The organism is Brevibacillus porteri, from assembly GCF_003013475.1.
Taxonomy (GTDB): Bacteria; Bacillota; Bacilli; order Brevibacillales; family Brevibacillaceae; genus Brevibacillus; species Brevibacillus porteri.
Genome location: NZ_PXZO01000002.1, coordinates 115,343 through 173,013, shown reverse-complemented (window position 1 = coordinate 173,013; position 57,671 = coordinate 115,343). Strand labels below are relative to the sequence as shown.

Sequence of the window (57,671 nt, the reverse complement as noted above, 5' to 3'; positions counted from 1 at the left end):
ATGCAACTTTTTTGAATGTGATGTAAAGGAAGAAAAGGGTGAGCCTTTCTGATTTGACACCATTTTTTGATGAAGCACGCTAAGCTTTTATACTTGCAGTTGACTTTGCCCTTAGGGGAAGGGGTATAAGTAGAATATCGATAAGGAATGAACAAGGGAGGTGAGCCTGTGCTATCAATCGGAGAATTCTCAAAGATATGTGGAGTGTCTACCAAAACGCTTCGTTATTATGCTGAAATCGGACTAATGAACCCGGACGAGATTAATCCTGAAAATGGCTATCGGTATTATTCCATCAAGCAACTGAAAAAGATGATCTTCATCAACCGTTTGAAATCGTATCATTTTTCGCTGGACGAAATAAAAGCCATTTTGAAATGGGAAGAAGATCAGTCGGAAGAGAAGCTTGTTTCCGCCCTTCTTCGCAAGCAAAGGGAGATGTATGAAAAACGAAACGCTTTGGACTATACCTTAAAACAACTGAATCATGACCTTTCCAAAATCGAGCAGGGTATCCCCATGATGTCATACCTTGACAACATAGAAGTACAGCTTGTGGAGACCCAGCTGATCCATATTCTTTCTATACGTCAGATGATGACGATTGATGATTATGCAACAGGATATGGAAAATATTTCAGTAAGCTGTATGAAAGGATTGCGACTGAAAAGCTCACCTTGCTCGGTACGCCGATGACGATCTATCATAGCCCTGAATTCAATCCCGCAGGAAATGATACCGAGTTTGCGCTTCCGGTCGCGGAAGCTGTAAAGGGAACAAGAGATCTACCTGGGGGAATTTGTGCAAAGTCTGTATGTAAGGGCCCTTATTCAGAATTGACTGCGGTATATGCCAGATTGCGGGAATGGGTAGAAAATGAAGGTTATGAATTGGTGAGATCACCCTACGAAGTCTATGTAACCGCAGCCGATCAAGCAAGTGTTCCTGAGGAGCTTGTTACGGAGGTGTATTTTCCAGTCAGAAAAAAATGACATTCTCTTGTAGAGGAGGGAATTATCATGCAAAGAAGCGATTGGCCCACTACAGAATGGCAAGCAGTAGATCCGGCCCTCTTGAACATAGACGCTGAAAAACTAGCGGAGGTAGACCCTCTCATAAAAGCCGCGTACAGCAACATAAATGGGATCGTGATTGTGAGAAATGGGTATATCGCCCATGAAAGCTACTATCATGGCTATGGACCAAAAGATAAGCACCATGTAGCGTCTGTAACGAAAAGTATTCTATCGGCTCTCATTGGTATTGCCATAGAGGAACGGTTTATCAAAAATGTCGACCAAAAGGTGCTAGAATTTTTTCCAGATTATACACCCGATCATACGGATACGCAAAAACAAGAAATCACCATTCGCCATCTCCTTACGATGACAGCCCCCTATCCTTTTGAGGACTGGCACGAACCACTGGACAAGATGTGTATGCAGTCCGATTGGGTAACCTATACCCTGGATATGCTCGGGCAAAAGGGAGAGATTGGAGCGTTTAAGTATTCGAACGCTGGGGCGCATCTGCTTTCAGCCATCCTCACGCGCAGCACAGGAAAAAGTGCTCGAGAATTCGCCAACGAACGCTTGTTTACACCCATCGGTATGGAAGTAATCCCGGATTATGAAATGAAGGCGTTTGCATTTGAAGATTTATTCGGGAAAGAAGTGAGAGGATGGGTGAAGGATCCAACTAACAACTCCACAGGAGGATGGGGTCTCACGTTAACTCCCCGTGACATGGCACGTTTTGGTTGGCTCTATCTGAATCGTGGCTGTTGGGGCAATCATCAGATCATTCCAGAGGCTTGGATAGATGAATCAATAGCAATGACCCCCAATCCATACGGGTATCTATGGTGGTTGCGTGCAGAGGACGGTGTTTTTGCATACGCAGCAATGGGCGATGGCGGTCATGTTATCTGTTGCATCCCAGAAAAAAACCTCGTTGTAGCCATTGCATCGGAATTCATGCCGAATCCTCGGGATCGATGGACGCTAATCAAGGAGCATATTATCGAGTCGGTAATCTAAGGCATCAGATAGGAATGAAACAAAAAACCGGGGAGTTGCAGCTCACCCGGTTTAACTGTTAAACGATCGTTTAACTATACGTTACTTGGAAGCAAAATTTTCGGCAGCAATGCAAATGTAGTAGCTTAATCCCGTTTGCTGTTCTTCCAACATAGTGCGGTGGAACTCATCTGATAGGAAAAACCTTGACTGCTCCGCAAAAGCTCTCGCATCAATCGGATGGCCTTTTTGTAAAAAAGCAAGATGATTATCGATTGCAGAAACAACCGTTTCATCATCAATACTTTTGTTGTTTTTCAACGCCTCTGCCATAAATGTCATGAAAGCAGTCGCTTCGGCAGCTTTTTCATTCATGGAAGTTACGTCCAGATTCTCTGTATCCAATTGAAAATCGTAGGCTTCCTGCAAATGCTCATTTTGTTGAGTGAATGCCTGCTTCCATTCTTCTTCGTTTAATCCATCAAACATTTTCTCAGTGGACATATTTCCTCTCTTCCTTTCGTGTCGAATCGTTTCTTCTAAAGTAAGCAAGATGCGCTCCATTCGAAGCTGGCGTGCCTTTAACATCGCTTGCTGCTCAGATAAACAACGAAGTCTGTCTGGTTCGTGATCAAGTGCAGCTTTGATGCTGTCCAACGAAAAATCCAGCTCACGATAAAACAAGATTTGTTGTAACCGCTTGAGTTCATTCTCACCATAATATCTGTATCCATTTTCTGTAACAATTTCGGGCATCAGCAAGCCAATCTTTTGATAATGGTACAGTGTCTTGATTGTGGTACCAGACAGTTTGGCTACCTCGTTAACGGTATACAACATGGCGATTCACCTCCTGAAAATGAGTTTGCAGTCTGACCTTAGGTTGGAGTCAAGCGAAAAAAAGAAAAGAGGAGTATGGCGAAAATCAAACGAATGTAAGCATATGAACCATATATTGGATGGGGGATTCGCATGACGAGGTTATTTCAGTTGGATTCTGAAGATGACATCGAGAACGTAGTGGCCCAGTCCAAGCAAATCGCACAAAAAGCAATGCACGAATACGACTTGGATGGGGAACAGATTCGTTTCAACCAACTGTCCGACACTTGCACGTTTGTGATAGAAACAGAGAAGGATGGTAGCTATTTACTCCGTATTCACGGAAACAAGAACAGAAATGAAATTGATTCCGAGCTTGCCTGGCTCCGCTATTTGCATGAAAAAATAGAGGTAGCGATTCCAATGGGAATAGCGTGCCGCAATGGTTCCAAGACAGTGAGCATTGATCTTGCGAATGGTGACTGTGTCTTCGTAACCGTCATGCATTGGGTCGAAGGAGAGCATGTTGATGATGAACTTACGGAAGACCAAGTTTACAAAGAGGGCGTCTTGCTAGCAAAGCTTCATACAGTATCCCAGGATTTCCGATTGACCCCTGAATTTGCTCGTCCGATCTGGGGAGAGGATCGCTTCAAGGAGTCCATGACTCGTTTGAAGGAGCATTACCAACGATTTCTGACAGACGAAGAGTTCGAGCTATATGAATTGGCGGCGGATAAAATACTCACTTGTCTTGCCAAAATGGACAAGAATAGCAGCAACTACGGAATCATTCACGGCGATCTGCACCAAGGTAACATCGTTTTTTACAACGGAGATCCTCGTCCGATTGATTTTGGAAGATGTGGGTTTGGTTACTATCTTTATGATATCGCCCATACCCTTTTGGGTATATATCCTGCACAAAGAGAGCTAGTCATAAAAGGCTACGAGAGTTTGCGGAAACTAGAAGGGGACTGGCTCCCCACACTTGAGAGCTTCACGGTGATGGTCATGATTGAAAATTATAGTCATCATGCTCCTGACCCTAGGGAAACCGAGGGGCTAAAAGAAGAACAGCTCTATGCAATACCTATGATCAAAAACTACTTGAACGGCAAGCCATTTCTTTTTCGTTCAAAGGTAGAGAAATAGAGGCAAAATGGTGAGCTCAGCAAAAAGCCGCCGATAAAACGGCGGCCATTTCCATTAGATTATTGATTCAGCAAGAATTCGAGCGATCTGATCGCTGTCCTGCTCTCTGTACACATAATCATGATAATGCGGGTGGTGAATGCTTACCCAGCCATGTTCGATAGCCTTTTTGTAGTAATGCTTTGCACGGTCCTCTTCACCATTCAGATAGAACAAGCAAGCAGCATTCCAATACAAGGCCGGATCGCCACCCCAATCCCAGCCTTTATCAAGTGCTTGGGCATAACTCCATGCGGCGCGGGCGTAGTCTTTTTCCACTCCATATTTCAGATCGCCACGCATATAGTGGTTGCCGTTGACCAGGAAATTGTTTAAAGGAAGGTTCCAACCGAACAGAACCGGAAAATCCGCGAGCAGCTCGAAATCGACAGACAAGGCTGTTCGCTGCGAACCTATATTATTTGACCAGCACTGCCATCCCACTCTTTTGATTCCGCGTTGTTTGGCGAGTGAGAGAGCACCCAATGCTGTCTTTCTAGCCCATCCGTTACTCCGATAGTCTTCATCGGTTTCTATACCCAATTCACATTCGTCTTCTACTACCCAATCCGTCATGCACCAACTAAGAATGGTAGGCCCCTCATCGGTATCTTGAATCGCGACACAACCGAAGCCTTTGTTTTCATAGGCTTCTATAGATGGCCAGTTCTCTGCTATTTCATCGATAACATCCTCAAGACCTATCAATTCTTTACGCTTCAACAAGGTACTGTCTATCGGGACAATATAATCGTCAGCAGGAGGGGATAGATCCTGTAGATGGTGTGTAAAGATCATTCGGCCGCTTCTCATGGGTAATATATCTTTCATCACGATATCTAGAATGTCATCCCACTTCTCATCAGTAGGATAAAACAGGACGTAGTCAAGCTGTTCATCAGCAGCAAGCTGCGGTAATAGCTCCTCTTTAAGCAATGCATTCACTTCTTCAAAGAAGAGGGGATTATCAACACTGCCTCCTAGAAAAATACCTTGGGGGCTTGTCAACAAGGCTGATCTCGCGTCATTTGACAGGAATACTCTACCAGGAATAACACCTGTAATGACCCCTTTGATGGATACATGATGCTTCAACGCTTCGAACAGATTGGTCGCGTTATGGAAGCAATCGGTTGTGAGTTCCGTTCCTTGAACCATTTTTTGAGCAAACATTTCGTTCATTTCCTCCCATAGCATATGAGAGAATGGATGAAATTATCGTTTGGAACCTCTCATATGCTTTTCCATTTGTTTTTGCGAATCCAAAACATCATCACTCCTTTACCTGTAGTAGGGCGCGAATCTCTGGGGTGTCTGGTGCCTGATGCCCCCATGTTCATTATGCATGATTATCCAAATATTACAAGAGAGAAATACGCGTCTGTTTTTTCACGAATTACATGAAGTGATAATTTACATAACGAAATTATGGTAAACCAACCTAGGACTTTTTCCCGTCTAAAGCTACTCCTGCCTTTTTCGATTTATCCTTCCTGGCGCAAATGACAAGCGAGCTGTAATTTCAGCAAGTCTTCGGGATTTCGCAAATCGATATGTAGAAGCTCTTCGACTTTGCGCAACCGCTGATACAAAGTATTGACGTGAATGTGCAGCTCTTTGGCGGTCAATTGAGGAGATTGACTACATTTCATATAGGCCATGATCGTCTGTTCCCATTCCTGATATTTTTCCGGGTCTTGCCAGAAAGGGGCAAACACATCTTGAATGAATGCATCAATATCGTCCTGACTCTGGTTCAGCATGAGGCGATTGACACCCAGGTCTTTATAGTGCACCACACCAAAACGGCTGCGGTTGGTCAAGTAGTGAGCGGCTTTCTTGGCTTCTTCGTAGCTTTTGCTGATTTGTTCAATCCCGCTTGCCATACTTCCCACGCCAATTGATAACGATGCTTCCTTGCCCAATTCCCACTCATAAGACGCCTGCTGCAGCCTCTCCCGGATGTCCTTGCCATCTCGGGAGCCGAGAGACCGGATGAGGAGGGTGACATGGTTATGGAAGCCGTAGACAAACATCTGAGTTTTACTGAACTCCCATTTCCAACGAGTAATGAGCCGATGAATGTTTGCTTCTAGCAAGGCCAGATCGTGGCACTGCGTCAGATGGGCATAAACCACGTAGTATTTTGCTTGCGGCTGTAACCCCATCGAACGAGCGCGGTCAATCAGTTCATTGCCTTTGCTTGCGATCAGCTCTTGAAAAAGATCATGTGCTCGCTTGTATAGCACGGAGCTGATCGATTGCTTTTTCACTAAATCGAGTATGAGCACTGCACTCCCTTGCTCGACCGTCATTCGTGCGAGATCAGATAGCCCGCGTTCGTCTAAGGGAATCATGAGACCTCCGAGAAAGATGCTTCCATTGATCAACGGATACAAACAGAACAATTGATTGTCACCAGTATCGGGAGAGTACAGCTTGACAGAAACAGGCTGTCTTCTTTTGTTCAGCAATGTATACAGTTCATCCCAGCTAAAAAATAAAGCACTCTTTTCAGGATACAATTTTTGCTCAAGCCAATCGGCAAAATAGATGGAATGTCCTGTCATTTTGCTGAGGGTTTTTACGATTGTTTCCGCCCCTTTATTTTGCAAGGACAACTGCTTGATGGATTCATGGATATGGTTGCGCTGTATCAAATCATCGTGCTTGGCTTGCAGTTGGACGCTAATGGCAGCCATATGCTCATACGCTTGCTTGACTTCTGCATAGAGCTCGGCATTTTGCAGGGCGATGGAAGTTTGGTCTGCGAATCCTTGGAGGAGGTCGAGGTCGTACTCCGTAAACACATTTTCTTGATGAAACTGATGTAGGACTAGCACGCCGATACGCTTTTCTTCACGTGATATCGGAACGCATAGCAACCCATTCAAGTCTCGCAATGTTTTGGCGTGGTTCAGGGAGTGAAAGTTGTCAGCAGAGATGTCCTTCATCGCGTGGGTTGTTTCTTGGCTGGTTTTGTACATGCGTGGGATTCCGTCCTCAAACACTTTGCCCGCGATAGATTCGCCAACCCGCATTTTGAGATCTTTGAACACCGTATCATGAAAACCGACGGTCGCTTTCGGAATCAAAAGGTCGATAGAGGGATCATACAAGTGCAAGAGACCTGCATCTGCAGCCGGGATAACAGCCAGTGCGTTACCTATGATGCCACGGATGATTTGGTGAACGTCAAGGGTAGCAGATATCGAGCGAATCCCTTCAAAGAGTTTCTTGCTTTCCTCCGCTTTTGCTGTCATTTTTTCTTCTGCCAACAACAGGCGAATCCCGAACCACAAAAGTTCCCACTGGTCAGAGGTAAGGATGGGCGGTTGGCTTGCTTTATGCGAAAGGCAAATAACAGCTTGTCCTTCCTTTTCGTAGAAAAAACGGTACATCTGTTGGGCATATGCATAACGCATGTGGCTAGCATCGTTGTCACAGAGAGGTACTGTCATAGGGGGAATATTCTTGGTAGTGTTTTCATGAAAAGAAGAGAAAATATGCCGAAAATGTCGATCACGCGAAAATTGGAACCAGATCGAAAAAGGCCGATCGCCAAACCATTCATGCAGCTTTTCAAGCAGGAGCGAAAATGAATTCATCCACGTGTCCTCCATGTAGAGAAATACACATTAATAGTTGGAAATAAGTGTCTGTATATACATTGTATTCATAATTTTTACTATATACAATAACCCTATAAGATGCGGAAGGTGGGAGACGATTTGACAGCAACCTACAATAACTACATCGATGGAGCTTGGGTGACGAGCCATACTGGACAGGTTTTCCCAAGCACGAGCCCTGCCAATACGAATGAGGTTCTCGGTTTTTTTCAAAAATCGGACGGGCTGGATGCGCGTTCTGCCATTGAAGCTGCTGCCAATGCTTTTGGTGAATGGTCACAAAAATCCGCTCCCACACGTGGAGAATTCTTGTTCTCCCTCATTCACTTATTGGAAAAACACAAAGAAGAGCTCGCAGAAACGATCACTCGTGAAGTCGGAAAAACATTGCGGGAAGCGAGAGGCGAGGTCGCCAAGACAATCACCTCCATGAAGCAGTTGACTGGGGAAGCCACACGCTTGACAGGTCAAACGGTGCCTTCCTTTGATGAACGGGTAATTGGTTACACGGTGCGAGAGCCAATCGGGGTTTTCGCGATTATTGCGCCATGGAATTTCCCATTGGGGATTGGCTTGTGGAAGATCGTCCCAGCTATCCTCGCAGGCAATACAGTTGTGTTCAAGCCAGCGAGCAACACCTCCTTGATTAGCGTAAAGCTGATGGAGCTCCTGATTAAAAGCGGCGTTCCGAGTGGTGTCGTGAATTTGGTAACAGGACCGGGTGCGGTCATCGGTGATGAATTAGCGAATCATCCACTGGTCAAAGGGATTTCATTTACGGGTTCTTCGGAAGTGGGACTTGCTTTGGGGAGAGCAGTTGGAGCCAGAGGAGGTAAGATTCAGGCAGAGATGGGCGGGAAAAATCCGGCGATCATTCTCGCTGACGCTGATATTGACCTCGCTATCGATTCCATTGTACTGAGTGGATTCTTCGATAATGGCCAACGTTGTACAGGGACTAGTCGCGTATTGGTTGTTCCCGAAGTAGCTGAACAAGTAAAAGCAAAATTGATCGAGCGAGCGAAGGGCTTGAAAATCGGGAATGGTTTCGATCCAGACAATCATAACGGGCCAGTAGCGGACGAGCATCAGCTCAATTTGTATCTTCATTATGTACAAAAGGGGATCGAAGAAGGTGGCGTATTGGAATGCGGGGGTAAGCGCCTCGTAGAAGGTGATCTCGCCCAGGGCTACTTCGTCGCGCCGACGGTATTTACCGGCATTACGCAGGAGATGACGATTGCCAACGAAGAAATTTTTGGCCCTGTGATCGCCGTGATCGATGTGGATTCTTTCGAACATGCCATGCAAGTGGCTAACCAGGTTGAATTTGGCTTGTCCTCCACGATTTTTACGAACGATTTACAAAAAGCTTTCCAATTTGTCAAAGGCATTCAGTCAGGTGTCACGCATGTTAATATGCCGTCGACTCATTTTGAATCACAGTTTCCGTTTGGTGGCAAAAAGATATCTGGATTGGGTCCGAGAGAGCAAGGGGAGTCAGCGCTCGATTTTTACGTCGAGACCAAAACGGTTTATATTCGGCCATAAGTATAAGTATAGGAAAAGCAGGAGGAGCGAAGATGGAAGCGATTGGTGTAATCGGCATCGGTGCAATGGGTAAAGGGATGGTCTGCAATCTGTTGCAAAAAGGCTACCACGTGTATGCCTATGATCCAAGTCCAGCAGCAAAAGCTTGGGCGAAGGAAAAAGGAGCGATAGTCGTCGAGTCTCCACAGGCAGTGGGTAGCGTAGCACGTGTCGTTTTCACTTCGCTTCCAGGTCCTGCGATTGTTGAGGAAGTTATGCTGGGTGCGGACGGGCTTTACTTATCATTAGGGGAGGGCAGTTTCGTATTTGATACAAGTACGATCGATCCTGCTACAGCAAAACGTCTGAATCAGCACGGCGTAGAAAAAGGGATCTACTACTACGATTGTCCGGTGAGTGGAGGACCTGCGGGTTCTGTGGCCGGAACGTTGACCATTATGGTCGGCGGAGATGAGACAAAGCTTCCAGAAATCATGGACTATCTCAGGGCAATTGGAAAGGAAATTTTTTATCTGGGGGAATCTGGCTCTGCACAAGTGGCGAAGCTTTGCCACAACTCTGTCGTCGCCGTCATCACAGCAGCATTGGGCGAGGCGTTCAGTGTCGGTGCAAAAGCAGGTGTCGATCCACACAAGCTGGCAGCCGTCATGGACAAAGGTTCTGCCCACAATCGTGTGCTCTCCGTTTTTGGGCCTAACATCTTGTACGGTACGTATGAAAATACTGTCTTTTCATTGGATCATATGCACAAAGATTTGCAGCTCTATGCGCAAACCGCACGTGAACAACAAGTGCCTGTTCTCGTTGGTGGCACGGTTGCGCAAATGTATGAGGCAGCAAAAGCACAAGGCAAGGGTAGCTGGGATTCGAGTGCCGTCTGTACCGTGACGGAGGAGTTGGCTCATACAACGATTGCGCGTTAAGCGTTGAATCTGAAAGAGAAAGTAGACTACAGCAACTATTGCTTGTAGTCTACTTTTTATCTTCGTAGGCTTCTCTTCCCCAAATAAAAGATGAAAAACTCAGTAGAGGTGACTCTCCAAGAATCTTCTGTAACCGAGTGACAGCTATTGTGGGGCAAGTGGCGCTGGAAAGCCCTTATATAGGTACCATCAGCTATTCGAGAAATTTTCTGAATATATCGCAGATTTTGAATTTATTTGACAATAATATCACTTATTGTTAAAATATGTAATATGGATTGGATTTAAAGGTGGTTAGAATTTTAGTTCCGATGAGGACCGGAGCATTAATATAGTACAAGCTTTATAGATTTGAAAAATAATAGTCACGACATTTCATCTAAATTTTGGAAGGAGGTGAATGATAATGAATCAAGTACTGAATTTACAAAAACTTCCTCAAAACGAGGCAAGTGAAGCAGCTGCTAGGTGGTCATTGTATAGTAACATTTGCCATTGGCCATGGGGGTAATGGTTGTTAAGTGCTTCTTCAGAGAAGACCTAGTTGAAGGCTAACTTCAACTAGGTCCTTTTGATTGAGACGAATACATAAGATGTAGCTTACAAATTATTGGGAGAGGTACATAAATCATTTATGAGAGGAGAGTATATCATGAAGGCAGACATGGTTTATTATGATTATTTACATGAAAACTCGAAATATTTCACTCCTAACAAATCAATCGTTACTGAGAGAGAATTTAATGTGACGAATTTATCAGATGATTGTGTAGTTAGCAGGGAAGAAAATTCTGTATGGAAAATGTACAAGTTTAAAGAACGATCCTTGCAAGCTCAAGGTTGGAAAATCCATATTAGTGCAACACTTGATAATGCAGAACAGATTTTACAGAAGGTCAGTCATATATTGGTTGAACGTAAAGTCTATTTCAAACATCTTGCAAGCGAATGGGATTATTTCACTTCAAACTCAAAGATCGCAAATAGAGCAAGTTCGGGAAAGTTCATTACGATCTATCCTCCTAGTGATGATGATTTTTTACATTTATTAGATCTACTATATACCACCCTTCATTCTTTTGAGAGTGGTCCATACATTCTGAGTGACAAGTGTTGGAAAAACAGCAATGTTTACTATAGGTATGGTGGATTTGCAATGATATTCAACGAACAAGGCGAACTATGCATAAAAGATGAGAATGGTGAATTGCTTGTAGACGAAAGAGTTCCTTACTATCAAGTACCTTCTTTTGTTAAAGAATTTGATCAGTATTTAGATACTTTAAATACCACATCTATTGAGGCTGAAGTAGAAAATAATAAATTTGAAGAATACGAATTTCAAACTGCACTTCGCTTTACGAATGGTGGAGGAATCTATGTAACAGAAAGGAAGAAAGATAAAAAGAAAGTCATTATTAAAGAAGCAAGGCCAAAATCAGGATTGGATGGTCAAAAAGTTGATGCATTAGAAAGACAAAAAATCGAACTTGATGCTTTATCAAAGCTATCGAAAGTAGATGGAATTGTAAATATACTAGATTACTTTACACATTGGAAACATAGTTTTCTTGTGGAAGAGTATGTGGATGGAATGGACTTAGATTCCTGGATTGTAGCGAACTACCCTTTTATTAATAATGGTGATATCAAAGTCTATAAGGACAAAATACATAATATTCTTACTAAATTGGTGTCTATTGTTGAAGAAATGCATAAAAATGGTGTAGGAATGGGAGATTTACAACCAGTAAATATCATCATATCCGAAGATTTAAACGTGACTCTGATTGACTTTGAAACAGCACGACCTAAGGATTCTGAAGGAAAGCCTACACTGCAAACATACGGATTCTCTCATCCCCGTAATAAAAATAACGGAGAGAGGGATTGGTATGCAATAAAGAAAATCCTACGACATTGCTTATTGCCAATTGGACCAATCGAGGATATTGATTCTGATATGTTTTATTATCAAGATCAATGGATTGAAAAGGTTTATGGAGAGGATTTTCTACTATTTGTAAAAATGATAAGGGAAAAATGTAATCAACATTTATCATTTATAGGAGAAGAGAATAGGTCGCATGCCATAAATAAAAATGCGATGAAAAAGGATATTTCCTCCATTATTGAAGGTCTCAGAAATGGTATTGAGAAAAATTTTGTTCCTAGCGAAAAATTAATTCATGGTGATATCAGGCAATATGAAAGCAAAGCAGGGAAATACAATGTACAAAATGGAGGCACTGGAGCTGCGCTAGCATTTTTTAGATCTGGTACTGTGAGTGAGAATATAAACCATTGGATTGAAAATGAATTAATGAAAAACATCGATTCTATTGAACAAGGTGGATTATTAACAGGTAAAGCAGGCATAGGGACAACATTGTATGAAATCGGTTATAAAAAAGAAGCATTGAACATCTTTGCAAACATAAATCTTAATTCGTCTGATCTATCTTTAAGGTCAGGATTGTCAGGTATAGGTCTTGGGTTCGTTAGTCTTTATTTAGAAGAAAAAGATGAACGTGTTCTGGATAAAGCAATATTTGTAGCGAGTATCATTGATACTTTTATGAGCGAGAAGAAAGAGTTAAAAGTTCAGGATTGGGCCGGGATTCCAATCGGTATAATGGATGGTTGGTCTGGAGTCTCGTTGTTTTACTCGGCTTTGTATGCAGTCACCAAAAAGGAAAATTATTACTTGAAATCTATCGAATGCATTGATAAAGATTTAGAAAAAACCAAAGAAGACAAAAGCACATTGCAAACGATTGATGACTCCAATCGCTTATTACCTTACCTTTCAGGGGGATCGTTAGGCATAGGAATAGCAATCGTATACCTAAATCATGTTAGTGATAAAAAACGTTACGAAAGAGAATTGAGCTTAATTACGAATTTATATCGTGTTAGATGTAGCATAAGCGGGGGGCTTTACGATGGCGCTGGAAGCTTTTTGATAATACCGCCTCTCCTAGGAAAAAGTGATTCTGCGTATACAATCAAAAAAGATTGTGTAATTGAATTGTTACGTCTATTTTTAATTCCTAAGGAAAATCATATTTTATTTCCAGGGCAGTTTTGTTATCGTTTATCTGATGACTTTCAAACAGGGAGTTCTGGTATTATACTAGCTTTAGAGGGGATATTGAAAGATAACCCATTATATTGGCTTCCATTAATAAATATCGATGATTTTTATAAAAATACAAGATATAGCCAAGATGTAGCATGTGTAAATGCCGCACCAACTACAATCAAGCAATGAGGCGTAGAGTAGTGGTTGGCTTTGTTCCATAATTGTATAAGAGTACCAAATGGACAGTGCTACCTTATGGTTGGTTACTGTCGTTTTTGGTTTGCGAAAGAGAAAAAGGTTGTTTAGATCCTGTATCATGTCCAATGTGCAGAAAGGAGAGATACGACTTGCAAGAACTAACCTCAACAGAACTGATCCAATACCTGCCAGAAAAGGAGTCGTTCGCTCTTTTTGTCTATACACCGATGTGTGGGACCTGCAAGCTCGCAGCACGTATGCTCGGCATCATGCAAGAAACATTACCTACCGTTCCTCTGTATCAGATCAACATTAATACGGCGCATGCATTGGCAGAACAATGGCAAGTGACCAGCGTTCCCGCCTTGCTTATTTTTCACAGAAATGAATTGTTGGAACGCCATTATGCCATCCAGTCCGTTGGATTTTTATACGATGTACTGAAACCTCTGGCCTAGACATACACCTATTTCCTTCGCCATGAATATGACAGAGAGAGAAGAAATGCGAAGGAGGAGGCGTATGCAAATCCACGTGGTGGAAGAAGGACAAACCTTAGCGAGCATCGCCGAGACGTACGGCACGACGGCAGAAGCGATCACCAAGGCGAATGAATTGCCAGATCCCAATAAGCTGGCAACCGGACAGGCGATGGTGATCCCGATTGTAGGAAGCTACTATTGGGTCAAACAAGGAGATACGTTGTATACCATCGGTCAGCGTTACCAGATCAGCGCAGCAGAGCTTGCTCGCGTCAATGGGATTTCTCCCTATAAACCGCTACAAGTCGGGCAAAAGCTTTATATCCCGCCTCGCCCTAGACGAGCGGCTGATTTCAATGCATATGTGGAACCGCGCCGCACTGTCCCACCAGCGATGGAAGCGGATGTTCGGACGGCTGCCCCTCATCTGACGTATTTGGCACCGTTCAGCTTTCGTATCAAACGGGATGGCACCCTCGATCGACCAACGCTGAACAATTTTCCGGCGATCGCAAAAGAAAACCAAGTACTACTTATGATGGTCGTGACGAATTTGGAAAAAGGTCAGTTCAGTACGGAACTGGGAGCACTCATCCTGAACGATCAAGAGCTCCAGAACAAATTGTTGGATAATATTCTCGCGACCGCCCGTGAGCTGGGAATGGGGGATATCCATTTTGATCTGGAAGCATTGCCCACAACAGGTGCAGAAGCGTACGCGAACTTCTTGCGAAAAGCAAGGGACCGTATACATGCAGCAGGATTGATGATGTCTGTTGCGCTCGCACCGAAGACGAGTGCCGAGCAAGCTGGCAAATGGTATTCCGCCCATGATTACAAAGCGATAGGAGCACTTGCCGATTTTGTCGTGATCATGACGTATGAATGGGGCTATAGTGGTGGTCCTCCCATGGCGGTTTCTCCGATCGGACCGGTGCGGCGTGTTTTACAGTACGCTATTACCGAAATACCAGCCGAGAAAATTTTGATGGGCCAAAACCTGTACGGATACGACTGGACCTTACCGTACGAGCGAGGAACGACAGCGAAAGCTCTGAGTCCACAAGCCGCAATTGCTTTGGCTGCGCAGCATAATGCAGTGATCCGGTATGACTATCGCGCACAGGCTCCGTTTTTTACGTACACCGATGATCAAGGCAAGCAGCATCAGGTGTGGTTTGAGGATGCGCGGTCGATCCAAGCTAAGTTCAATCTAGTTAAACAACTTGGTTTGAGAGGCGTCAGCTACTGGAAACTCGGTTTGCCATTTCCGCAAAATTGGCTGTTGATCGAGGAGAACTTTCGCGTCCGTAAGCGTGCATAGTCATCTGGCGTACATTCCATCGCGGGTTGTACGCCTTTTTTTTGAATGAAAAATCATGGTATGATGAAGATGGCAGTAAGGAAAAGGGGGAGAAATCATGGGAGAATGCAAATTGGATCACAGCCATGAGGACGTACTCAAAAAACTGGCAGAACAAGCTCCATATCTGTCGGAGTTGCGTGTGAGTCAATTCAAGAATCAGTTGAATGGCGGACTCAGCCAAGAGCGTCTAAATGAGCTGTTTCATTTATTGAAAAAGTATGACTTGGCAAGCCCAGAGGAGCGCCAAGAGCGCGAAAAACAAATGGATCACTTGTTTGGCTAAGTTTTATACATACGTTTTTTTGTTTTGCCCCCAAGTGGGAGAATCAGGCTGGAACCATGGTTCCATGCAGTGAGGAGTAACGATGGACGACAGACTCTATTATCAGGATGCCTATACGAGAACGTTTTCGGCCCAGGTGACGAGGGCTGGTGTCGAGCAAGATGGGACACCTTACGTGGTACTAAATCAAACGGCTTTTTACCCTACGGGAGGTGGACAGCCTTCCGATCTGGGCGTATTGGAAGAGATTCGTGTGGTAGATGTGGAAGAGGTAGAAGGCGAAATTCGCCATAGACTGGAAGCTCCCTTATCTGAAAGCATAGCGGAAGTAACGGGGCACATCGATTGGGACCGTCGCTTCGATCATATGCAACAGCATGCTGGCCAACACATTTTATCTGCGTCCTTCCTGGAAGTCGTGCAAGCGGAGACTGTTGCCTTTCACTTGGGCAAAGAACGTGTCACCATTGATGTACGACTAGATGAGTTGACAACAGATGTATGGGAGAAGGTAGAGAAGCGAGCGAATCAGATTGTTCTGGAAAACCACCCCATCATAGCGCGGTTCGTTGATGACGAGGAATTGGCAACGCTGCCCTTGAAAAAACAGCCGACCGTTACTGAAAACATTCGTGTCGTGATGATTCCTGAGTTTGATTACAACCCATGCGGAGGAACACATCCTGCTCGTACGGGCGAAGTCGGGATGATCAAGATCTTGGGCTGGGAGCGGCATCGCGGAAACATTCGTCTGGAATTCATCTGTGGCTGGCGAGCTTTGCGGGACTACAACCAAAAGCAAGCTGTCGTTCGTGATACGGCGAAGCTGCTCGCTACCAATGAAGGGGAATTGATCGCACAGACGGAACGCCTCCTTGCAGAACGAGACACCTTGAAGGCAAAATTGGCAGAAGTGGATAAGCAGCTCTTAGAGGTGGAAGTCAATCAACAACTATCTGCTGCTAGCCAACTCGGTCATTCTCGTCTCATTATGCGTACCTTCACGGACAAAACCATTCAACAGCTTCAGCAGTTCGCACAGCTCGCTACTGCTCTGGCGCCAGATGCGATTTGCCTTTTAGCTGCTACTACCGAAGACAAAATGCAAATCGTGTTTGCTCGTGGGCAAGAAGTCAACGTAGCCATCAATCAAGTGTTGAAAGAAACCTTGCCGGTCATTGAAGGAAAAGGCGGAGGAAATCCTGCCATGGCACAGGGTGGCGGTCAGTCAGTAGTGGATGCGGAAGAAGTATTGCTGCATGCTCGCAAACTGCTGGAAGCCTCACTCATGTAAATACATTTGATTGAATAAAAGGAGGAAACCGCGATGAACTGGAATCCGGGAGATATCGTTCGCGTGGCGCAGCGAACTGGAGAATATATTGCAGAAGTATTGGAAATCCACGATTCGAAGCTGCTGGTAAAAGTGTTGGCCGTTACTAAATACCCGACGCAAGGCGATTTGCATTCTTCCTACGAAGTAGATGTGCCGCTGTTTCACCAGCGTCCAGCACTCTCTTACATGGAAAAATTCATGACGCCTGTCCAAGGGGTCATTCGCTATAATGGCGCGATTCCGGACTACAAGGAATCTGTGCGTCAGGCGATGGAGAGAGAAATGGAAAAGCTTTCGAAAATGGCAGCTTGGGCAGAGCGTTGTCTCGTTGAGCTGGAAAAGATGCACAAGGAAGCCTTTACAAACACGAAATAGAGTGGTACTGTAGTACTCGAATGTACGACAATTGCATAGCTTTACTACCAAACGGGGGCCAAGCAACGTTGGCTGAGATTGTAACGAGTGTGTTACTGACCGTTGAACCTGACCTGGGTCATGCCAGCGGAGGAAGAGGTATTTGGAATCAGTATCACGGTGTCGCATCCGAGCAGAACTATGCTTGTTTGCGTGCATGCATGATCAGATCTCACTCAACCATCCGAGGCGGATGGTTTTTTTATGCCATTCGTCTGGGGAGATGGGATGGGTATACGGCTTCTTCTGTTTGTCTGAATCGACTCAGGCAGGCGGGAGAAGCCGTTTTTTTCCAGTAGAAGGAGGTAATCAATGATTGTTCAGCTGAATGGGAAAAAAGTAGAGTTGGCGGAAGAGATCACGACAGTGCGAGCCTTGCTTGCTTCTTATTCCCTGCAAGAGAAGATTGTCGTCGTAGAACGAAATGGTGAAATTATTGATCGCTCCGCGTACGAACAAACACCGATTGCAGACGGAGATCGCATAGAAATCGTTCATTTTGTCGGAGGAGGATGATCATCATGATGGATACATTGAAAATTGGACCTTACGAGTTTCGCTCCCGTTTGCTTCTCGGGACAGGTAAATTCGCTGATTTGGATACACAAGGGAAAGCGGTAGAGGTGTCGGAAGCAGAGATTTTGACATTTGCGATTCGTCGCTTGAATTTGGAAAATCCGCAAGAACCAAACTTTTTGGAACAGCTCGATTTGAAAAAATTCACCTTGCTACCTAATACAGCAGGTGCCTATACAGCTGAAGAAGCAGTGCGCATTGCTCGCTTGGCTAAAGCATCAGGATTGTGTGACATGATCAAGGTCGAAGTCATTGGAGACCCGAAAACCCTTCTCCCTGACCCGATTGGTACGTTCGAGGCTTCGAAAATCTTGGTGGAAGAAGGCTTTATCGTACTGACCTACACCAATGACGACCCGATTCTTGCTAGACGTTTACAAGAAGTTGGCGTACATGCGGTTATGCCAGGTGCGTCACCAATTGGTTCTGGACAAGGGATTGTCAACGAAAACAACCTCCGCTTTATCATCGAGGATGCTAAGGTACCGATTATCGTCGATGCAGGAATTGGCGCGCCAGCAGACTGCGCGAAAGCGATGGAACTGGGTGCTGACGGTGTCTTGTTGAATACAGCAGTCGCTCTCGCTGACAATCCTGTCTTAATGGCAGAAGCGATGAAGCTCGGGGTGGAAGCAGGTCGCAAAGGCTTCCTGGCAGGCCGTATCGCGAAAAAGCGTTACGCGTCCGCAAGTAGCCCGACTGAAGGGATGATTGAGTAGCGTGGATCGACTGACAGAAGCGGTAGAATCGATTGCCAGCCGCAAAGAAGAGCTGTTCGCATTACTGGCAGAGCTCGTTTCTCATCCGACTGTGAGTCCTCCCGCGCGAAACAGCGATGCCGCACAAGGAGTAATAGCCAACAGATTGCAAGCGATGGGATTCGAGGTCGATCGCTGGACGGTATATCCAGGAGACGACAATATCGTCGGCCGGTTATCAGGGAGTGCCTCTAGTCAGACAAACAGTTTGATTGTCAACGGGCATATCGATGTGGCTGAAGTCGGAGATGACACGGGGTGGACCTATCCACCGTTTACTCTGACACATGGCAAGGATGGGCGCCTGTACGGCCGTGGTGTTGCGGATATGAAAGGTGGATTGGCAGCGAGCTTGTTTGCGATCCAAATGCTGCGCGAACACGGAATGGAGCTCCAGGGCGATCTGCTCTTTCAATCCGTCATCGGAGAAGAAGCGGGTGAAGCGGGGACATTGGTCGCCATCGAGCGAGGCTATCAAGCTGACTACGCCGTTGTAGTGGATACGAGCAATCTCCAAATGCAAGGACAGGGTGGGGTCATCACAGGCTGGATCACGATTGAGAGTCCGACGACGCTGCATGACGGAATGCGCGCACAGACCATTCATGCAGGCGGACGCGTACGGGGAGCTTCTGCCATTGAAAAAATGACGAAGGTGATCAACGCACTACAGGAGCTGGAGCGGGATTGGGCTGTCATGAAGTCCTACCCCGGTTTTCCACCAGGCAGCAATACGATCAATCCCGCAGTCATCGAGGGTGGTCGTCACGCTGCGTTCATCGCAGACCGTTGCGCACTATGGATTACCGTTCATTTTTATCCGAATGAATCCTACGAAGAGATCATCCGAGAGATCGAGGATCATGTCGGGCGTACAGCAGCAGCTGATCTTTGGTTGAGAGACAATCATCCAACATTCCGGTGGGGCGGACGTTCGATGATTGAGGAGCGCGGTGAAATTTTCCCTTCACTGGAGTTGGATACGGAACATCCGGGGTTGGCAACGCTGCAATCCGCCTATGAAAGTCACATGCATCAAGCGCCTGTCGTTAATATGTCTCCTACGGTGACGGATGCAGGCTGGTTTGCGCATGCAGGCATTCCAGCTGTACTATTCGGACCCGGTGAGCTCACGTATGCACATGCCGTAGATGAATCCATTGATCCTGACCAGCTTGTTCATTTTGCCCAGATTATGGCCCGATTTATTGCGACCTGGTGCAATACCCCAAAGGAAGCGAAGGAGTGAGTATCGCATGACAACCTTTACTGATCGTTTGAGAAAAAGTGTAGCCCCGATCTGGGAGCGTGTTCATCAACATCCTTTTGTCACCGGACTTGGAGATGGCAGCCTGCCCGTTGGAGCATTCAAATATTACATGAAACAAGACTACATCTATCTGATTGATTATGCGAAAATGTTCGCGATTGCGAGTGTGAAGGCGTACGATCTGGAAACAAGCTCCAGATTCGCTGCTTTGCAAGAATCGACGCTGAACACAGAGATGGAGCTGCATCGTCAGTATGCTGAGCGATTTGGCATCTCTCGCGCGGAGCTGGAAGCGACAGAGCCTTCGTTTGTCATGCTGGGATACACCAGCTACATGCTGCGTGTCGCTCATCAAGGGTCGTTGGCAGAATTGGTGAGTGCACTACTCCCATGCACATGGAGCTATTGGGAAATCGGCAAGCGCTTGGCACAAGTAGAAGGGGCGTTGGAACACGAACTGTACGGGGAATGGGTACGCATGTACAGCTCCGATGAGTTTGGGCAGCTGGCAATCTGGCTGATGGATATCATGAACCAATTGGCGGAAGGAAAGAGCGAGCAAGAGCTGGCCAAACTGGAAGAGTATTTTGTCAATACCTCCAAAATGGAGTACATGTTCTGGGACATGTCCTACAGAGAGGAAATGTGGCCGTGGGAGAACAACTAGCTTTCGCCGACGTCAGCTTTTCGTATGGCGACAAGCAGATTCTCGATCATTTTGATCTGCGTGTGGAAAAAGGAGAGTTCGTCAGTTTGATCGGTCCAAGCGGGATCGGGAAAAGCACCTTGTTTCAACTCATCGCAGGTCTTCTTGAGCCGGGGCAAGGCGAAATCAGACTAGGCAGTGTAGCAGTTGCAAATCGTTTGGGGCAGGTCGGCTATATGCCCCAACGCGATCAGCTCATGCCATGGCGTACGATTGTCGAAAATGCAGCTTTGCCGCTAGAAATCAAAGGTATGAAGAAAAAAGAAGCGCATGAGCGCGTCAGACAGCAATTGCCAAGGTACGGGCTCCAGGATTGGGCTGACAGCTATCCAGCCCAGCTTTCCGGTGGGATGCGTCAGCGGGTTTCCTTTTTGCGGGCGTTGTTTTCTGGTGCAGAGATGATGCTGTTGGATGAGCCGTTTAGTGCATTGGATGGAATTACGAGAATGGACATGCAAGAGTGGCTGATGGAAAAGTGGCAGGAAACAGGCAGTACGATGCTGATGATTACACATGACATCGACGAAGCCATTTTACTTGCAGATCGTATTATCGTGCTTTCGGGTAGTCCGATCACCAAGCCGATCGAATTAACCGTTCCGGTAAGCAGACCTCGGACGGCAAGCAGTCGCAATCAAGCCGGATTTTTGGCATTGCGTGAACAAATTTGGGAACTGCTGCGACAGGAGCGCCAAGCAGCAACGAAGCCGTTGAGGAGAGAAGCATGATGGGGAGAGGCATCTGGTTTGGCATCTCCATCGCCATTTTTCTCCTGGTGTGGGAAGCGGTATGTCGCTTCTTCGGAGTACCGCCATTCATTTTACCGCCGCCTAGCGCTGTCGTTGTGTCTTTGTGGGATTTACGTGCCTCTCTAGTAGGTGTCCATCTTTGGGCGACGTTACAGGAAGTGTTACTAGGGCTATCGATCTCGATTGTGTTTGGAATCTCTCTTGCCTTCGCGATGATTCGCAGTCGGATTGTCGAGCGCTTGGTCTATCCGTATATCGTCATCTCCCAAACGATCCCCATTATTGCATTATCACCCGTATTTATTTTGTGGTTCGGGTATGATTTATCTGGAAAAATCGCTGTTACGATTCTGTTTACTTTCTTTCCGATCGTCGTCAACACGTATGATGGACTTCGCTCGACGGACAAGGAAATGCTCCAGCTGTTAAAAACGATGGGGGCAACAAACGGACAAATTTTCACCAAGCTGCAACTCCCGTCGAGTTTACCCCATTTCTTCAGTGGTCTCAAAGTGGCAGCTACCTACAGTGTGGCTGGGGCGACGATTGGGGAATGGCTGGGAGCGAGCGAGGGTCTCGGGTACTTTGGCAGACGGGCATCCGGCAATTTTCAGGCTCCCGCGTTGTTTGCCTCGGTCCTGTTGCTCTCGATTCTCGGCATGCTGCTGTTTTGGCTGGTTGGACGAATCGAACGTCATTTTTCCCCGCATATGAAAACTAAAGGAGAACAACAATGAAACCTTTCAACAAATGGACGAAAGCATTCATGGCACTCACAGTGGCAACAGGTCTTGCTGCTTGCGGCAATCAGGCGAGCTCGGATGCTGGTCAGACGCAAGCCCCTGCTAATAAAGGGGCGGAGCCGACAGAGCTGACGATTGCGCTCGATTGGTATCCGAATGCTGTACATTCCTTCTTATATGTCGCAGAGGAGCAAGGCTATTTCAAAGACGAGAACCTCAAGGTGACCATGCAAATGCCTTCAGACAGCAATGATCCGTTGAAGATGGCGGCGGCGGGTAAAGTAGATTTGGCAATCAGTTATCAACCACAGCTCATCCAAGCTCGTGCAGAAGGAGTACCTGTCGTATCTGTAGGTGCACTCGTTCGTCATCCGTTAAACGTCATCATGACGCGCCAGGACAGTGGAATCGATACGCCGCAAAAGCTGGCTGGAAAAAATATCGGTTATCCGTCACTTCCACTCGATGAATCGATCGTACGTCAAGTTGTAAAGCATGCTGGAGGGGATGATTCCGGACTGACCTTCACGGATATCGGCTTTGACATCGTTCCAGCGTTGACAGCCAAAAAGGTCGATGCTGTAGTAGGTGGCTATATCAACCATGAGCAACCGATTTTGGAGAAACACGGCGTTCCAGTCAATGTGTTCAAGCCTTTTGAGTTTGGTGTACCGGACTACTATGAGCTCGTATTAGCGACAAGTGATGATACTTTGGGCAAAAAGCAGAAAGCTGTGGAAGGATTCCTGCGTGCGATTGGCAAGGGCCAGGACTATGTGAAACATAATAAGGAAAAGGCACTCGATTTGTTGTTTACCAAACAGGCTGCCGATTTCCCGCTGGAACAAGACATTGAGACCAAAAGCTTGGATATCCTGATTCCGTTAATGGATGCGGGAGAAAAGCCTTTTGGATACCAGACGGTGGAATCATGGCAAACACTGATTGATTGGATGAAAAAAGAGAAGTTGATTACGGCTGACGTGAAAGCAGAAGAGATCATGCGCGATCTCGCGAAGTAATCAGTCAAAAAGCACCCCCTTTGCACGCTTTTGAGAGTCTACTCTTCATTGGCGAGACAGAGGAGGTGCTTTTTTGATCAGGCGGAGAGGGGGAAACAAAGTTCTGCTGTCATCCCTATTCCTGTATCGCTTGATAACAGCAGGCGTCCATGATGAGCGGCAGCAATACGCGCAACCATGGGCAAACCGAGACCATGACCATTGTGTGAGGGAGATTTTCTTTTTGATGAATAAGGCAATTCCACCAAGTCAGGCAGCATGCATGGCTCGATGCCTTTTCCGTTGTCAGTGATAATCAGGAGAGCATTGCGCTGATTGGCTGACAGGGTCGTTTGCACGTAGATGTGACAGCCTGATGGGTTATGCACGATGCTGTTTTGAACCAGATTCGTGATGGCGCGTCCAAGAAGTTTTTCATCGCCCATCACGAAGCATTGCTCAGTCGTGACATCCAGCTCGATGGTAAAGGTCTCTGCCAAATCATTGTTCAAAAAGTCAGTGACAATTTGCCGCGCAAGTGTCGATAGCCGAATCGGTTTGGTATGTATGGGCTGCATTTCGTATTCCAGCATGGAAACGAGATTCAAGTCGCTGACCAAAGACCGGAGTTTTTCCCCTTGCTTTCGAATAATGCTCGCTTTTTGCTGCTGTTCGTAAGGCACCGCGTTGCTCTCTTCCAATTCACTGGCATACCCGAGCACCATCGATAATGGCGTGCGTATATCGTGGGAGATTCCAGCGATCCAGTTCGAGCGTGCTTCGTCTCTTGCTTTTAGCAAAGCGTTCTTCTCTTGCAGAAGCGACGATGCGTGATTGATGCTTCTGGCGATCCCGCTGAACATTCCTTTTGCCTCGACATGTGTATGCTGATCTTCTGACAGAGCGTGAATCCCGCTAATCAGTGGGCGGATTGCCCGAATGAGTCGAGAGCCGATGAAAAGCGAGAGAAGAGCGGCAAGTAGTATATTTCCGAAAAGCAAAGCCAGTAATCGATACGGCAAATCGCTTATCCAACTGATCGGGAAATGAAACTGGTACTTGGCGAGACTGTCCTTCGGATAGCCCACGACGACCAGCCCCATCTCATTCTCCCATACAAAAACAGGATAGTCCTGTAAGTAATTCCGCGAAAACTGCGCCACTTCTGTCAGAGAATAGGCGCGGGGCAATTGGTCCGGTATGGCGTGCTCCCAGACGACTTTCCCATCGTTCGTAATCAGCATGGCCCAAGCCTGGCTCTTTTGCAACCAATCTTGTGCATTTGGCTCCAACGTATAGCTGGTACCGTTCTTGTGAAGGCCTTCTGCGACAGTTTGTGTGACGTGAACGGGAGAAGAGCCTTCGTTCATGCCTTTGAAAACAAATGTACCAAGAATAATGTAATTGACGATGAGCAAAAAGACGGCGATCAGGATAGAAGCACCTGTATAACGACGTAAAATTCGTGCGGCTCCATCCATCTACAACTCTTCCTTTACGAGTAATTTGTATCCGAGTCCTCTTACCGTCAGCAAATATTCAGGGGTGGACGGACATGGCTCGATCTTTTCGCGAATGCGCCGCATATGAACCATCAGCGTGTTTTCATACCCGTAGTAATCGTCACCCCATACAGATTGGCACAGAGCATCACTCGTGACGATTCGTCCCCGATTTTCATAGAGTTTTCGCAAGAGTGCGTGTTCCTTGGCGGTCAAAGCGTATTCGTAGTGATCTATCGTCACGATTGCCGCCTCCAAATCGATCGTACTGTCACCAAGCTGGAAAACGGGCAGACGATCGATTTGGGGAGGCGCGTAAACGCGTCGTAAAATGACCAGGAGACGAAGAACGAGCTCGCGCGGTAAAAATGGCTTCACAATATAGTCGTCAGCCCCCAGGCCAAGTCCGAGCAATCGATCTTCATCTTCCCCTCTCGCTGAAAGAAAAATGACAGGGATTTGCGAGAAGCGACGGATCGAAGTCAAAAGTCCAAATCCATCTCCATCAGGCAGCATGACATCCAGGATCGCGACATCAGGCTTGTCCGAAGCGCAAATCACTAACGCCTCTTTACAACTACCCGCATGAAAAATACGAGAGAATCCTTCCTTACGCAAAAATCCATCGATCATATTTCTGATTTCAAGCTCATCTTCCACGATGAGCACTTTTTTCTGTATCCATTCTTCCATATTGAATCACCCGTATTCATTATACTCGCTCGAATTGTGTGTTCTACCCACTCGGAGTCAATTTAAGGTTGTTGTAAGGTTCCTGTCAGCTTATCGACGGGTTGGGACTCTATGATTTCGTAGGAGAGACCAACAGATAGGAGCGAGAAAAGATGAATACTGTGATTCGAACGGAAAACCTTTCAAAACGCTATGGAGTGGTCTATTCCGTCCAACGGGTGAATCTTGCGGTAGGAGAAGGGGAGGTCTATGGCTTCCTCGGTCCAAATGGTGCAGGAAAATCGACGACTCTTAAAATGCTGCTAGGATTAGTCAAGCCAAGTGAAGGGAGTGTATCTGTATTCGGGAAGGATTTTAGCAGGAACCGACTTGAGATTTTGAGTCAGACGGGTTCCTTGATCGAGGCTCCTTCCTATTACGGTCATCTTACCGGCCTGGAAAATATGCGCGTCATGCAGCGGCTGCGAGATGTACCGGACAAACATGTAGAAAAAGCCTTGCAAATCGTCCGTTTGGAAAAACAAAAGAACAAAAAGGTAGATCAGTATTCTCTCGGGATGAAGCAGCGACTGGGAATTGCCATGGCTTTGCTGCATTTTCCAAAGCTCGTCATCCTCGATGAACCGACAAACGGTCTGGACCCTGCGGGAATCGGTGAGATTCGGGAATTGATTCAATCGTTGCCACACGAGTATGGAATGACCGTCTTGCTCTCCAGCCATCTGCTCTCGGAAATCGAGCAAGTGGCCACGTCCATCGGCATTATTCACGGGGGGAAACTGCTGTTTCAAGGGAGTATGGAGCAGTTGCAACGGAATAGTCAGCCTCATGTGTGGATGAAAACGCAGGACAATGAAAAAGCGAGAAGAGTTCTTCAAGAGATGGAGCTTTCTCCAAGTCTCCAAGATGGCTTCCTGGTCATGGAAGGCATGGGGGATAGAGAGGTAGCACAGACAAACCGGGCGCTGATTATGGCGGGCATAGATGTTTATCGCATTGAAGAGCACAAAAAAAGCTTGGAGAGCATTTTCCTCTCCCTTACAGGCAAGGAGGGGAGCTTGTAATGAGGACGCTTTGGCTAGAGCTTTATAAAATTCGACATAAGCGTTTGTTTCTCATGCTCACCATTCTTTTGAGTATCGAACTGGCATGGGGGTTTATGGCTGTCAGTACCTCCATGGCAAAAAATCCGGATGCCACGACGTGGAGCGCCATTCTGGTCACGATTACAGCCATGAACGGATTGTTTTTGCCGACCGGTTCGGCCGTCATTGTTTCACGGATTTGTGATATGGAACACAAAGGGCGTACGTGGAAGCTGCTGTTGGCTGCCTCTGTCAGTCGAAAAGCGGTTTATGCGGCAAAGTTCGTCTCTGCGGCTGTTTTGATCGGGGGAGCCGTCATTTTACAGGGATTGGTGATCGTGGCATTTGGCATTGGCTATGGTTTAGCAGAGCCAGTCCCGATTGGCCTATTACTCCGCTTTGTAGCAGGGACAACGCTTACGAATCTCGTGGTGATTGCTCTGCAACAATGGATATCTCTCGCCATCAAAAATCAGGCATTTAGCCTATGTCTCGGGATGATCGGGGGGTTCATTGGGATGACAGCGAGCTTGTTTCCGCCACAAGTCGGACGCCTTTTCATCTGGTCGTACTATGTAGACTTTTCGCCCGTTACGTATCAGTACGTGAACGAAACCATGCTGTTTACTACGCGTGAAATCGGCGTTCATTTGCCGATCATCGTCGTACTCATGGGCATCTCATTCTACCTTGTTGGGAGCATTCACGTATCCCGGCAAGACGTATAGGGAGGATTTTTTATGCTACTCAGATGTTTGGGAGCAGAATGGGTAAAATTGCGTCGTTCTCGTATTTGGCTCGTTTTGCTTGTGCTTCCTGTTTTCAGTGCGCTGATCGGCTTCGCCAACTACTGGATGAACCAAGCGATCCTGCAAAATGGCTGGTATAGCCTGTGGACGCAGGTGAGCTTGTTCTACGGAGAATTTTTCTTGCCCATTCTCATCGCGATCTGCTGTTCGTTCGTGTGCAGACTGGAGCATGTAAATCGGAACTGGAACGTGATACTGGCAGCGCCTGTATCGACTCCAACGATTTTTTTCGCGAAGGTAGTAGTGGTTGGCGTTCTCCTTTTTGCTGTGCAGCTTTTTTTCCTCGTGCTGTATATTTGCGCGGGTTTCATCGCTGGACTACACGCACATTTTTCGTTTCCTCCGGAAGTGTTCGGATGGATCATGCGAGGCTGGCTGGCTTCGCTCACCATCATCGCCTTCCAACTATGGCTTTCTACGCGGATACAGAGCTTTGCTGTACCTGTCGGCATTAGTGTGTGTGCTGTTTTTGTAGGACTGGGCTTGTATGTGTCTGGGCTCGGGATGTTTTTTCCTCTGTCGATTTTAACGATTGGCATGGGCGTGCTCAGTCAAGAGAGTTTATCGCTAGGAGAGCTGGGGACGTTTGCAGTCATGTGTGTACTGTTTGTGACGACCGGCTGTGCGCTGGGGATTCGTCATCTGACGAGAGCAGGTCTTTAACAGTTTTCACCACATTAACGGTTTCCCTTTCCTGTCAAACAACCTTATAATAGAAGGTGAATGCTTGTAATGAGGAGAAGTTTCCATGGACGACAAACACATAAACAAGACGAATAGCAAATGGGTGATCTGGGGTTTTATTCTCAGCGTACTCGCTTGTGCAGTGTCTATGGCGATTTTCATCTACGTGATGCGCAACTGACAGCACAGGGTGGAAACGTCAAAAAACCGCTCGTTTACGAGAGCGGTTTTTTGCTGTGGCGTTAGCGGGATATCGCTGTTATTTTTCGGACGGCTTCTTCTTGTGACAGCTGGTTCAACTCCGTAAAGCCAAGATTGGACAGGGCGATCGTTTTTCCTTGATAGATCGGGTAAACGCCCTGCCAGAGACCTGCTGTACTGTACAGCTGTGATCCTCTCACTTTTCGCAAAAACAATAAATAATTCCCTTCCGACAGCGGTCCAGGATATTGCAGGTTGAGCGGGCTGGAGGCATCGGGAAGCGGCTCTACACCAGTGCTAATCACAGTTAATGGTCTGGATGACCTGCCTTTTATCGTTCTTTTTACTTGGAGGTTTTGTGTGTAATTCACGATCTTGCCTTGGGGAACGCTGCGTCCCGTTGGATAAGGCTGATGAGCACCGTTTACCCATGCGATGACGATCAAGTCTGACCTTTTTACTAGATCGGCAAGAGAAGGATACGGTACGGGATCTACTTGTACACGACCGATGTCAGTTTGGGCAAGTGCGGAGAATGAAAAGGCGCAGAGAAGTGACAAACAGAGCAGCAATCGATAGAACATGAAGCCATTTCCTCCAAACAAAAGAAGTTTTGAAGGTAGTATGAACGGAAAGGGTATCGTTCATGCCTGTAGATTTTTAGTATAATGGTAATATTCCGAATAAATAGAATACATGCTATCATGATGGCGTACTGTGATTTGTTGGTTGAAATCGCCCAGACTATGACAAGGAGGTTATCATGAATCATTTGTTTGCTTTTCGACGTGTTGGTACGTGGTTTTTCGTGTTGGCTCTCTTGTTGCAGGTAGCAGCTTTGCCTGCACTAGCCAGGGAAGAGGTCACTTCCACTAGTACTCTGACACTCAGTATAGAAAAATTCCTCGCCGATTTGAAAAATGACGAGAATAGCAAGGGCATGTACGCTGGAATCGCGGTTTACGATCTAACCGACAAAAAGTACGTATATAAGCACAATGCCGAACGTAATTTTATCCCGGCTTCCAACATGAAGCTGTTTACGACCATTGCGGGTTTGGATAAGCTGGGGCCGAATTATCAGTGGAAGACTGAGGTGTTTGTTTCCGGAAAGATAAATAACGGTGGCGTGTTGCAAGGAGATTTGATTTTAAAAGGCTATGGGGACCCTAGCCTGAAGCCAGACGATTTGCAACAAATGGCAAAAGCCATCAAGGATTTAGGGATCAAACGAATCAATGGAAACCTGCTTCTCGATGACAGCTATTTCGATGAGACCAGATTGGGTACGAGCTGGATGTGGGATGATGAACCGTATGGGTACAGCGCTCAGGTCAGTGGATTAGCCGTAAATAAAAACTTTACGACGCTAACCGCAACCCCCGGTAAAACGGTGAACGATGCCCCCGTCCTGACCATGAATCCGGCTACCACATACATAACAGTCACAAGCCAGTTAAAAACGACAGAGGGCAAGGAGAGCAATGTGCTCGTCGATCGCCCGCGTGGAAAAAATGAAATCATCGTATCCGGTACGATTGGGATGCAAGCAGCTCCTTATGAAGAAGAGGTCACGATGGAAGACCCGGCTTTTTATGTGGGCGATTTATGGAAGGATCAGTTGCTGAAACAAGGGATTGCCTTACATTCGAAGATCGAAGTGAAAAAAACAGTGCTGCAAAGCGGGGTGCCGCTCTATACCCACTTATCCAAACCGTTGAGTGAGATCACGGTGGAGCTCAACAAGGATAGTGACAACTTCTATGCGGAGATGCTTGTAAAGACGCTGGGGGTTACCCAGAAAAGTGAGGGGAGCTTTGACGCAGGCAGTGAAGCGGTAGCGGACGTGATGGAGCGCGCTGGCATTGAGTCGGGCTTCCGCCAAGTAGATGGTTCGGGGTTATCGAGATTTAATATGATCACTCCAGAACAGATGATCGAAGCCCTCATCTTTTTGCAAGAGCAAGAATATCGAACGGAGCTGGAAAAATCACTCCCAATCGCAGGGGTGGACGGCACCTTGAAAAACCGCATGAAAGGAACCAGTGCGGAAAAGAATCTAGCTGCGAAGACAGGTTCATTAAGCGGAGTAAACACAATGTCTGGTTATGTAACGGCAAAAAATGGTCATAAGCTGGCCTTTTCGATTCTGATCAACGGCATCTATAAATCGAAGTATGCGAGGGAGCTACAGGATCAAATCGGGATTTTGTTAACAACCTACCCGGATATTGCAGCACCGGAAGGGTTCAGCCCTCCAGAGAAAAAGACGTACCCACTCTCTTCTTTGATCGATCCCATCCTCGATACGCCGGAAGCAGCAGGTGTTACGGCAGGCATCATGATCAAATCATTGGATTCAACAGGTGATTCCGTCTTATACGAGCGGGATGCGGACACACTGCTTACCCCTGCTTCGAATCTGAAGTTGTTGACAACTGCCACGGCGCTGAATCAGCTTGGTTCGGATTACGTATTCAAAACGGAGCTGTATGGAGACGCACCAATCACCTCTCCAGGCGTACAAAAAGGCAATCTATATGTGAAAGGATACGGTGACCCTGCTTTGCACACAGAGAATGCGCTTCAGGTACAGGAAGGTGTGTCGATTGAAAAAATAGCAGGGTGGATCAAGCAGAGAGGAATCACACGTATCAATGGGAATCTCGTGATGGATGAAAGCTACTTTGACCAACAACGGCTTGGCCTCGGCTGGGCATGGGATGACGAGAGCTATTATTACAACCCGACCATTGGGGCTCTAGCATTGAACCGTGGGACGGTTATGATCGAATTCAAGCCCGCTAACGATGCTGGCGAACCAGTGGAAATCAACGTGCTTCCCAAAACAGCATATGTGCAAGTGATCAATGAAGCCAAGACCGTACAAAAAGGAGAAGAAAATACGTTTGCTATCCTGCGGGACCGTGGCACAAATACCATCAGACTGTCAGGGAACCTCCCACTTGATCACGAAGGCGATTACGAGCGTGTGCCTGTGGAAGAGCCAGCCAAGTACGTGGGGACCGTATTGAAGGAAACGTTGGAGCAGCAAGGAATTACGTTTGCTCCGAAAAGCGAAGTGCTGATCCAGCCAGTTCCTCCAGCAGCAGTGAAATGGACACAATTTGAGTCACTGACGCTGAAGGAAATCGTTCAGTACCTCAACAAGCGAAGTGACAATTACTACGCCGAAATGCTCCTCAAGACAATCGGAGCTGCAAAGAAAGGGAAAGGGAGCGCAGCGGCTGGGGCAGAGGTCGTTATGGAAACCGTATCTTCGCTCGGCGGGAATACCAGCTTCGACATGATGGATGGATCAGGATTGACACGCTACAATCTTATTTCTGCTCGGCAAATCGCATCCGTACTGGAGGGAATGACCAAGGAATCTACATTTGCTACTTATGATGAATCTTTACCCATAGCGGGGATGGATGGTACGCTGAAAAACCGCTTGAAGGACACACCTGCCGCTAATAATCTTCATGCGAAAACAGGTTCGATGACGGGTGTGAATACACTGTCGGGCTATATCACGACCAAAGGCGGGGAGAAGCTCGTCGTTTCGATTATGTTTAATGGCTATGTCGAAGATGAAGAGCTGTTTACCAAGATGCAGGACCAGATCATCACGATACTGGCCAGTTATGAATAGGAGTCACGTAAAAAGGAGCCCCACTATCGGGAGCTCCTTTTTTGCGTTGACCGTCGATTGAACTGGGTCAATGCCTGTAGCGGTCAATCAGTGGCTGACATATCTATATTCAGATTAGGAAGCAGGCGAAGTACAGAACAGCGGTGAAGGAGGGGAAAAAGAGAAAATGCACCCTGCACTCTTTCATTGGAAGCGTTTGGAGCAAGTCGTAACAGAAGTGTTTGTACAGGCAGGTGCCAGACGCGAGCATGCAAGGCTTGTCGCAGAATCTCTCGTCCATGCTGATTTGCGCGGCATCGAGTCCCATGGTCTGGCGAGGCTGCCGATTTATATCCAACGAATCGAAACAGGCTTGATTGAATTGAACGATGAACCAGTGGTATGGAAACAGGAGGGGGCAACAGCACTGGTAGATGGCAAAAACCAGTTGGGTGCGGTAGTCGGGGTGGCGGCTTTGGAGGAATCGATCAAGTTGTCACAGCAGATGGGAATCGGGGTTGTTGGTGTTCGTCATTCCAACCACTTTGGCTCCTGTTCGTACTATGCAGAACGATCGATCGCAGAAGGAAGGATTCTGCTTGTCCTTTCCAATGCCCCCGAAGCAATGGCACCTACAGGAGGGATACGCCCTTTTTTCGGAACAAACCCAATTGCGGTGGGAATACCGGCAGGGGAAGAGCCATCCTTTTTGTTAGATATGGCTACGAGTGTCGCTGCCAGGGGAAAAATCGCCTTAGCCGTAAAAAAAGGGGAAACGATTCCTGCCGATTGGGCCATCGATCCCGATGGGAAGGAAACGACTGATCCCACACAAGCCTTGCTTGGCTCACTTTTGCCGATCGGGGGAGCAAAGGGCTATGGATTGGCGATGTTCATTGATATCTTGTGTGGGCTGCTAACGGGTGCAGCAACGGGACCACATGTAAAAAGCCTGTATGACAATTGGAATGATCCACAAAACGTTGGACATCTATTCTTGACGGTGGATATTGAACGATTTATGCCACTGCCCGATTTTTGCGCCAGTATGGATGCATACATTCGTGAGGTGAAAAGCGTACCTACGAAGAAAGGGGTATCCGAAATTTTCATTCCTGGGGAGATCGAGAGCCGAAAAAAGCAAGAACGTATGGAAAACGGTATTCCTTTCGATCCGAATCTGACGAAAGAACTAAGCCAATTATGCCGCACCTATGGCGTCGATTTGCAGGCTGCGTATCATGTCCCTTAACCAGATTTCCTATCGTGGTAGGTTTCATGGACAATACATTGCACATAGACTAATGTCATCGGTTTGGAAAGGAGTGAACCGCCAATGCAACGACACATGTGCAAAGGCAAAATTCACAGGGCGACAGTTACGCAGGCCGAACTGGATTACGTGGGGAGTATCACAATTGACGTTGCTCTTATGGATGCGGCAGATATCAAGCCATATGAAATCGTGCAAATAACCAGTTTGCGTAATGCCACGCGCTGGAAAACATACGCGTTACCCGGGGCATCGGGTAGCGGAGTCATCTGTCTGAATGGTCCACCTGCCCACCTATTTTCGCCAGGAGATCTAGTCATCATTTTGAGTATGGGCATGTACGATGAATCCGAGATCGAACAGCTTGTCCCCAAGGTCGTGTTTGTGGACGAACAGAATCGTATCACGAAAATAGAGGAGCATCATCTAATAAAGAATGGAGAGACACTGCCATTAAACCGCCAAACGTAGGAAAATGGGGCAAGCATAAGCACATGGTCCAAGACGAACTTTTGCAGGAGTATTTGCCCAAAACCCGCGTGTACTCTCCTGAAGAGCTATGGGAGTATGCAGAAGCGTTTACACACGTGATGCTGAAGCCTTCAGGAGGCGGCGGTGGGGCAGGAATTATTCAAGTAACGGCGCGAGGAGAAGAGCAGTATTTGGTTCATAGTGGAAGTCGTCGTCGTCTCGTGGATGGGAAAGAAGCCACGAGACGATACGTGGAATCGTTGTTTCGGCCAAAAACATACCTGCTCCAGCCACTTATCCCACTTGGTAGAATCAACGGCAAACCTTTTGATGTGCGTGTCATGATCCAGCGTAGGAGCTACAAGGAGCCTTGGGTCATAACAGGGTGGTGTGCAAAGCTTGCAGGTCCTGGCTATGTTGTGACAAATGTAGCTCGCAGTCGTGGAAAAGTTTTACCCATCGGCACGGCAATCAAGCTGTCGAATATAGAAGCAGGTCCGCATCTCTTGAGTGACATCCGCATGGTAGCTACGGCGGTAGCTAATCGATTGGGAAGAGCCTATCCGACACTCCGGGAGATCGGTTTAGACCTAGGGATTGATGTGGATGGCAAACCGTGGATTATTGAAGCCAACTTCCGACCCGCTCTTTCTCTCTTTCAAAAGCTAGAGGATCAGTCCTTTTACAAACGAATTGTCTCCATGAGAAAACGATAAGAGGAAAACCACTTGTCGATGTTCAAACGGTAAGAAATGGCAGGTGGTTTCCTTTGTTTTTCTACTTTCAATTATTGTAGGAAAAATGATAATGATCTTGCAATTACAACTATGGCGTTGCTACTAGCGAAGGAACGCAAAAGTTGATAGAATGCCTCTCAATACGATGGGAGGTAATATACACGTCGATGATAACCTTGTCTAAGAAAGAAATGTTGCTGGTCAGTTTTATGCTGTTTTCGATGTTCTTTGGTGCAGGGAACCTTATTTTTCCACCCTATCTGGGTCAAGAGGCTGGTTCCTATGTTTGGCTGTCGATTGCAGGCTTTGTAATATCGGCTGTCGGTCTTCCTATCCTTGGGGTGATTGCCATCGCAAAAGCAGGGAGCTTTTACCAATTAGCGAGTCGTGTTCATCCAAGCTTTGCTCTTATTTTTCCTATTTTGATTTATGTGTCGATTGGACCCGCACTTGCTATCCCACGTGCAGGCAGTCTCGCGTACGAGATGGGAATGGCGCCGTTTTTGCCGGCACAAGCCGCTGATTCCACCTGGAGTCTTTTCTTCTATACGATCGTATTTTTTGGCATTGTCTTTTGGTTTAGTTTGACTCCTTCCAAATTGATTGATCGCTTTGGGAAAATACTGACTCCTGCACTGTTGACCATGATTGCCTTGATCTACATCAAGAGCTTATTCACACCACTGGGCCCAACGGGGGTACCAGCAGGAAAATATGCCTCCAATCCAGTTGTGCAAGGTTTTCTGGACGGGTATTTAACAATGGACGCATTGGCTGCACTCGTATTTGGTATCGTGATTGCCAATACGCTGCGGAGCAAGGGAATCGAAGACAAAAAGCAACTGTCTGCGAATATGATCAAAGCAGGTCTCGGAGCAGGCATGTTGCTGACATTCATCTATGTCATTTTGGGATTGCTCGGTTCATCTGGAGCCTCTTTAGGTAGGCCGGAGAATGGCGGGCTGCTCCTGACAGCTATCATGAGGCAGCTATTTGGGACAAGCGGTACGCTGATTCTTGGTGCCATTTTTACCGTCGCTTGCCTTTGTGTATCGATTGGACTCGTAACTTCTTGCAGCCAATACTTTCATGGACGATTCAAAGGTTTGTCCTACAGAGGATGGGCAGTGATTCTCTGTGTCCTGAGCATGGGAGTCGCAAACTTGGGATTATCGGAGATTTTAAGCGTATCTGTCCCGATTTTGGGCGCAATTTACCCAATTGCGATCGTGCTCATTTTGTTGGCGTTGCTAGAGCGCTGGATACCTGCTCATTCGTCTGTGTATATGACGACTGTCGCAGTTGTGACGGTTTTTGGTGTCGTGGATTTGATGAATCTTACGTTTTTTAATCAGAGCTGGAACGATATTTTGGGTGTTCTTCCTTTTTATAAGGAAGGGGCCGGTTGGATCATGCCCGCCATATTTGCTGGTTTTGTCGGTATTCTGCTCGATTTTCGGAATAGGACAAACCGCACAGGAACAGGAACAAAGACTTCCCCATCAAAATAAGGCAGCACGTAAGAGAGGGCTTCGTTTTCGCGAAGCTCTCTTGTTGTGGTAGAAGCATTTGTTACTTTTTACGAGGTTCATTCGTATTAAATGTGTTAAAGCCTAAGGGGCAGTTGGGGAGGTTCATTTACGTGAAAGTAGCACCTGTTGCGGAAGGTGAGCGAATTCGGCAGCTAGACGGGATTAGAGGCTTTGCCCTCTTGGGGATCTTGCTGGTGAATATGCCGTCATTTTTGTATCCCATCATGTTCTTACCAGATGCAGGGATGGTCAATACCCATTCAGAAATGGATGGTTGGATACGGCTCTTGTTTAACATGTTTGTACAGACGAAGTTTTACACTATCTTCTCGTTTTTGTTTGGCGTAGGCTTTTTTCTGTTTATGCATCGTGCCGAGAGCAAACAGCTGCCTTATCAGGGCCTGTTTGCTCGCAGATTATTGGTGCTCTTGATTGTGGGGATGGCACATCTTGTTTTCCTCTGGTATGGAGACATTCTTCATACGTATGCCCTAGCTGGATTTCTTCTGTTGCTGTTTTACCACAGGCAAGAAAAGACGATCAAAAGATGGGCGTGGACGCTCTTGATCGGTGTGCAGGCCATGTACGCTCTTATGCTGACCGTTCCTGAAGACCTCGTTCCTATGCCAGATCAATCACCGCTCATACAAAAAGCACTCGATGCTTATGCCAATGGCTCGATCATCGAGTGGTTGCAATTCCGGGTTGCTTACGAAATTCCGGTCGTTTTCTCCCTTGAGTTTATTGTTATCCTATCTGTTCTGCCGCTCTTTTTATTCGGATTTCTGGCAGCCAAGCGGGGAGTATTTGAGAGGACGGAAGAGTTTATTCCGGCCATTCGTCGCGTATGGTGGATTGCGCTGGGCTTGAGTGCTATGCTTGTACCGATGATTCCGCTTATTCAATTCGGCATTGTTACATTTCCAGCCTCGATCTCGATTGCCGTTCAGACATTTGTTACCTGGAGTGGTCTTTCCCTGAGCGCTTTTTACATTACTTCACTTCTGCTTCTGTACCGGAAAGAGAGCGCCAAGCGCATGCTGAAGCATTTGGAACCGGTAGGCAGAATGGCGCTAAGCAACTACTTGAGCCAAACCATCATCGCTGTATTGGTTGTGCGTGTTGGACATTTGTACGGAACGCCTGGGTTGGCTCTCGGATTGGTGTTTAGCTTGGTGATCTTCACTGCGCAAATCTTCGTTAGTCGCTGGTGGCTCGCCAACTATCAGTTTGGTCCTGCGGAATGGCTTTGGCGCTGTTTGACATACGGCAAATTTGTACCAATGAAACGAAAAGGAGGATCTCATGCGATTTGACACTATCATGACAATGGCTGTCGTGCTTGTGCTGACGTCCTGTTATTTTTATTTATGGAAAAGGCTTCGCTCGAAAACGTCCAGTTAATCTGGGCGTTTTTTCTAGCTTTAATGGCCAGGGGAGATCGTAGGATAAAAGTGGCATGATTGGGGCAAAATTTTCCTATCTCACATACCTAGTAACAGCAGCAGCGCTCTGACAGTAGGAAGGAGAAAGAGGATGGCTGGCAATTGGATTTCATTTTTGATCGGCTCCTTTGTAGGATCGATAGCTGCACTCCTCGTGGTGGGACTGCTTTTGATCTGTCTTTTTCGACCTCTTACCCAGTGGCTGCTCGCCAAGTTCATGAAGCGCCTCATGTCAGACCGCTATCCGGAAAATATTTTTGAGATGGTCTCCGCCATGACCAAAGTCAGTCCACGCTACGTCCTGGAGAACAGCTTGCGAGCAGCTACTGGACAAGCCATCGAACGTCCTTTTGGAAGTCCGCGCAAGTTCTTGAACTTCGATAGCTTGATATTTTCTCCTGCACAGCTGGCCAAGCTGCCTTCGAGTGAAGATACAGAAGTGGACATGCAAATCACGATTGGGCCCATGGCAAAAAAGCCGTTAACCTTGGACATTCCGCTCATGGTAGGGGCAATGGGGTACGGTATCGGTGTAAGTGCCGATGTGAAAATCGCGATTGCAAAAGGAACGGCCGCAGTGGGGACTTTGACGAATACGGGTGAAGGCCCGTTATTGCCGGAAGAAAGGAAATTCGCCAAACACCTGATTCTCCAATACAACTCGGGAAAGTGGGCAAAGGAGCCGGAAATTTTGCGACAGGCTGACGCCATCGAAATCCATTTTGGGCAGGGGGCGACGGCAGCTGCCGCGAGCTTTATCCCCGCTGAATATATCCAGGGAAGAGCTGCTGAAATCATGGGGGTTCAGGATGAAGAGATGATTATCATTCCTTCGCGGCATCCGGAAGTATCGAAGCCGGAGGATCTTAAGAAGCTCGTAGACAAGTTGCGCACAATAACAGACGGCGTTCCGATTGGTGTCAAAATCTGTGCCAGTGCCATTCTTGAAAAAGACCTGGAGATTGTAATCCAAGCCGGTGTAGATTTTATCAGTATTGATGGCGGACAAGCGGGGACAAAAGGTGGACCTCCCATCCTGGAGGATGATTTCGGTTTGCCGACCATTTATGCGCTGACCCGGGCCGTGCGCTATTTGAAGAAAAAAGGTGTGAAAGAACGAATTACCTTATTGTCTGGGGGCGGATATAATACCCCGGGTGAGTGCTTAAAAGCAATTGCTTTGGGAGCAGACGGCATATTTATGGGGACGGCTGTTTTGTGGGCGATGACTCATGATCAGGTGACAAAAGCAATACCGTGGGAACCACCGACAGAGCTGACCACCTATCCAGGGAGTTTGAAAAACAAATTTGACCCCGATTCAGCCACGAAATACTTGGCTAACTTTTTTCTTTCGTTTGTGGATGAAATGGAAATTGCCATCCTCGCGCTGGGGAAAACGTCTCTTCGTGAAGTTACGGCTGCGGATCTCGTCTCACTCGATGAGATGACGAGCAAAGTGACGAAAGTACCCCTTGCCTATCATTCATCCTCTTCCAGTTAAATTGCTTGATCGACGTACGAATGGGAGGGATTCGTATCGAACAGAGGATCATCCAAATCAAGTCGGCCGCACAGTACAACGGATGGACCATGACACAGACGTGGGAGCATCTTCTTTTTTTACATTGGGCGATTTCACCATCGTCTATCAAAGCGCTCATTCCAGCAGGACTTGAGCTCGATACTTACGATGGCAAGGCATGGATCAGTATTATCCCGTTTTTGCTGAGTGGCGTGCGTTTGCATCGGATGCCATCCGTACCATTCACGACGACTTTCCCTGAAATCAACGTGCGGACGTATGTGAAGGCGAAAGGGAAGACAGGCGTGTATTTTCTTTCGCTGGATACGTCGAATCCGCTCGTAATCAAGATTGCGAAATTTTGGTACCGGCTGCCTTATTATCGGGCCCAAATGGCTTTTCATCGCCAAGGGGATCGGATCGATTTTACCTCTCGACGTCTATCTGGTCTACCTCAGTCTCCCTCGTTCGAAGGCAGCTACCAGCCTCTCGCTGACAGATTTTTCGCCAAAGAGGGAACGCTGATGCATTGGCTGACGGAGCGATACACACTCTTTTGCAGGTGTAACAAAACGAAGCAAATGATGTATGCGGATGTGGTGCACGAGCCGTGGCAACTACAGGAGACAGCCTTTCATATTCGTGAAAACTCGATGACCGAAAACCTGTCAATCCCACTCACGGATTCTCCGCATCTAGCCCTGTATTCACGTGGAGTACAAAGTCTTATTTGGCCGATTCGAAGTCTAGAGGATCTATCTTCGGATCAAGGTGGATAGTAGTGACTGATACCAGTACAAAAGGGTATCAGTCTTTTGGATTTGAGGCTTGCCAGACTGACTTTTGGTCGGTAAGATGAGAGATAGCACTTTTTTTCGAAAAACAGGAAGGATCTGGTATTTGGTTATGGCTCGAAAAGAACGAATTGGTGAGTTGGATCTAATCCGGGCCTTTGCATTCTTGGCTGTGGTTTATCAGCATGTCATTGGCGTGTATATCCGTGAGCCGGGACTGACAGAGCAGGTGTCGATCGTCTACGGAATGTTGTTTCATTTGCTAAAATTCGCGGTACCTGCATTCATTTTCATCACAGGGCTTGTTCTTTTTTACAACTACTCCGAAAAAGTGAACTATATTTCCTTTACACGTAAAAGGGTAACGGAGATTTTGGTTCCGTATGGAATATGGTCGGTGGTTTATCTTTACTTGATGGAGAAGCCCTTGGGGGAGGGAGTAGCGTTTGTTTGGAATGTAAGCAAAAATTTCCTGACAGGGACATCCTCGTATCATCTGTGGTTCGTCGTGATGATTTTTCAGTTCTATCTTTTGTATCCGTTTTGGCAAAGAGTATTTGAACTTTTCCGCAGATTCGTGACAAGCCGCTTTCGTCTCGTTGTCGCTCTTGGAGTCTCCGGATTGTTTTATGGGGGCCTCATGTGGTTTTCAGCGCGGTACATCCCCGCGCACGGTTTCCGATTCGATATGAATTGGCTTGATACATATTTCATCAAATACCGCGATCGAAATGCGTTCTATTATTTCTATTACTTTTTGTTCGGTGGCTTAGTCGCTTTTACGCTGCCTGCATTTCGTTCACTCCTGAAAAGATACTGGCAATGGATCATTGTTTCAGTTGGTGTCCTGTACGCAGTCATTGGCTATGAACTTTTCCGTGATTCAGGGCAAGGCCAGATCAATTTAAACGTAGCGACATCCTTGAAACCGTCCATGTTCCTCTATACGATGGCTTGTTTATTGACTGTGTACGCTCTCTGCCTATGGATGAGCAAAAAGCAGTCCAAATGGACACATTGGCTAGGACTCCTTGGGAAATATTCGTACGGAGCTTATTTGATTCATGCGCTGATCTTGACGTACTTGATGAAGATTTTGCGCGAGCTTCAGCTTTTTCACACGGGCGTGTGGGGAAGTATGGTAGCATTCGCCTTGTGCTCCATTCTTTCTTTTGCCATATCATATGGGCTGGGAAAACTGCCGTTTGGTTCCTGGCTGGTGGGGGCAGCAGAGAAAAAGACAAAAAAGATCCCGTCATCTCAAAAAGAATGGCAAAACGCGGGTTAATCGCAAGCAGTTTGGCCATATGTAGAGAATTGTAGGAGGTTGAAGGGAGAAGCGAGTCGTCATGCTGTTAGCTTACATTCAGTTAGCCTTGGCTATGGCCTTGGTCGGAAGCAACATCTCCATCGGTAAAGAAATAGTTTCCCATGTTCCTGTGTTTTTGTTTTCGGAGCTACGCTTTTTGCTCGCGATCATCATCCTATTGCCGCTGCTGGCTATGCGTGGGGAATGGAAAACGTCTTGGAGCCGTGAGGAAGGCAAGGTGTTATTCTGGCAGTCTTTTTTCGGCGTGTTTCTCTTTAGTGTATGCATGCTGTACGGCGTTCAGTGGACGACCGCTACTGCTGCCGGTATCATTACGAGTACGGTGCCTGCCTGCATCGCTTTGTTTTCGTTCTGGCTGCTCAAGGAAAAATTAAACACCAATCGTTTAGTGGCGATCGGTCTTTCAGTGGGCGGCATCGGCTTCATTACGTTCACCGGAGGCGGCGGGGAGCAAAACTGGATAAGCATGCTCGGCAATCTCTTCGTATTTTTTGCGGTCGTCAGCGAAGCGCTTTTTACGATTTTCGCGAAAAGACTTGCTGGGAAAAATACACCTTTCCAAATGACGGCTGCGATTAATGTCATCAGCTTTGTCTTGTTTCTTCCGTTTGCGATTTGGGAAAGCTTGCGGTTTGATTGGAGTGCTGTACCTGCAAATGTATGGTGGCTTCTTGTGTACTATGCGTTTACGGCCAGCGTCTTATCCTTCTTTCTCTGGTACAAAGGAGTGGAGAAGGTGGAGGCTTCCAAAGCTGGCTTGTTCACCGGAATGATGCCGATAAGTGCTGCTCTCGTGGCTGTCTTTTTCTTGAACGAAGCATTTACTTGGATGCATGGAGTGGGGATGATCCTCGTACTCGCCTCCATTTTTATCGGTACACAGCAGCCACGTCGTATACATTCGTCGATTGGAAGCTAATAGAAAAATTATGATACAACGGTCTCGGAAACCCTCGCATTTACTCTGCGTGGGTATCCGGGGCTTTTTTTGAAAGAAAACGAAAAGCGCCCTGACACGAGGCCAAGACGCTTTTGTAAGAGTGGTTGTTCCAATTATTTGGTTACTGCATTTTCCAAATCTTTCACACCACTGTAGACCAATTCGAACAAGTCAGCAATGTTTTCTTCTTCAATGCAAGAGAAGGCAATGCGCAAATCGGTTTGACCAAGAGCGATCGTACCGACGCCATACTGTTCCAGCAAGTGCTGGCGCAATGTTTCCGCTTCGACAGTCTTTAGCTTGAGGCACATGAAGTAGCCGGAGTTGAATGGATAGTAAGTCCACACGTCAGCGAATTTTCCGCTGTCGAGCACTTCCTTGACGCGGTTGGCACGGCCTTTCATGATATCGAATTTCTCCTGCTTCTGTGCTTTGTACTCCGGAGCTGTGATTGCGTGCAGTACGAATGTTTGGGAAGGATGCGATCCGCTGGAAAGAGTCGCGCGGATGATTCCCATTGTCTTTTGCTCCAAAGCGCTGAGCAAGTCGCTGGATGGAGATGCATACGTAATGAAGCCAACACGGAAGCCCCATACGTAATCTTCTTTGGTAGCCCCATCTACTTTTACAGGCAGAATGCGCGGGTGAACGTCGCATAGGCTAGCGAAGAGAGATTCGTGCATTGAGTCCTCGAAGAACAAGCCGAAGTACGCGTCATCTGTCACTGCGACAATGTTGATTCCAGACTCGGCGCCTTCTTTGAGTGCAGCGACGATTTGTTTTCCTTCCTCTGGACCTGGTGTAAAGCCAGTTGGGTTATTCGGGAAGTTGAGTACGACGATGGCTTTGCCTTTGTCTTTTTGTGCGAGAATCGCATCACGCAAAGCAGCAGCATTAAATTTCATCTCGTCGTTATATAATGGATAGTAGACCATTTCTGCACCACGGCGGATCGAAAAAGTAAGCTCGTAGTTTTCCCAGTTTTTGTCCGGGATGATGACACTGTCGCCGTTGTCAGCGAACAAGTCAGATACGATGCTCAGGCCATGCGTCAATGCGTTTGTAACGATTGGGCTACTAAACGTATGGTTAGCCAGTGAAGGCTGTTCCTCAATCATTTTTTTACGCCATGCTGCACGCAGCTCAGGCTTTCCTGCTGGGGGAGCATACTCGTAAATGTCTTTTGGCTGGTAAGCAGACAGGTTATCCTGGATGACCTTAAGGTGCATCGGTTGACCGTTTTCCAGTGCAATCCCGATAGTTGCGTTGTACTTTTTCGCTTTTGCTTTCGCTTCTGCCGACTGGCTGAGAATCCCTTCTTTTGGGAAATAAATCAGTTTCGCGATGTCAGACAGCATTTCAAACACGTGCGGGTTTTCCCGCTGGATGGTTTGGTTCAGCGTTGATGCCAATGAATGCATGATAGCCTCCCTCTTCATTTGAAAACATCTATGTTTACCAATAAAGATAGCGTATCTACATGCATTTGTCACCCTTGCCCAGCGGGATATTTCAGATTTTGCGAGGTTCCTTTTGACAGCGAGGAGCGGATTTGCTACCTTGAAATCGAAAACTGAGTAATGCGGGAGGGAGAAGGAAATGGCTGAACGCAGGATCGTTCGCCTGGGGGACCCTATCTTGCGTGAAACTTCAAAAAGAGTACCGTCCATTACTCCACAGGTTGAAAAGATTTTGGATGATATGGCCCAAACGATTTACGCTGCGAAAGGTCGAGCAGGCTTGTCCGCGATACAGATTGGCATCCCGAAGCGTTTAGTTGTGATGGATTGTGGTAGCGGCTTGATTGAACTGATCAATCCGGTATGGATGAAAAAATCAGGTGAGCAGGAAGGGCAAGAAGCTTGTCTTTCGATACCGGGTGTGTTTGGAATCGTCCGTCGGGCGAATTATGTCAAAGTTCAGACGCTGAACCGCCAAGGAGAAACAAAGACAATCGAAGCCGAAGATTTCCTCGCTCGGTGTATTCAGCACGAGATGGACCATTTGGAAGGAATTTTGTTTATTGATCATACAGAAGAGCTCTACTCAGCAAAAACAGGAAAGAAACTGAATCGCAAGGACTTGCACCGGATACAGGCTAAAAGTAGAAACAGAGCATAAACAGCAAGGAGATTGACTCATGAAGCGTTGGAATATTATGTTAACAGGCTTTGGAACAGTAGGACAGCAAGTAGCCAGACTGCTGGAACAGCGACGGGACCGATACCGCGAGCTATATCAAGCGGATGTCAGACTCGTGGGAGTCATTCGTTCGGCTTCCGGTCTCTATGATGAGAACGGAATTGATTCAGGAAAATGGGAAGACTATGCACATACAAAACAAGCAAAGAACCCATCATGGAACGCGCTGGAATTTATCCAATCGGTTCAACCGGATGTGCTCATCGAGGCTGGTCCTTCTGAAAAAGAGGGAGGACCCGGTCTTACTTTTATTCGTTATGCATTGGAACATGCTATACATGCAATCGCGATATCAAAAGGTGCGCTTGTTGTCGATTATGCTGGCTTAGCCGCTCTAGCCAAAAAACATGGCGTCGCGTTGAAAGTGAGTGGGGCAACAGCAGCAGCCCTGCCGACGATCGATCTATTGCAGTATAACTTGGCAGGCTGTGAAGTGAACCGAGTCGAAGGCATTTTTACGGGAACGACTAACTTCGTGCTCACAAAAATGATGGAAGAGGGGCTCACCTGTGTGGAAGCAGTCGAGCTCGCTCAGAAGATGGGGATTGCCGAACCGGACCCTTCTTACGACATCGATGGTTGGGATACAGCTTCAAAGCTCACGATCTTGGCAAACGCCGCTTTTGGTGCGCAAGTAAATCTGACTGATATCACACGCGCAAGTATTCGCGAAATAACCTCGTTACAAATCGAGAACTGGAAAAAGCATACGAAGATTCCCAAGCTGATCGGAAGCATCCAAAAGGAAGCAAATGGCACACTTTCTATAGCAGTGGAGCTTTGTGCAGTGGATCTTACCCATCCATTTGCATCTGTATCAGGTACGACAAAAGCCATACGGGTAGAAACAGATGTCATGGGGGATTTATTGGTCGTTGGAGGAAAATCAGATCCTGTCGCGGCAGCAGCGGCTGCCTTAAAAGACCTTGAACATATCATTAGCAGATAGGTTCATTTGCATGTGCTTCCAGTGTTCCTTAGGAATGAGTCCTTTACAACCGCGAGCATACTAGGGATGCACCACAAAAAACGGCGAGGGGGCCATACGGATGAACCAATCGTCTGATGTCAATGCCGAGCTGCAGCAAGTATCTGCTTACCCAACCAAGCAAAAAATGAATCAAAAGAACGTCGCTTTGGTAAATGAGCAGGATAGCTGCTGCTGTACCCCCAAAAAGCAGGCATCCGAAGCACAGCAGGAATGATGCCTACACGAAAAAGCCGGGTCTCGATTAAGAGACACCGGCTTTTCGTTTCGTACAATGCGTTTTATCCGATAAATTCTTGTACCCAGTAGCCATTTGTGACGCCTACACCAATTTTTGTGAACGCAGGGTTCATAATGTTTTGGCGGTGACCTTCACTGTTCATCCATTGTTGCATAACTTCTTGTGGACTTTGTTGTCCCATGGCGATATTCTCACCTGCAGTCGAGTACTGAATGCCATACTGCTTCATCATGTCAAATGGGGAACCGTACGTTGGGCTGTTGTGGTCAAAATAGTTGTTAGCAGACATATCTTGTGCTTTTGCCAACGCTACTTTGGACAATGCTGCATCCATTTGAACAGGCTTGAGACCTGCTTTGGCACGTTCTTGGTTCACCAAATCCGCGACTTGTTTCGCAAAATCACCAGTTTTTCCTTGTTCCGCTTGATTTACTGGTGCGGCAGGCTGAGTGACGTTATTTCTAGGTTGCGCTGGTGCTGGTTGAACTGGTGCTTGTTGTACTGGTGCTTGCTGCACGGGTGCTGATTGAAAAGATCCTGGTTGAATTGGGTATGGTTGTACAGGTGTAGCTTGTCCTTGCTTTTGATAAAAGTTAAAGAACTGTTGTGCATTTGGTGCTTTTTGGAATTGTCCCATATTTTGACCCACATTGAATTGGAATTGTCCGTTCTTCAATGGGCAGTTAGATGCTGCGGAAGCAGAAGAAGCAAACCCTGTCAAAGCCAAGCCTAGACCAAGAGTCATCGCGATTGTAACAGAACCAAAACGTTTCATTAAACAAATCTCTCCTTTTTTTTGCCTACGAGGTTAGTTGTCGGATTCGGGTTGAGGAAACAACCCTACGCCAATTCGGCGATTCACCCCATGTGGAATTGCTCATCCACTAAAAAGTCCCCCGCACTTCCTTTTCAGAAAGTCTCGGCTTATTTCGTTTGGCATGAACAACGATATCAGACAATCCCAATCGAAATAAAGGAGTAATATATGGCAAAAAGCTAGAATCGTTGATAAATTAGGCTCATTTCGCTTCGTTTGATTGTTCCTTCCATGCGGTTAAGCCGCCTTCCAATGCATTTGCTTGAAAACCATGCTCACGAAGAAGATTGGCAGCTTTTTGAGCTTTGTTACCTGTTGTACATACGGTAACAATCTGCACATTTTGCGCAAGTTTTTCGGTTTCTTCATCGAACGGCTTGTCCTGTTCCTTCATTAGAAGATAGGGTGCGTTTCGGGTCGATGCATTATCGTGAACGAGGCTGCCGGTGATAAATTTCTCGACGTCGCGTACGTCTAATAATAGTACAGGCACTTTCTTTTCAAGCATTTCTGATAATTGAATGGTTGTCAAAGTATGATTCTGCAAATGAAATCCCTCCCAATGCTATTGTAACAGAGTATCGCCTTCCCAGTATAAGGGTGAACGGTTGCTTTTGTTGTACAACCATGGTAGAATGAGATTGCTACTTGAAAAATTGATACCTAATCATTCATCGAGGTGTTTGTATGCTGATGGATAACATTTTTGAATCCCCGATTCACACTGGCGCGGTCATCGGAGCCGCAAGGATGGAAGAGAGGAAGGGCTTTCATTGTTTTAGGTTTTCAAAAGGTTTAGTTTTTAATTTTGCAGTTCCGTCCCATGACATTTGCATATTTGCTGAGTAGGTAAAATTCACATATCATGAAGGCGTATCATAGCACATGATCTGGTATTCCTTCATGATATGTGAGCTTTATTTGCTTCGGTAAATATGACTAGCATATTCAAATTGAATTTTTGGAGGTTTTTTTAAATGCAAACGAACGGAACAGTAAAATGGTTTAACGCAGAAAAAGGTTTCGGTTTCATTCAAGTAGAAGGCGGAGACGATGTATTCGTACACTTCAGCGCAATCCAAGGTGACGGTTTCAAAACTTTGGACGAAGGTCAAAAAGTTCAATTCAACATCGTTCAAGGCAACCGTGGCCCACAAGCTGAGAACGTAGTAAAACTGTAAGTCTCCTTTTAAAAGAAACTGTCCTTTCGAGGGCAGTTTCTTTTTTGGCGTGGTCGTAGAAGTAAAATGTAATGCTGCCCGTTGTCAAGACACGATTTTTTGAGGAATAAGTTATGTCCTCCTTTTCGTAGTCCTAGTGTTTAGGATGCGATTTTTTCGATAGTATGGGCGTAAAATTGATCTGGTTTTGCTTCATTTAGAGATTGATGAGGGCGCTCCTGGTTATAAAATTGGACATAACGAACTATCTCTCTGAACTCTTAACGAACTTTATCATCAATACACCATCTTGCAGTTCGGCAGAATAACAATTTTCGTTTAAATTTTCAATTGAATATTGATATTCGAGAATTGCATCTGCCATTTCTTGAGTGAATCTCCCCTTAAAATACGGTATATTTAGTTTAGTTCCAACTTGAAAATCTTCATCACAACAATTAATATCAATGTGTTCTATTATCGTTTTAACTGGATCGCTTAAATCAGCCCATTTTAAATTACATTGATTATTCACCACTTTCCTCCCCCTTAAAATTATCTTTTCATTACATCAGAAGTTAAGTCATAAAGCACATTATTATTACCCTCAAGTACGATATATCGACGATTGATTTCGTTATTTGTTTTTAGGATGCAATTTTTTAGATAGTATGGACGTAAAATTGATCGGGTTTTGCTTCATTTAGAGACTCATTTCGTACTTGCCAGCAATTTCGTTCACGGTCTGCTCCTCCCGGAGGACCTCCAGGACAACCTTTGTTTTAAACTCTGAGGTATATTGGTTCCGTTTTTCCATGCTCTTATTATAACTTATTTTTTAACCTCCCGTGTCTCAGTCTATGGGAGCATTATAAAAGGCGTTGGGATCGTCCTCAGCGCCTGTTCCTGCATGCGTATGGATAAAAAAAGGAACTATGGCGTCCCACCATAATTCCTCATTTTCTTCCTACAAAATAGTTAAATACAAGTTTCGATTTCGATTGTTTGGAATTGACTATCAAGCACTGTAAGACCAACAACTTGACCGCCGCCGATAGAAGTACGGCCATAAGTGGTGAGAAGTACATTTTCGTTGTTACGTGCTACGGTGAGGCGAACTTCATAGTGGTTGGAAGCGGGGACAAGTCCATTGAATACAGTACGAGTATTGGCTGGGATAAATTGCGTGATGTCCACCAAGGTACTAACCGGATTGGTTTGCGTAACCGCAGCACCCCAGTTCAATATTTGCACACGTACTTCAACATCCTCTGTGTTCAGATTGACCAGGTCGAGGTGAGCGGTGAGAGCAACACTAAGGTTGTTTTGCAAAATACCAGTCGTTCTCACAATATTTCGTCTTGGGCGTCTGTGGTTTCTGCTTTCATTACCACCTTGATCGTCGTCGTATTCGATTTCAGACATCCATGTTCACTCCATTCTTGTGTAATCTAGTGGGACAATAATACGATATTGTTTCTTGCCTTGATTTGTAACGGCGAACGTAAGGGGACGAGTAACTATTTTTGATAGAGGATGGTGGAGGTTTTGGGAGAAACGCCTGTATGCAAACAACTAAACTATACGGCTCGATTTGATTGGGGATACGAAGGGGTGGAACAGGTCGGTGCAACATCGGATATGATCGTCATTATCGATGTGCTCTCCTTCAGCACGTGTGTCGACATCGTAACGGGACGTGGAGGGATCGTCTATCCTTATCAGGTAAAGGATGAGTCAGCCGTAGCATTCGCTACACAAAAAGCAGCGCTGCTCGCTGGAAAACGTGGAGAACCAATCTCCCTTTCACCCGCCTGTCTGAAAACGGTTCCGATGGGAAGTAGAATGGTGTTGCCCTCGCCAAATGGATCGACCTGTACCTTGCTGGCAAAGAAAACAGGGGCGAAGGTAATCGCTGCGTGCTTGCGAAATGCATCATCCGTCGCCAGATACATACAACAGCAGAAAGGAACTGTGACGGTTATTGCTTGCGGTGAACGATGGGGAAATGGAGCATTGCGACCCGCTATTGAGGATATGATTGCGGCAGGTGCGCTGCTTCACGAATTGGAGGAATATCGATTGTCACCAGAGGCCAAAATGGCGGTGGCAGCTTTCCGATCAGCCCAAGATCATCTTCTTGCTTACTTGCAGAAATGTGCTTCTGGTCAAGAACTGATCAGCAAGGGATACCCGGAAGATGTCGCACTTGCAGCGGAATGGAATCAGAGCTGCACGGTTCCAGTGCTTAACGCTGATTTTGCTTACGAAGCTAATTAGTCTTTTCGCATAAAGAATCCCTCATTCGGTAACCATGGTTATGAACCACACATGAGAAAAACTGGACAGGGAGGATTCATATGGATGATAACAGCAAGTCCATCAGCCAGTCAGAAGAAAATATCCTGACGAATCGCCAAGGCCATCCGATTACAGACAACCAGAACCTGCGGACCGTTGGAAATCGCGGGCCAACGGTTCTGGAGAATTACAACTTTCTGGAAAAAATCACACATTTTGATCGGGAGAAAACACCTGAGCGTGTCGTGCATAGCCGAGGAGCAGGTGCGCGTGGCTATTTTGAAGCGTATGGAACCGCTGGTGATGAGCCGATTTCTACGTACACGAGAGCAAAGCTGTTTTCGGAGCAGGGGAAAAAAACGCCTGTGTTTGTACGGTTTTCTACGGTTATTCATGGCACACATTCTCCCGAAACATTGCGCGATCCACGTGGGTTTGCGGTGAAGTTTTATACAGAGGACGGGAACTGGGATCTGGTTGGCAATAACCTCAAAGTTTTTTTCATTCGGGATGCGATGAAGTTTCCTGATCTTGTACATGCGTTCAAGCCTGATCCTGCCACAAACATACAAGACGTGGAACGGATCTTTGACTTTATCTCGAACACGCCTGAGGCCATGCATATGATCACGTTTTTGTTCTCCCCGTGGGGAATACCAGCGAACTATCGGCAAATGCAAGGCTCTGGCGTAAACACGTACAAGTGGGTAAACCACGAAGGAAAAGCGGTCCTGGTCAAATACCATTGGCAGCCATTAACGCAAGGGATTAAAAATTTGACACAAAAACAGGCGGAAGAGATTCAAGGGAAAAACTTTAATCATGCCACACAGGACTTGTACGAAGCGATTGAGCGAGGAGAATATCCGGAGTGGGAAATGTGCGTCCAGATCATGAGTGATGACGATCACCCTGAGCTCGATTTTGATCCACTTGATCCAACGAAAATATGGCCCGAAGATCAATTCCCGTTTCTTCCTGTAGGCAAAATGGTACTGGATAAAAATCCGGATAACTATTTTGCAGAGGTCGAGCAAGCAGCATTTGGGACAGGTGTTTTAGTGGATGGACTTGATTTTTCTGATGACAAGCTACTGCAAGGTAGGACCTTCTCCTACTCCGACACGCAGCGTTATCGGGTTGGCGCCAACTACTTGCAGCTTCCGGTCAACGCTCCCAAAAAGCATGTCGCTACCAACCAGGAAGGCGGTCAAATGCTGTACCATGTAGATCGAGCGCAGCGACATATTAACTATGAGCCATCGACGATTGGCGGATTGCAGGAAGCCAAGCAAGCCGCTCCTGATCATCAGCCAGAAGTAGAAGGGAAGGTCGTTCGTCAAAAAATTGATCGCACCAACGATTTCAAACAGGCGGGAGAACGTTATCGCCTCATGGAAGACTGGGAAAAAGAAGACCTCATTGCCAATCTGACGGATGCACTCCTCTCCTGTGATCCTCGCATTCAAGAAAAAATGCTTGGATTCTTCTCACAATGTGACGAAGAGTACGGTCAGCGTTTGAAAGCTGGAGTCGCACAGGGCAATGGCGGAAATAGTAAAGAGATGGGCGGACCGATGGGCGCAACGAATCCCGGGGCGGCTGTCAAGGAAGCCGAACAGAAGTCCCGTCCGTCCAAGCCTTACTGATGACCCGAGTCAACAACAAGACTGAATGAACAGCGGAGCTTTGCCGAAGCCATGGTAAAGCTCTTTTTTGTATCCGGTTGCAATTTGACTTAACAATCAGTAGGCTAAAACGTATGGGATCGATTTGCCAAAGGAGACGTCATTCATGTCAAAAGATAATAAAACACATCAACATATTGTAGAAGCAGCCTATCAATTATTCGCGGAGCATGGGATTGAAAAGACGAGCCTGACGATGATTGCTACAGAAGTAGGGATTACGAAGCCGGCGATCTACTACCACTTTGCATCAAAGGACGCACTTCTCGATTATTTGTTTGATCAACTGTTTGGAAACTATACATTCTCTCATTTTTTTACGGTTACAGATTTTACAGCTGACAATTTCACGGAACTTCTTATCGAAACTGGGTTGAAGCTATTGCCGAGCGAGGAAGAGGATTATGCCTTTTTACGTGTCTTCAATCAATTTCTGCTGTCTGTCAGTCAAAAAGAGAAGTACCGTGACAAGCTACGTATGATGCAAGAAGATTTTTTGCAGGGCTTTACCTCCTTATTAGAGCGAGGAATAGAGTTAGGTGTCGTCACGCCTGATCGTGTCGTAGCAAAAGCTCATATTCTAGCACTCGTCGTTGATAATATTAGTAATTACATGCTGATGGGAATTGAGCTAGATCAGAGGGATATCTGGACTGAAACAGTGAGAAGCGTGCTAAAGTAATCGAAAAAACAGTGACGCAATTCGAGTTACCAGCGTCTTACAAATGTTTACATTAGACGATGGCGAGGAGATTCATAATGATACGAAGAGAGAAATGGGTAGCACTGTTGAGCTATACCGCGGTACTCTCCTTATTGACGACGGGTGGGGTCGTTGCTGCATCCCCTGCGAAGGCAGGTTCCACTAAAGTAGAAACATCGGCTGGCACGATAGGCAATACCGAGGTGAAGCTACAGGCTTGCAGTCAAGATGACACGAAAGCGGATGTTTCGGACATAACTGCGAAGTCTTGGAAATCATTGGAGAATAAGCCGGTGCTGAAAGGGATTACTGCCATTGCAACAGGCGTCATTTTTGATGAAGCAGGCTATGGGTGGAGGCCAGGTATTTCGTATGCCTTCACCGAGGATGGGCAAGTGTGGAAATGGGGCTATCAATCTGACAAGAAGTATGAACCGCACAAGCTAGCAGGGATCAAAGATGCCAAGCAAGTCACGACGGATTATGTCCTGACGGGTGCCGGTGATGTATGGCAGATCGATGAAAAGAAAGTACCAGAAAAACTGGCCGGTCTGGATAAAATCAAGAACATTCAGCAGCTCGATCTTCATGAAGGCGTACTCTTTTTACTGAAAGAAGACGGTACCGTACTGAAATGGGAAAAAGGAGCGAAAGCAGCAGAAAAGGTGACGAAGCTTTCGAATATCCGTGACATGTATAGCTCAGCCTTTTCCTTGTTTGCAATAGATGACCAAGGGAAGCTTCTTTATCTCGATGGCAAATCCGGAGAGCTGAACACAGAAAACCTGCAGGTAATGGATATCCCAGGGAAAGTCAAACAAATAGCCGTCGATTACACGGATCGCGCCTTAATCCAAACAGAAAAAGGCGAAATGTATAGCTATAATACAAAAGAAAATGAAAAAGTAGTGCGTGCCGCTCATGCAGATGGTGCCACACGGATGGCAGTTGGCGGAGAAGGATTGTACTTGATCGTAAAAGCGGACGGAACTGTCTGGGGCTGGGGAGATAATACACTTGGAATGCTCGGTGCGAATCTGGAAAATGAGCTCGAGGAGCCTGTCAAAATAGCGGGTCTTTCTGGTATGACAGACGTACAAGCAGGAACCGACCATGTGATTGCTCTCGATAAAAAAGGAAACGTCTATTCATTTGGCAGCAATATGACAGGACAGCTGGGACGAATCCCTGTTACGTTTGACAAATGGACAGAATTGGGCGAATTACGTGATGTAAAACAAGTAGTAACTGAGCTGAATCGACCGTACTTCGTTCGTAAGGATGGTTCTGTATGGAGTTTTGGCGCGGATCGAGTGCCATATGAAGTGAAAGGACCTACGAAAGTAAAAACATTGGATAGCATCATGGATTCTCCGGTTACCTTAAATGAGAACGGACAAATCCAGTTGTGGACCAGTGAATTTAGCAGCTGTGAAACATTGGCACTGCCTTCTCGGATCAAGGATTTCGTTGGTGGAGAGGAGCATCTCTTGTTACGTACGGAAGATGACCAATTCCTGACGGTGGAATTCAGTTTTGATTCCGCTGAACGCGGAGGGGTATATGTCATCACGAACTTGCGCCCACAAAAAGTGGAAACCCTCAAGATCGATTCAAAATTGGCAGCGGATGTGACCAAGCTTTATTCCAATCTTTATACGTTTTTTGCTGTGACGAAAAATGGTCAGGTATTGTACGCAGAACGGAAGAATGATGAACCGTTCACTTCATTTGCACAGATAGCTGGTTTGGAAGGAATTCGTGAGCTTGCACCTGAGTATTTTGTCCGTTATACAAAGGATATCGCATCAGTTTGGGCGATCAACGAAGCAGGTAAGGTTCAGGAATTGCAGGTTTACCCTGAGAGCGAAGGAAATGACGCAGGAGCTATCAAAGTGAAGTTGGAACCCAAAACGGAAGAAGACATTGCCATGATGAGCGGACGTTTGCGGATTACGAAGGATGGGCAAATCTTTGAACATGAATGGGAACCGCTTAAAAAACAAAAAGTGGCTGCGCCTGTTAGACTGATTTCCTCTTCGTACGACTATGCGATCGAAGGACCAGGCTCGCATTATCATGTACTGGTCACTGAAGATGATAAGATCGTATTGATTGGCGATAATCCATACGGAAAAGGTGAGCTTCAACCAGATATGGTCAGACAATAAAAGACGGGAAGAAGAGCACAGTGGGAGCATTCATTTTCCACTGTGCTTTTTTATTTTGCCGTTTTTAGAAGGTGTGGAAAAAGATGGTAGGCAGTTTAAATTTACAATTGTAAATCTAAGAGGTGATGACGTGATGAGCAATATTCCGAAAATATCGGAGGCCGAGTGGGAAATCATGAAGGAGATCTGGAGAGATCATCCAGCAACAGCAGAGCAAATCATCGAGCGTTTACCAGCCGATATCGAATGGACAGAGCAGACGGTGCGCACGTTTTTGAACAGGTTGCTCAAAAAGAAAGCAATCAGCAAATCTGGCCGCAGCTACCGATATTTCCCACTCGTCCAAGAAGCTGAATGCAAACGGGCTGAAAGCGAATCCTTTTTGAAACGTGTTTTTAATAGGGCTGTAGGCACGATGATGACCAATTTTCTCGAAGATGTGCAGTTATCCACGAAGAAATAGACAAGCTGCAAAAAATATTGACGGAAAAACAAAAGAAAAAGCAATGATGAGGGACCTGTAAATGGATATTCTAGCGAGTATTTTTTTGTGGATGTGCTACGCCTCGTTGGGGGCAAGCCTAGTAGCTATTTTGTTGGTAGCCATAAAAAAAGGAGTTAGCCAAGCGATTAGCTGGCGCATGCATCATTTGTTATGGTTCATCGTTTTGGCAGGCCTAATGATCCCCGTGCTACCGGAGAGTTCATTCAGCCTCTTTACCTGGGTTTTCTGGGCAAGTAACAGCATGTCGGCTGACCAGCCGCTTTCTTTCTCCGCAGAACCACAACTAATGCCAAACACACAACTTCCTGTCGTCATCTCAGAAGTCTCCCACGGATTAAAAGACAACGAGAAAAATCAGATACAAACCGAAGCAGCTAAGGATGAAGGGATGAATGCAGTTTCCTCGCATCCAGTCTATATCCAAGTTCTCACAGCAGTGTAGCTTGTCGGAGTAGTCTTTTTGTTGGCGAGGCTCTTCGCCTATCTGTACAAGATGCACAATAAAGAACGCTTTTTAATGCGAGTGACGGATGAGAGAGTGTTTTCCATCATGGATGATTGCAGAAAGAAGTTTGGGGTAAAAAGGAAAATACACGTCTATACAGGGACACTGGCGAAGGGCCCGTTAATCTCTGGTCTGTTTTCACCTTGGGTTTATTGTCCGCGGGACGTATATCAATCGTTGTCAGACGCCGAGTTGTACCACGTCTTCTCGCATGAACTCGCTCATCTGGATAAACACAAGCGCACCATTCATCTCACGTTTGAAAATCCTGAAAAACCAAAAACGATCGTGTTGTTTGCCCAAATCAAGGACAAATCCATTGTGGAAAACATGAGAAAAACAAAAAAAGTTCCCTTTTGAGAGAATAGACGGTGCAAAATTTGAAGTTCCTGTCACTTCTTTGAACATCAGTGGCCAAGAAGTATTCCGCACAGCGCCGTATAAAGTCGATGATACACTTAGTAGCCCAAAGGATAAGGACAACCACACTTATTTTTGGTTAAAAGAAGATGTCTGCTTGAAAGTGACGTTCAAAGAAGTAGAAGCGGACGTGCAACAGCAATTGGTAGCAGCTCTGGTAAAGGAAAAGGCGATTGATCTGAAAAAGTAGCGGGAACATGTAGAGTCTGTACATAAATCGTGCAGACTCTTTCCTTTTCCCCGATGAGAGGACAATGTAGAATTATGTCGAATGAATATTTATGAATAAGCATGAGCCTATAAGTACGTTGGTTCTATGGAAAGGGAGAATCTATGTAAATGCAGAAGTCATCAAATTCGTCCAAGGAAAACAGCGCTGCATGCTGCCAACCGTCGATTTCGCCGGCAGACGATTCTGCACGGATATTAATAGAAGGAAACACCGAAGTTATCGCACAAATGAACATGATTAACTTGACGGAAGAGGATTTGCAATTAATCGCAGCGTTTCGTCCTGTCATTGAGACTGAAATTGAGCAGATTACTTCTTCTTTTTATGAATCGATTCTCCATGTGGACTCTTTGAAACAAATCGTGATGGAGCACACAACCGCTGAACGTTTACGTCAAACCTTAATGAATCATTTAATCGAGATGTTTGACGGCCGGATCGATCCTGCCTTCATTGAAAAACGATTGAAGATTGCGATGGTTCATCAAAAAATCGGGCTTCCTCCCAAGTGGTACATGGGTTCTTTTCAAAACCTGTTAGGCACACTCATGCGAATGATAGATGATCGGAAAGACGATTATCCTGACTCGAAAAAACTCGCTCAAGCCATTACGAAGCTGCTCAGCTTTGAGCAGCAATTGGTCCTGGAGGCGTACGAAGACCAGATACGTATGCTGGAGCATCGCGCGAAATCGATGATGGAATATCAGGCGTTTCACGATGATTTAACCGGCTTGCCGAACAGAAGGAAGCTCCATCAAGCCTTGCAGGAGGCGATTGTTAACAATAGCGAACAGGATACGCGATTTGCTGTGCTGGTATTGGACATCGATTGTTTTAAAATGATCAATGACTCTCTGGGCCATATGTATGGGGATCATTTTTTGCAAGAAGTGAGTGAGCGGATAAAAAAAAGCGCGGAAGGATTCGATGTGATGATTGCTCGTATGGGTGGTGATGAATTCGCACTGATCTGCCAAAATGTTGAAGATGATCACGAGTTTTTGACGTTGGCTGATCGAGTGGTCAAGGAAATCGAGATCCCCTATCGCTTGCAAGGAAAAGATTATTACGTCTCGGCGAGTATTGGAGTAGCGGTGTATCCCGACCACGGATGTAGTGAAGAGCAATTGCTCAAAAATGCTGATGCTGCCATGTACGGAGTGAAGAAAAACGGCAAAAACGGATTTCAGCTTTTTACCAATGAGCTCGATGACCAAGTGTTGATGCGTATCGAACTGGAGAGGGATTTGAGAAAGCGGTAAAGAATGACGAGCTGGTTTTGTACTACCAGCCACAGATTCAAACGCCCATTACCAGCAACGGAAGTAGAGATTTCTAAACAGTCGATGGAATCATTTTGAAATTATTGATACAATGATGAGAGTCCCTTCGGGGGCTATTTTTTTAAGGAGGGTTTTTCCGATGAAGAACATTACGTTCATCAAACATGTCTATGAAACGCAACTGGGGGGTGAAATCTACTATGAACCCTAGTATTTTGAATGGCACCAGAAATCATCTGATCAACCAGCTTGTCTTTTTTGACGAGCAGTATTCACTCTTTTACGATCAATATGTACGGAACTACGGAAAAGAAAAGCAATCCATCGATGAGATTGTCGAGCGTTACAAGCAAACACTCGAAAGCCTTTTGGCAAAAGAAGACAGTGCACTCTTTCAATCGCTTAAAGCAATTACTTTATTAGGCAGCAGCGTAAAAGTGCTATTTGAAGAAGATCATTTTGAGGAGTCATTTACTGTGGTGTATCCCACAGACATTGACCCGGATAACAACAGAATTTCATTCTTATCGCCCATAGGCAGGCAGCTGCTGCTAGCGGCTCCACACGATTCTGTTGTGCTGGAAAGTCCGGTTGGCAGGCAACAGGTGCAGGTACGGGAGATAAGCTTTACATATATGGGGGGATTCTCGTCACCTTAGAAATCTACCCATCGCATCGATCATGTA

The 57,671-nt window shown here is 46.3% G+C and carries 56 protein-coding genes, 1 pseudogene and 2 riboswitches; of the genes and pseudogenes, 46 read left to right on the top strand and 11 right to left on the bottom strand.

What is annotated here, in order from left to right:
- The first annotated feature begins 168 nt into the window (after window positions 1-168).
- Both C7R92_RS02920 and C7R92_RS02915 read left to right on the top strand, forming a co-directional pair.
- On the top strand, window positions 169-993 hold the full coding sequence (locus C7R92_RS02920; protein WP_106833191.1) for a MerR family transcriptional regulator: 825 nt from the start codon (window positions 169-171) through the stop codon (window positions 991-993).
- 27 nt (window positions 994-1,020) lie between these two features.
- Window positions 1,021-2,040, top strand: a complete 1,020-nt coding sequence (locus tag C7R92_RS02915) for a serine hydrolase domain-containing protein (protein ID WP_106833190.1) — start codon at window positions 1,021-1,023, stop codon at window positions 2,038-2,040.
- An 81-nt stretch (window positions 2,041-2,121) separates the two neighbouring features.
- Here the strand turns inward: C7R92_RS02915 and C7R92_RS02910 are convergent, their stop codons facing one another.
- The gene (locus C7R92_RS02910; RefSeq protein ID WP_106833189.1) at window positions 2,122-2,859 is read right to left on the bottom strand and encodes a MerR family transcriptional regulator; all 738 of its coding nucleotides are present in this window, start codon (window positions 2,857-2,859) and stop codon (window positions 2,122-2,124) included.
- Window positions 2,860-2,991: 132 nt separating this feature from the next.
- Here C7R92_RS02910 and C7R92_RS02905 point away from each other — a divergent pair, with 132 nt between their 5' ends.
- Entirely contained in the window at window positions 2,992-3,996 is a 1,005-nt protein-coding gene (locus C7R92_RS02905) for a phosphotransferase enzyme family protein (protein WP_106833188.1), read from the top strand.
- 54 nt (window positions 3,997-4,050) lie between these two features.
- On the opposite strand, the gene C7R92_RS02900 is transcribed toward C7R92_RS02905, so the two are convergent.
- A complete protein-coding gene (locus tag C7R92_RS02900) occupies window positions 4,051-5,208 on the bottom strand; it encodes a GNAT family N-acetyltransferase (protein ID WP_106833187.1) in 1,158 nt (385 codons plus the stop codon).
- 311 nt (window positions 5,209-5,519) lie between these two features.
- Window positions 5,520-7,643, bottom strand: a complete 2,124-nt coding sequence (locus C7R92_RS02895; RefSeq protein ID WP_106833186.1) for a helix-turn-helix domain-containing protein — start codon at window positions 7,641-7,643, stop codon at window positions 5,520-5,522.
- Between the two features lie 102 nt (window positions 7,644-7,745).
- Here C7R92_RS02895 and C7R92_RS02890 point away from each other — a divergent pair, with 102 nt between their 5' ends.
- The 16 genes from C7R92_RS02890 to C7R92_RS02820 all read left to right on the top strand — a co-directional run bounded on the left by C7R92_RS02890 (window position 7,746) and on the right by C7R92_RS02820 (window position 23,129).
- Window positions 7,746-9,218 carry an aldehyde dehydrogenase family protein gene (locus C7R92_RS02890; RefSeq protein ID WP_106833185.1) on the top strand — a complete coding sequence of 491 codons (1,473 nt, stop codon included), beginning with the start codon at window positions 7,746-7,748 and terminating at the stop codon, window positions 9,216-9,218.
- A 32-nt stretch (window positions 9,219-9,250) separates the two neighbouring features.
- Window positions 9,251-10,141 (top strand): NAD(P)-dependent oxidoreductase, encoded by an 891-nt coding sequence (locus tag C7R92_RS02885; protein ID WP_106833184.1) that lies wholly within the window; start codon window positions 9,251-9,253, stop codon window positions 10,139-10,141.
- 400 nt (window positions 10,142-10,541) lie between these two features.
- The gene (locus tag C7R92_RS33370; RefSeq protein WP_425266658.1) at window positions 10,542-10,652 is read left to right on the top strand and encodes a class III lanthipeptide; all 111 of its coding nucleotides are present in this window, start codon (window positions 10,542-10,544) and stop codon (window positions 10,650-10,652) included.
- A 141-nt stretch (window positions 10,653-10,793) separates the two neighbouring features.
- Entirely contained in the window at window positions 10,794-13,415 is a 2,622-nt protein-coding gene (gene lanKC, locus C7R92_RS02880) for a class III lanthionine synthetase LanKC (protein WP_106833183.1), read from the top strand.
- A 158-nt stretch (window positions 13,416-13,573) separates the two neighbouring features.
- A complete protein-coding gene (locus C7R92_RS02875) occupies window positions 13,574-13,882 on the top strand; it encodes a thioredoxin family protein (RefSeq protein ID WP_106833182.1) in 309 nt (102 codons plus the stop codon).
- Window positions 13,883-13,946: 64 nt separating this feature from the next.
- Window positions 13,947-15,230: a glycoside hydrolase family 18 protein gene (locus C7R92_RS02870; RefSeq protein WP_017248973.1), complete on the top strand. Its 1,284-nt coding sequence runs from the start codon at window positions 13,947-13,949 to the stop codon at window positions 15,228-15,230.
- 97 nt (window positions 15,231-15,327) lie between these two features.
- Entirely contained in the window at window positions 15,328-15,555 is a 228-nt protein-coding gene (locus C7R92_RS02865) for a 50S ribosomal protein L7ae (protein ID WP_106833181.1), read from the top strand.
- Window positions 15,556-15,637: 82 nt separating this feature from the next.
- Window positions 15,638-16,849: an alanyl-tRNA editing protein gene (locus tag C7R92_RS02860; RefSeq protein WP_106833180.1), complete on the top strand. Its 1,212-nt coding sequence runs from the start codon at window positions 15,638-15,640 to the stop codon at window positions 16,847-16,849.
- 33 nt (window positions 16,850-16,882) lie between these two features.
- A complete protein-coding gene (gene kapB / locus C7R92_RS02855) occupies window positions 16,883-17,266 on the top strand; it encodes a kinase-associated lipoprotein KapB (protein WP_069844876.1) in 384 nt (127 codons plus the stop codon).
- Between the two features lie 41 nt (window positions 17,267-17,307).
- A riboswitch (TPP riboswitch) is annotated at window positions 17,308-17,418 on the top strand.
- A gap of 199 nt (window positions 17,419-17,617) precedes the next feature.
- Window positions 17,618-17,821 carry a sulfur carrier protein ThiS gene (thiS, locus tag C7R92_RS02850; RefSeq protein WP_007729348.1) on the top strand — a complete coding sequence of 68 codons (204 nt, stop codon included), beginning with the start codon at window positions 17,618-17,620 and terminating at the stop codon, window positions 17,819-17,821.
- A gap of 5 nt (window positions 17,822-17,826) precedes the next feature.
- Window positions 17,827-18,600 carry a thiazole synthase gene (locus C7R92_RS02845; RefSeq protein WP_069844877.1) on the top strand — a complete coding sequence of 258 codons (774 nt, stop codon included), beginning with the start codon at window positions 17,827-17,829 and terminating at the stop codon, window positions 18,598-18,600.
- Complete coding sequence (locus tag C7R92_RS02840; protein WP_106833179.1) at window positions 18,593-19,888, top strand: acetylornithine deacetylase; 1,296 nt, start codon at window positions 18,593-18,595, stop codon at window positions 19,886-19,888. The genes C7R92_RS02845 and C7R92_RS02840 overlap by 8 nt, the downstream gene beginning before the upstream one ends.
- Window positions 19,889-19,895: 7 nt before the next feature.
- Window positions 19,896-20,576, top strand: a complete 681-nt coding sequence (gene tenA, locus C7R92_RS02835) for a thiaminase II (protein WP_017248965.1) — start codon at window positions 19,896-19,898, stop codon at window positions 20,574-20,576.
- Window positions 20,561-21,343, top strand: a complete 783-nt coding sequence (locus C7R92_RS02830; protein ID WP_020477525.1) for an ABC transporter ATP-binding protein — start codon at window positions 20,561-20,563, stop codon at window positions 21,341-21,343. The genes tenA and C7R92_RS02830 overlap by 16 nt, the downstream gene beginning before the upstream one ends.
- Window positions 21,343-22,101: an ABC transporter permease gene (locus tag C7R92_RS02825; protein ID WP_106833178.1), complete on the top strand. Its 759-nt coding sequence runs from the start codon at window positions 21,343-21,345 to the stop codon at window positions 22,099-22,101. The genes C7R92_RS02830 and C7R92_RS02825 overlap by 1 nt, the downstream gene beginning before the upstream one ends.
- Complete coding sequence (locus tag C7R92_RS02820) at window positions 22,098-23,129, top strand: ABC transporter substrate-binding protein (RefSeq protein ID WP_106833177.1); 1,032 nt, start codon at window positions 22,098-22,100, stop codon at window positions 23,127-23,129. Before C7R92_RS02825 ends, C7R92_RS02820 begins: the two co-directional genes overlap by 4 nt.
- Window positions 23,130-23,206: 77 nt before the next feature.
- Here the strand turns inward: C7R92_RS02820 and C7R92_RS02815 are convergent, their stop codons facing one another.
- Both C7R92_RS02815 and C7R92_RS02810 read right to left on the bottom strand, forming a co-directional pair.
- Entirely contained in the window at window positions 23,207-24,589 is a 1,383-nt protein-coding gene (locus C7R92_RS02815; RefSeq protein WP_106833176.1) for a sensor histidine kinase, read from the bottom strand.
- Window positions 24,590-25,303 (bottom strand): response regulator transcription factor, encoded by a 714-nt coding sequence (locus C7R92_RS02810; protein ID WP_106833175.1) that lies wholly within the window; start codon window positions 25,301-25,303, stop codon window positions 24,590-24,592. It abuts the gene before it with no gap.
- A gap of 152 nt (window positions 25,304-25,455) precedes the next feature.
- On the opposite strand from C7R92_RS02810, the gene C7R92_RS02805 reads away from it, so the two are divergent.
- The 3 genes from C7R92_RS02805 to C7R92_RS02795 are packed head-to-tail and all read left to right on the top strand — an operon-like array spanning window position 25,456 to window position 27,860.
- Window positions 25,456-26,367 carry an ABC transporter ATP-binding protein gene (locus tag C7R92_RS02805; protein ID WP_106833174.1) on the top strand — a complete coding sequence of 304 codons (912 nt, stop codon included), beginning with the start codon at window positions 25,456-25,458 and terminating at the stop codon, window positions 26,365-26,367.
- Window positions 26,367-27,116, top strand: a complete 750-nt coding sequence (locus C7R92_RS02800; RefSeq protein WP_106833173.1) for an ABC transporter permease — start codon at window positions 26,367-26,369, stop codon at window positions 27,114-27,116. Before C7R92_RS02805 ends, C7R92_RS02800 begins: the two co-directional genes overlap by 1 nt.
- Before the next feature lie 12 nt (window positions 27,117-27,128).
- Window positions 27,129-27,860, top strand: a complete 732-nt coding sequence (locus tag C7R92_RS02795) for an ABC transporter permease (RefSeq protein WP_106833172.1) — start codon at window positions 27,129-27,131, stop codon at window positions 27,858-27,860.
- Between the two features lie 263 nt (window positions 27,861-28,123).
- On the opposite strand, the gene C7R92_RS02790 is transcribed toward C7R92_RS02795, so the two are convergent.
- Window positions 28,124-28,666 carry a hypothetical protein gene (locus tag C7R92_RS02790; RefSeq protein ID WP_106833171.1) on the bottom strand — a complete coding sequence of 181 codons (543 nt, stop codon included), beginning with the start codon at window positions 28,664-28,666 and terminating at the stop codon, window positions 28,124-28,126.
- A gap of 179 nt (window positions 28,667-28,845) precedes the next feature.
- Here C7R92_RS02790 and dacB point away from each other — a divergent pair, with 179 nt between their 5' ends.
- The 10 genes from dacB (at window position 28,846) to C7R92_RS02740 (ending at window position 41,745) form a co-directional block, all read left to right on the top strand.
- Entirely contained in the window at window positions 28,846-31,740 is a 2,895-nt protein-coding gene (gene dacB, locus C7R92_RS02785; protein ID WP_106833170.1) for a D-alanyl-D-alanine carboxypeptidase/D-alanyl-D-alanine endopeptidase, read from the top strand.
- Between the two features lie 166 nt (window positions 31,741-31,906).
- On the top strand, window positions 31,907-32,971 hold the full coding sequence (locus tag C7R92_RS02780) for an Ldh family oxidoreductase (RefSeq protein WP_106833169.1): 1,065 nt from the start codon (window positions 31,907-31,909) through the stop codon (window positions 32,969-32,971).
- Window positions 32,972-33,055: 84 nt separating this feature from the next.
- The gene (gene panD / locus C7R92_RS02775) at window positions 33,056-33,463 is read left to right on the top strand and encodes an aspartate 1-decarboxylase (RefSeq protein WP_017248952.1); all 408 of its coding nucleotides are present in this window, start codon (window positions 33,056-33,058) and stop codon (window positions 33,461-33,463) included.
- 23 nt (window positions 33,464-33,486) lie between these two features.
- The gene (locus C7R92_RS02770; protein WP_069844890.1) at window positions 33,487-34,179 is read left to right on the top strand and encodes a YheC/YheD family protein; all 693 of its coding nucleotides are present in this window, start codon (window positions 33,487-33,489) and stop codon (window positions 34,177-34,179) included.
- A gap of 188 nt (window positions 34,180-34,367) precedes the next feature.
- Window positions 34,368-35,711, top strand: a complete 1,344-nt coding sequence (gene brnQ, locus C7R92_RS02765; RefSeq protein WP_106833168.1) for a branched-chain amino acid transport system II carrier protein — start codon at window positions 34,368-34,370, stop codon at window positions 35,709-35,711.
- A 131-nt stretch (window positions 35,712-35,842) separates the two neighbouring features.
- The gene (locus C7R92_RS02760) at window positions 35,843-37,048 is read left to right on the top strand and encodes a DUF418 domain-containing protein (protein ID WP_106833167.1); all 1,206 of its coding nucleotides are present in this window, start codon (window positions 35,843-35,845) and stop codon (window positions 37,046-37,048) included.
- 220 nt (window positions 37,049-37,268) lie between these two features.
- The gene (locus C7R92_RS02755) at window positions 37,269-38,681 is read left to right on the top strand and encodes an FMN-binding glutamate synthase family protein (protein ID WP_106833166.1); all 1,413 of its coding nucleotides are present in this window, start codon (window positions 37,269-37,271) and stop codon (window positions 38,679-38,681) included.
- Window positions 38,682-38,686: 5 nt separating this feature from the next.
- Complete coding sequence (locus tag C7R92_RS02750) at window positions 38,687-39,481, top strand: YqjF family protein (RefSeq protein ID WP_106833165.1); 795 nt, start codon at window positions 38,687-38,689, stop codon at window positions 39,479-39,481.
- Window positions 39,482-39,608: 127 nt separating this feature from the next.
- Window positions 39,609-40,784 (top strand): acyltransferase, encoded by a 1,176-nt coding sequence (locus C7R92_RS02745; protein WP_106833313.1) that lies wholly within the window; start codon window positions 39,609-39,611, stop codon window positions 40,782-40,784.
- A 61-nt stretch (window positions 40,785-40,845) separates the two neighbouring features.
- Window positions 40,846-41,745: a DMT family transporter gene (locus C7R92_RS02740; protein ID WP_106833164.1), complete on the top strand. Its 900-nt coding sequence runs from the start codon at window positions 40,846-40,848 to the stop codon at window positions 41,743-41,745.
- 134 nt (window positions 41,746-41,879) lie between these two features.
- Here C7R92_RS02740 and C7R92_RS02735 read toward each other — a convergent pair whose 3' ends face one another.
- Window positions 41,880-43,187 (bottom strand): aminotransferase class I/II-fold pyridoxal phosphate-dependent enzyme, encoded by a 1,308-nt coding sequence (locus tag C7R92_RS02735; RefSeq protein ID WP_106833163.1) that lies wholly within the window; start codon window positions 43,185-43,187, stop codon window positions 41,880-41,882.
- Between the two features lie 178 nt (window positions 43,188-43,365).
- On the opposite strand from C7R92_RS02735, the gene def reads away from it, so the two are divergent.
- The 3 genes from def (at window position 43,366) to C7R92_RS32200 (ending at window position 45,173) form a co-directional block, all read left to right on the top strand.
- Window positions 43,366-43,887 (top strand): peptide deformylase, encoded by a 522-nt coding sequence (gene def, locus C7R92_RS02730; RefSeq protein ID WP_106833162.1) that lies wholly within the window; start codon window positions 43,366-43,368, stop codon window positions 43,885-43,887.
- A 19-nt stretch (window positions 43,888-43,906) separates the two neighbouring features.
- Window positions 43,907-44,917 (top strand): homoserine dehydrogenase, encoded by a 1,011-nt coding sequence (locus tag C7R92_RS02725; RefSeq protein ID WP_106833161.1) that lies wholly within the window; start codon window positions 43,907-43,909, stop codon window positions 44,915-44,917.
- 100 nt (window positions 44,918-45,017) lie between these two features.
- Window positions 45,018-45,173: a hypothetical protein gene (locus C7R92_RS32200; protein ID WP_017248920.1), complete on the top strand. Its 156-nt coding sequence runs from the start codon at window positions 45,018-45,020 to the stop codon at window positions 45,171-45,173.
- 64 nt (window positions 45,174-45,237) lie between these two features.
- On the opposite strand, the gene C7R92_RS02720 is transcribed toward C7R92_RS32200, so the two are convergent.
- Window positions 45,238-45,972: a CAP domain-containing protein gene (locus C7R92_RS02720; protein ID WP_106833160.1), complete on the bottom strand. Its 735-nt coding sequence runs from the start codon at window positions 45,970-45,972 to the stop codon at window positions 45,238-45,240.
- A gap of 7 nt (window positions 45,973-45,979) precedes the next feature.
- A riboswitch (cyclic di-AMP (ydaO/yuaA leader) is annotated at window positions 45,980-46,132 on the bottom strand.
- An 84-nt stretch (window positions 46,133-46,216) separates the two neighbouring features.
- A complete protein-coding gene (locus tag C7R92_RS02715; protein ID WP_244195629.1) occupies window positions 46,217-46,561 on the bottom strand; it encodes a rhodanese-like domain-containing protein in 345 nt (114 codons plus the stop codon).
- Between the two features lie 430 nt (window positions 46,562-46,991).
- On the opposite strand from C7R92_RS02715, the gene C7R92_RS02710 reads away from it, so the two are divergent.
- A complete protein-coding gene (locus C7R92_RS02710; protein ID WP_007729289.1) occupies window positions 46,992-47,195 on the top strand; it encodes a cold-shock protein in 204 nt (67 codons plus the stop codon).
- Window positions 47,196-47,439: 244 nt separating this feature from the next.
- On the opposite strand, the gene C7R92_RS02705 is transcribed toward C7R92_RS02710, so the two are convergent.
- Window positions 47,440-47,709, bottom strand: a complete 270-nt coding sequence (locus C7R92_RS02705) for a hypothetical protein (protein ID WP_106833159.1) — start codon at window positions 47,707-47,709, stop codon at window positions 47,440-47,442.
- Between the two features lie 443 nt (window positions 47,710-48,152).
- Complete coding sequence (locus tag C7R92_RS02700; RefSeq protein ID WP_244195628.1) at window positions 48,153-48,524, bottom strand: hypothetical protein; 372 nt, start codon at window positions 48,522-48,524, stop codon at window positions 48,153-48,155.
- 189 nt (window positions 48,525-48,713) lie between these two features.
- Here C7R92_RS02700 and C7R92_RS02695 point away from each other — a divergent pair, with 189 nt between their 5' ends.
- From C7R92_RS02695 to C7R92_RS02660, 10 genes and pseudogenes are all read left to right on the top strand, one after another.
- The gene (locus C7R92_RS02695; RefSeq protein ID WP_244195637.1) at window positions 48,714-49,454 is read left to right on the top strand and encodes a 2-phosphosulfolactate phosphatase; all 741 of its coding nucleotides are present in this window, start codon (window positions 48,714-48,716) and stop codon (window positions 49,452-49,454) included.
- A gap of 80 nt (window positions 49,455-49,534) precedes the next feature.
- On the top strand, window positions 49,535-51,124 hold the full coding sequence (locus tag C7R92_RS02690; RefSeq protein WP_106833156.1) for a catalase: 1,590 nt from the start codon (window positions 49,535-49,537) through the stop codon (window positions 51,122-51,124).
- Window positions 51,125-51,269: 145 nt separating this feature from the next.
- Window positions 51,270-51,845 (top strand): TetR/AcrR family transcriptional regulator, encoded by a 576-nt coding sequence (locus C7R92_RS02685; RefSeq protein WP_069844903.1) that lies wholly within the window; start codon window positions 51,270-51,272, stop codon window positions 51,843-51,845.
- Window positions 51,846-51,922: 77 nt separating this feature from the next.
- The gene (locus C7R92_RS02680) at window positions 51,923-54,037 is read left to right on the top strand and encodes an RCC1 domain-containing protein (RefSeq protein WP_106833155.1); all 2,115 of its coding nucleotides are present in this window, start codon (window positions 51,923-51,925) and stop codon (window positions 54,035-54,037) included.
- Between the two features lie 133 nt (window positions 54,038-54,170).
- A pseudogene (locus C7R92_RS02675) lies at window positions 54,171-54,547 on the top strand (BlaI/MecI/CopY family transcriptional regulator).
- Between the two features lie 14 nt (window positions 54,548-54,561).
- Window positions 54,562-54,984 (top strand): hypothetical protein, encoded by a 423-nt coding sequence (locus C7R92_RS32665; RefSeq protein WP_244195627.1) that lies wholly within the window; start codon window positions 54,562-54,564, stop codon window positions 54,982-54,984.
- Between the two features lie 18 nt (window positions 54,985-55,002).
- A complete protein-coding gene (locus tag C7R92_RS32660; RefSeq protein ID WP_244195626.1) occupies window positions 55,003-55,407 on the top strand; it encodes a M56 family metallopeptidase in 405 nt (134 codons plus the stop codon).
- Between the two features lie 40 nt (window positions 55,408-55,447).
- Window positions 55,448-55,657 carry a hypothetical protein gene (locus C7R92_RS32655; protein WP_244195625.1) on the top strand — a complete coding sequence of 70 codons (210 nt, stop codon included), beginning with the start codon at window positions 55,448-55,450 and terminating at the stop codon, window positions 55,655-55,657.
- A 149-nt stretch (window positions 55,658-55,806) separates the two neighbouring features.
- A complete protein-coding gene (locus C7R92_RS02665; protein WP_106833154.1) occupies window positions 55,807-56,964 on the top strand; it encodes a diguanylate cyclase domain-containing protein in 1,158 nt (385 codons plus the stop codon).
- A 221-nt stretch (window positions 56,965-57,185) separates the two neighbouring features.
- Complete coding sequence (locus C7R92_RS02660) at window positions 57,186-57,644, top strand: GreA/GreB family elongation factor (protein ID WP_035291094.1); 459 nt, start codon at window positions 57,186-57,188, stop codon at window positions 57,642-57,644.
- Window positions 57,645-57,671: the final 27 nt, after the last annotated feature.

Coding starts and splice junctions, on each gene's coding strand:
- C7R92_RS02915 (WP_106833190.1), top strand. CDS start 1,021: ATGCAAAGAAGCGATTGGCCCACTACAGAATGGCAAGCAGTAGATCCG.
- C7R92_RS02910 (WP_106833189.1), bottom strand. CDS start 2,859: ATGTTGTATACCGTTAACGAGGTAGCCAAACTGTCTGGTACCACAATC.
- C7R92_RS02905 (WP_106833188.1), top strand. CDS start 2,992: ATGACGAGGTTATTTCAGTTGGATTCTGAAGATGACATCGAGAACGTA.
- C7R92_RS02900 (WP_106833187.1), bottom strand. CDS start 5,208: ATGTTTGCTCAAAAAATGGTTCAAGGAACGGAACTCACAACCGATTGC.
- C7R92_RS02895 (WP_106833186.1), bottom strand. CDS start 7,643: ATGAATTCATTTTCGCTCCTGCTTGAAAAGCTGCATGAATGGTTTGGC.
- C7R92_RS02890 (WP_106833185.1), top strand. CDS start 7,746: ATGCGGAAGGTGGGAGACGATTTGACAGCAACCTACAATAACTACATC.
- C7R92_RS02885 (WP_106833184.1), top strand. CDS start 9,251: ATGGAAGCGATTGGTGTAATCGGCATCGGTGCAATGGGTAAAGGGATG.
- C7R92_RS33370 (WP_425266658.1), top strand. CDS start 10,542: ATGATAATGAATCAAGTACTGAATTTACAAAAACTTCCTCAAAACGAG.
- lanKC (WP_106833183.1), top strand. CDS start 10,794: ATGAAGGCAGACATGGTTTATTATGATTATTTACATGAAAACTCGAAA.
- C7R92_RS02870 (WP_017248973.1), top strand. CDS start 13,947: ATGCAAATCCACGTGGTGGAAGAAGGACAAACCTTAGCGAGCATCGCC.
- C7R92_RS02865 (WP_106833181.1), top strand. CDS start 15,328: ATGGGAGAATGCAAATTGGATCACAGCCATGAGGACGTACTCAAAAAA.
- C7R92_RS02860 (WP_106833180.1), top strand. CDS start 15,638: ATGGACGACAGACTCTATTATCAGGATGCCTATACGAGAACGTTTTCG.
- kapB (WP_069844876.1), top strand. CDS start 16,883: ATGAACTGGAATCCGGGAGATATCGTTCGCGTGGCGCAGCGAACTGGA.
- thiS (WP_007729348.1), top strand. CDS start 17,618: ATGATTGTTCAGCTGAATGGGAAAAAAGTAGAGTTGGCGGAAGAGATC.
- C7R92_RS02845 (WP_069844877.1), top strand. CDS start 17,827: ATGATGGATACATTGAAAATTGGACCTTACGAGTTTCGCTCCCGTTTG.
- tenA (WP_017248965.1), top strand. CDS start 19,896: ATGACAACCTTTACTGATCGTTTGAGAAAAAGTGTAGCCCCGATCTGG.
- C7R92_RS02825 (WP_106833178.1), top strand. CDS start 21,343: ATGGGGAGAGGCATCTGGTTTGGCATCTCCATCGCCATTTTTCTCCTG.
- C7R92_RS02820 (WP_106833177.1), top strand. CDS start 22,098: ATGAAACCTTTCAACAAATGGACGAAAGCATTCATGGCACTCACAGTG.
- C7R92_RS02815 (WP_106833176.1), bottom strand. CDS start 24,589: ATGGATGGAGCCGCACGAATTTTACGTCGTTATACAGGTGCTTCTATC.
- C7R92_RS02810 (WP_106833175.1), bottom strand. CDS start 25,303: ATGGAAGAATGGATACAGAAAAAAGTGCTCATCGTGGAAGATGAGCTT.
- C7R92_RS02805 (WP_106833174.1), top strand. CDS start 25,456: ATGAATACTGTGATTCGAACGGAAAACCTTTCAAAACGCTATGGAGTG.
- C7R92_RS02800 (WP_106833173.1), top strand. CDS start 26,367: ATGAGGACGCTTTGGCTAGAGCTTTATAAAATTCGACATAAGCGTTTG.
- C7R92_RS02795 (WP_106833172.1), top strand. CDS start 27,129: ATGCTACTCAGATGTTTGGGAGCAGAATGGGTAAAATTGCGTCGTTCT.
- C7R92_RS02790 (WP_106833171.1), bottom strand. CDS start 28,666: ATGTTCTATCGATTGCTGCTCTGTTTGTCACTTCTCTGCGCCTTTTCA.
- dacB (WP_106833170.1), top strand. CDS start 28,846: ATGAATCATTTGTTTGCTTTTCGACGTGTTGGTACGTGGTTTTTCGTG.
- C7R92_RS02780 (WP_106833169.1), top strand. CDS start 31,907: ATGCACCCTGCACTCTTTCATTGGAAGCGTTTGGAGCAAGTCGTAACA.
- panD (WP_017248952.1), top strand. CDS start 33,056: ATGCAACGACACATGTGCAAAGGCAAAATTCACAGGGCGACAGTTACG.
- C7R92_RS02770 (WP_069844890.1), top strand. CDS start 33,487: ATGGTCCAAGACGAACTTTTGCAGGAGTATTTGCCCAAAACCCGCGTG.
- brnQ (WP_106833168.1), top strand. CDS start 34,368: ATGATAACCTTGTCTAAGAAAGAAATGTTGCTGGTCAGTTTTATGCTG.
- C7R92_RS02755 (WP_106833166.1), top strand. CDS start 37,269: ATGGCTGGCAATTGGATTTCATTTTTGATCGGCTCCTTTGTAGGATCG.
- C7R92_RS02745 (WP_106833313.1), top strand. CDS start 39,609: ATGGCTCGAAAAGAACGAATTGGTGAGTTGGATCTAATCCGGGCCTTT.
- C7R92_RS02740 (WP_106833164.1), top strand. CDS start 40,846: ATGCTGTTAGCTTACATTCAGTTAGCCTTGGCTATGGCCTTGGTCGGA.
- C7R92_RS02735 (WP_106833163.1), bottom strand. CDS start 43,187: ATGCATTCATTGGCATCAACGCTGAACCAAACCATCCAGCGGGAAAAC.
- def (WP_106833162.1), top strand. CDS start 43,366: ATGGCTGAACGCAGGATCGTTCGCCTGGGGGACCCTATCTTGCGTGAA.
- C7R92_RS02725 (WP_106833161.1), top strand. CDS start 43,907: ATGAAGCGTTGGAATATTATGTTAACAGGCTTTGGAACAGTAGGACAG.
- C7R92_RS32200 (WP_017248920.1), top strand. CDS start 45,018: ATGAACCAATCGTCTGATGTCAATGCCGAGCTGCAGCAAGTATCTGCT.
- C7R92_RS02720 (WP_106833160.1), bottom strand. CDS start 45,972: ATGAAACGTTTTGGTTCTGTTACAATCGCGATGACTCTTGGTCTAGGC.
- C7R92_RS02710 (WP_007729289.1), top strand. CDS start 46,992: ATGCAAACGAACGGAACAGTAAAATGGTTTAACGCAGAAAAAGGTTTC.
- C7R92_RS02690 (WP_106833156.1), top strand. CDS start 49,535: ATGGATGATAACAGCAAGTCCATCAGCCAGTCAGAAGAAAATATCCTG.
- C7R92_RS02685 (WP_069844903.1), top strand. CDS start 51,270: ATGTCAAAAGATAATAAAACACATCAACATATTGTAGAAGCAGCCTAT.
- C7R92_RS02680 (WP_106833155.1), top strand. CDS start 51,923: ATGATACGAAGAGAGAAATGGGTAGCACTGTTGAGCTATACCGCGGTA.
- C7R92_RS32665 (WP_244195627.1), top strand. CDS start 54,562: ATGGATATTCTAGCGAGTATTTTTTTGTGGATGTGCTACGCCTCGTTG.
- C7R92_RS02665 (WP_106833154.1), top strand. CDS start 55,807: ATGCAGAAGTCATCAAATTCGTCCAAGGAAAACAGCGCTGCATGCTGC.
- C7R92_RS02660 (WP_035291094.1), top strand. CDS start 57,186: ATGAACCCTAGTATTTTGAATGGCACCAGAAATCATCTGATCAACCAG.